Here is a 54,716-nt window from a genome sequence, read left to right on the forward strand (position 1 = left end):
ATCGGGGTGGGGCTCAAGGGGGGGCGCAAAACCCTCCAAACTGTACCTCTTCGCAAAGCCCGACAGTGCGCCTCCGCGCGCAAAGAGACATTTCGACCGTTTAGAATGTTTACAAGGCTCCTTTGGGAATCCCTGCGATTCTCTTCCGCATAGCTCTCGCGCCATCGGGCGAATCTCGGGTAAAGGTTGTGTTCAACCGTTAAGACTACGCCAGGAGGGGCTATGAACGTGCCGCCGCACTTCGTGCCGAACGAGACAAATGTGTTTCGGGCGGACGGGGGCTTCTCCCAGGATACGTCGCGCGTTCCGGTATCGATAAGATGCCCGCACTGCCGCGAATTGGGCTCCTTCAACGCAATCGGGGCCGCGAAGGCATTCAACAAGACAGGCAAGATTGGGAACAATACCGTCGTCGGGACCTACTTTGCGAGCATGAGGATTTGTCCCAACGTGAAGTGCTTGGGTTTGGTTTTTGTGATCGAAGCGGGAAACGCGGTCGTCGAAATTGAACCCCCGCAGTTGCTAGACTTCAACCCGGAAGGCCTATCTCCGCGCCTCCAGCAGACGTTGAAGGAGGCTGTCGCGTGCCATGGTGCAGGCGCGTATAGGGCTGCCACAATGATGGTCCGAAGGCTGCTCGAAGAAATATGCGATGAGAACAAAGCTGCAGGAGCGAATCTGCACCAGCGACTTGCTTCGCTGAGGAACGCAATCGTGCTCCCGGAGCCGCTATTTGAGGCGATGAATGAACTCAAAGCCCTGGGAAACGATGCGGCCCACGTCGAGGCAAAGGTTTACGACAACATCGGCGCAGATGAGGCGCAGGATTCAATTGAGCTGGCCAAGGAAATCGTTAAGGCGCTTTACCAACTCAAGGGGCTGATTGCACGCCTTCAGGCACGCAAGGCGCCCTGAGGACAGGAAATGCTGATCGAAATAGCTGGCGGAATTGTGCTTGCCGTACTGTTTCTGGCACTACTCCCTGCCTTTATCCAAGGCGCTCTCTGGCTCGTTGCGGTTGGCTTCGTCTTGATTGCAGTCATAGGTGCGGGTTGGCTCCTGATCGCGGGGGCGCAGTCGACTGAGGGCTTGATCGTAGAGCTGACTATTGCTGGCGTATTTCTCATTTGGCTGCACTACGAGATCAAGGCGCGCCGAGAAATCGCTATTGAGAAGGCGGCCGAGAAGGCTGAGAAGCTCTCCAAAGCAGCCCGTAGGATGGGTTGAGCCCTTGCGAAACCCATCGCACTTGTTTCGTGATAAGATCGCGTCATGACCGCGTACCGCCGCAACTTCGTTCCTGGTGGGTGTTTCTTCTTCACCGTCAATCTGGCGGAGCGGCGGCTGACGTTGCTGACGGATCATGTCGAGACGTTGCGCGCGGCGTTTCGCGAAACGCGCCAGCGCCATCCGTTCACGATCGATGCCATCGTGGTTCTGCCTGACCACCTTCACACCGTGTGGACGTTACCGGAAGGTGACGCCGAGTTTGCCATGCGCTGGCGGTTGATCAAATCCACCTTTTCGCGCGGGCTGACGCACGATGAAAAGATATCCCAAAGCCGCTTGGCCAAAGGTGAACGGGGCATTTGGCAGCGCAGATATTGGGAGCATACCATTCGCGACGAGGTCGATTTCGTGCGGTACGTCGACTATGTTCACATCAATCCGGTCAAGCACGGGCTCGTCAACCGCGTCCGTGACTGGGCGCCCTCCTCGTTTCATCGCCACGTCCAGCTTGGCAATTACCCGGCCGATTGGGCCGGCGATCAGTCGGATGGCGGCCGCGACTACGGGGAGCGGGGATAGAGCAGCGATGGGTTTCGCAAGGGCTCAACCCATCCTACGAGCTGAGTCGGGAGGACACATGAGATCGACGGGCCTTTCCGCGGCAGAAAAAGCAGCGGTGACGGCTGCCTGCCAAGATCTGATCGACAACTTCCTGAAGCCCACCTTCCTGTCCACCATCCGGCCGACCCAGTTCAATTACCCCGTCGATATCCTGGGAAAGTGGCACGGGACCAAATATCGCTTCGTTCAACGCTATCGCTCCGGCTTCCCGGAGAATCTCGGCGAAGAGTTCGACGCCCCCTTCACCCGCCTCGACTGGATCAGTCGCAACCACTTCAATATCCAGTGGCACCGTCACACCGGAGAATGGTTCTTCCGACATCGCGGTCTTACGCTCGCCGAAGCGATGAACTTGCTAAGGTCCGACGGATTGCTCCATCCGCCTTGAGCATGTTCAGGCTGTAGGATGGGTTGAGCTCTTGCGACACCCATCACTCGTGTCTCTCGGCATTCAAAAGACATAACCGATCGGGCGCCATTCGCGCTTCGGCGTCACTTGCAGTCGGATGACAACCGCCAGGACCGATCCGGAACAGGAAAGCGATGGGTTTCGCAAGGGCTCAACCCATCCTACGAACTGCGCCAGCAGGATGTTCAGCGCGGACAGGCGTTCACTGCTGAACGGCTTTTCGCCGCTCGGGTGATCGGGTACATGAAGGCGCACGCCAACGTGTGATCCCGGCAGTGCACGTCAAAGGCCTGATGAATGAACCCTGAAAAGCCGCAGCCGGGCGCGCCCGCCCTGGAAAAGGGGCTGGACCTCCTTGAGGCGCTGGCGGGCGCTGCACGCGGGATGAGCCAGAAGCAGCTTGCCGAACGCGTCGGGCGCTCCGTCAGCGAGATCTTCCGGATGCTGGTGGCGCTGGAGCGGCGTGGCTATGTCGCGCGCGACCCCGCCACCGGCGAATACACCTTGACGCTGAAGCTGTTCCGGATCGCCTCGCAATTCCCGCCGACCGAGCGGCTGCTGAAGGCGGCGCTGCCGGTGATGGAGCAGCTGGCCTCGCGCGTGCAATTGTCCTGCCACCTGACGGTGCTGCACGGCGAGCAGTTCATGGTGATCGCCCGGATCGAGCCGGAATGGCTGATGGGCTGGTCGGTCAAGGTCGGCGCGGTGTTTCCGCTCACCCAGCAATACGCCTCGGCCAAGGTGCTGGCGGCCTTCCAGCTCGAGGGCCGGCGCCAGGAGCTGGCGCAGGTCATCGCGACCAATGACCGGATCAGCACCAGGAAGGCGCTTGCCGCGCTCGACCGCATTTCGGCGGAGGGAGGAAACTTCTCCAACGACGACGGCTATACGCGCATCCTTGCCTATAGCTGCCCGATCATCGAAGCCTCCGGCCGTGCAGTGGCCGCGATGACCGTCCCGCTGGTGAAGCAGGAACAAATCCCAGCCGCGGAAGCCAGCACCATCGCCGCCGAGCTGCGCAGCGCCGCCAGGATCGTCTCCGAGAAGATCGGCGGGATTTCCTGACGGATGTCGGGATCAGGCAGCAATTGCTGCAACGATGGAGGTGCACTCCCTCTCCCGCTTGCGGGAGAGGGCTGGGGAGAGGGTGTTTCCGCAATGGGATAGCCCCCTAGAGGAGATAGCCCTCACCCGCGCCTTCGGCGCGACCTCTCCCGCAAGCGGGAGAGGTTGCACCGAACCCGCCGCGATAGCTTCAGCCGAAGCCAACCCGCTCAGACGCGATGCGCGAGCAGATCTAGCCGTCGTGCTCAGATGCCTTCAGCCCTCTTGTTTCTCTTCTGCGCTTTTTCCGTCGGAGCTTTTCGAGCGCTCTTCGAAACGATCAGCCCCCTTGGCTAGATCGTGCCCCATCCTGCTCTCGTTCTTTGCTTCGTCCCTGGAAGCCGCTTCACGCAAGCCTTCGGCGGCCTGTTGCCCTGCCCTTGATGCTTTCCGTTCGTCATCCATTGGTGTCTCCTTCCTGACAAGACGCCTTCCAGGAAACTCGCTGGTCCCGGATTGGACGTACCAGCGTTCCAATCAGATCGCGGAGACATTGTTCCCGGCTTCGTTGAGGCGCTTGGTCGTGCCGTAGCAATGCCGACCTGGCAATTCCAGGAGACGCCTCGCGAGAGTCCCTGTGATATCATGATCGGATGCAGCTTATTTTCATCTATGGGCAAGTCGCCTCGGGAAAACTGACTATCGCGCGCCATCTTTCCTCCCGGACAGGGATTGCGCTGTTTCACAATCACCTCGTCGTCGATGCCGTTGGCGCGGTGTTTCCGTTTGGCACGGAGGCGTTCTCGCGTTTGCGTGAACAGTTCTGGATGGCCGTGTTCGAGGAGGCCGCCAGGCAGAAGCGATCGTTGATATTCACATTCGCCCCCGAGCCGACGGTGGCTGGAGACTTTCCGGTCCGAGTACAAGAGTTGGTGGAACGAAAGGGCGGCGAGGTCATCTTCGTCGCACTTCACCTGGATCAGGCCGAGCAAGAGCGACGCCTGGTCGATGAAGATCGTGCCGCCTTCGGCAAGATGCGGGATCTGTCGCTGCTGCGCACACTCCGGCCGCAGTTCGATGCCTGCATGGCATCAATGCCTCAGCCCGCACTCACCCTCGATGCAGGTCATCTGAAGCCGTCCGAGAGTGCCGAGGCTATCTCAAGCCTGATCTCGGCAGAGCCTGAGCAAAAAACCTGAGGCGCGCTGCGAGCGACAGCGCCGCCGGGCGCGGCATCCGCGCCAGGGCAAAGGATGAGGGAGGGACTTGCCGCGATGCGTCAGCCCGAAGCCAACCTCGCCAGTACACGCCCTAGGCCAGCGTCGTCCCGCCGTCCACGACCCAGGCTGCACCATTCACGTGCGCGGCCTCGTCGGACGCCAGGAAAGCCACGACGTTCGCGACATCCTGCGGCCGGCCATGCGCCGTCGCATTGCTTCGGCGCAATGCAATGCCGCCCTCGCGTGCCTGGCCTTCCAGGTCCCGGATCATGCGCGACTCGATCGGTCCGGGCAGGACGGCGTTGACCCTGATCCTGGTCCTGGCGACATCGAGCGCCGCCGTGCGTGTCAGCCCGAGCACGGCGTGCTTGGAGGCGACATAGCCGGCAAGGCCTGCGCGTCCCCGGATCGCCGAGGTCGATGCGGTGTTGATGATGGCGCCCGTCCCGCGCTGCATCATCCTGGCCAGCACGTGCTTGAGGCCGAGAAAAACGCCCTTGACGTTCACCTGCAGCACGCGATCGAACGTGTCGTCGGGATATTCGTGGAGAGGAGCGACGATGCCCTCGATGCCGGCGTTGTTGGCGAAGATGCCGATCGGCCCCAGGCGCGTTTCGACCGCATCGACGAACGCGATCGTATCCTGCGCGAGCGAGACATCGGCGCGGATGGCGAGCGCCCTCGCCCCGCCCTGCTCGACCAGTTGCGCGGTGGCGCGTGCGGCCGCCTCGTCGCGGTCGACGATCGCGACCGCAGCGCTCATCCGCGCCAGCCTCAGCGCAATGGCGCGCCCGATATCGCCCCCGCCGCCGGTGACCAGCGCGACCGGCGGCCGGTCAGTGCCGCTCACGATTTGGGGAATTCGCAGCCGCCATCCGCCAGAGGCCGCCAGGCCTCGGACGGCGCGATGGTCTTGACCAGCTTGTAATAGTCCCAGGGATATTTGGAGTCGCCGGGGGTCTTCACCTCGAACAGGTACATGTTGTGCAGCTTGCGGCCGTCCGCGCGCACGCTGCCCTTGCCGAACAGGGGATCATCGGTCGGCAGCTTCTTCATCTGTTCGACCACCGCCTTGCCGTCGCTGGAGGCGCCGAGCGCATCGACGGCCTTGAGGTAGTGCAGCGTCGTGGCATAGGCGCCCGCATGCAATGCGGTCGGATAGCGGCCGCTGTTGCGCGGAGCGAAGCGCTTCGTCCATGCGCGCGTATCGTCATTCAGATCCCAGTAGAAGGATTCGGTGAACTGCAGCCCTTGCGCAATCTTCAAGCCGAGCGAATGCACGTCGCTGAGATACAGCACCGTCGCCACCACGCGCTGGCCGCCCTGGGGAATGCCGAATTCGACCGCCTGCTTGATGGAATTGATGGTGTCGCCGCCGGCATTGATCAACGCGATGATCTCCGCCTTCGACGACTGGGCCTGCAACAGGAAGGAGGAGAAGTCCTGCGTGTTGATGGGCGTGCGCACCCCGCCGAGAACCTTGCCGCCGGATTTCTGCACGACGTTCTTGATGTCGCCTTCCATGGCATGGCCGAAGGCGTAGTCGGCGGTGAGCAGGAACCAGCTCTTGCCGCCGCTCTCGACGACGGCGCGCGCGACGCCCGACGAGAGCGCATAGGTGTCGTAGGTCCAGTGCACGAGGTTGGGCGAGCAGGACTTTCCGGTCAGGTCCGACGACGAGGCGCCGGACACCAGCAACGTCTTGTTGTTCTGCTGTACGACGTTGCGGACCGCGAGGGCGACGGCCGAATTCGGCGCATCGACGATGACGTCGACACTTTGCCGATCGATCCACTCGCGCGCGATGTTTGCGCCGAGATCGGCCTTGTTCATGTGGTCGCCGCTGATGATCTCGATCGGCCGGGTCATCTTCGGACCCGAAGCCTGGAAATCCTCGACCGCCATTTTGGCCGCCAGCAGCGAGCCCGGGCCGGTGACATCGGCATAGAGGCTGGACATGTCCGTCAGCACGCCGATGCGGAGCGGCTTCGTCTCCTGCGCCCGTGCACCGAGGCCCGTCATGCCCAGCGCCAATCCGCCGGCGCCGGCCAGCAGCCGGCGGCGGCTCACCCGAAATCGTCCTTCCATGTCGAATCCCTCCTTTGCCTCGTGCGTGTTTCTTCCCGGTATTCGCCGCCCGCACGTACATGGCGCGCAGGCTGATCTTGTTGGTTAGGGAATGAGCCGCTCGATGAGCCGCCGGTCCTCGACCTCGAAGCCGCCGCCATAGACCTCCGACACCATGAAATGCGCGCCGAGGATTTCCGGCTCGAGTTCGGCAATCGGATCGTACTCGCTGGCGTGCAGCGTCATCGCGGCGCGGCCCGGCACGGGCTTGGAGTATTTCAACGGCGTGCGGCGATAAGCGATGTCCGCATAGGCGATGCCGAGGCGCTCAGGATGCGGCAAACGGCGCACATGGATCTCGCCGGCCGGCAGTTCGTCGCCATCGACGATACGGACGACGGGCGCGGATGCATCCGGCGTGAAGGCGAAATCGGCGAGTGGAATTCCGCGGCGCCGGACCCACCCGGTGATCGAGCCGTCCGGATGCTCGTCGAACGCGTAGTGGGCATCCTTCTTGGTATAGCCGAACACTTCGCGTCCGGCGCAGATCCCCATGGGATCGCTGCAATACATGAAGATATGCGTTTCGGTGAACAGCCCCTTGTAGCGCACGGGCACCGAGATCATCAGATCGAACATCTCGCCCGCATGGACAGCCAGGGAATGGCCGGGCGAACGCATGAAGCGGAAGGCGACGCGATCACTCGCAATCTCGAACGGCGTGTCCGCAAGCAGGGCGGCGACCTTGCCCGGCGCGACACGGGTCATGATCTCCACGGTCCGCAAGGTGCAGCCCCACTCCACCGGGTAAGCCGGCGAATAGGGCGGATTGACCCCGCTGTTCGGCTTGAGCCGGTACTGCGCAAACATGCGTCGACGTGGATCGTTGGGATCGGCCACGGTCATCGGGTCCGCTTCCTCCTCTTCATTCATATATGATTTTATGTTTTCATATATGAAATTAGGGACAAGTCAAGCAGCCCCCCGCGGAAGCGGTTCCACGGCTCATCGAATCGATTGGCGCTGGCCTGCGAAAATCCTTAACGTCGGGCCTGATCCCAAAATGCCGAATCGTTTGCCGATGCCGCCTGCGGAACAACTGAACAACGCCTTCGAATTCACCGTCTCCGAGCTCTCCCAGTCCCTGAAGCGGACGGTGGAGGACACCTATGGCCATGTCCGGGTCCGCGGCGAAATCTCGGGCTTTCGCGGCGCCCATTCCTCCGGCCATTGCTATTTCGCGCTCAAGGACGAGAGCGCCAAGATCGAGGCGGTGATCTGGAAGGGCGTGCATGGGCGGATGCGCTTCAAGCCCCAGGAGGGGCTCGAGGTCATCGCCACCGGCAAGCTGACGACCTATCCGGGCTCGTCGAAGTACCAGATCGTGATCGAGGCGCTGGAGCCGGCCGGCATCGGCGCGCTGATGGCGCTGATGGAGGAGCGCAAGAAGAAGCTGGCCGCCGAGGGCCTGTTCGACGAGGCGCGCAAGCAGCTCCTGCCCTGGCTGCCGGAGGTGATCGGCGTGGTGACCTCGCCGACCGGCGCCGTGATCCGCGACATCCTGCATCGGCTGGAGGACCGCTTCCCCCGCCGCGTGCTGGTGTGGCCGGTCAAGGTGCAGGGCGACGGCTCGGCCGAGCAGGTCGCGGCCGCCATCCGCGGCTTCAACGCGATTGCCCCGGGCGGCAGGATTCCGCGCCCCGACGTCCTGATCGTCGCGCGCGGCGGCGGCTCGCTGGAGGATCTCTGGTCGTTCAACGAGGAGATCGTGGTGCGGGCCGCAGCTGAGAGCATGATCCCGCTGATCTCGGCGGTCGGCCACGAGACCGACATCACGCTGATCGACTTCGTCGCCGACAAGCGCGCGCCGACACCGACGGCGGCGGCCGAGATGGCGGTGCCGGTGCGCAGCGAATTGTTCGTCGAGGTCGCCGATCTCGGCCGCCGCACCCGCGCCTATTGGCAGCGTGCCCAGGAGAGCCGCCGCAGCGAGCTGCGCGCCGCCGCGCGCGCATTGCCGGCGGCCGGCGATCTGCTCGCGATCCCGCGGCAGCGGCTGGATTCGGCGGGCGCTTCGCTACCCCGCTGCCTCAAGGCCAACACGCATGCGCATTTCCGCCGGTTCACCGCAGCCGGCTCAAAGCTGACGCTGCGGGTGCTGCACGGGCAGATCTCGCAGGCCGACCACCGCCTCACCGTTTGCGGCGAGCGGCTTGGTCTCTCCGCGCGCTCGCTGCTGCGGCAGCGGCGTGACCGCTTTGCCGGGCTTGAAGTACGGCTGCGTGCCTCGAAGCTTTCGAATGCGCAAGCGCAGCGCAACGCGATTGCCCGCCAGCGCGAGCGCACACATCGTCTGGCCGAACGCGCGGGGCGCGCGCTTGCGACGCTGCTGCACCGGCTCGACACAAGGGTCGAGAACAGCGGCAAGCTGCTGTCCGCGCTGTCCTACCGTAGCGTGCTCGCGCGCGGCTTCGCGCTGGTGCGCGACGAGGCCGGCCATCCCGTGCATGCGGCTGATACGATCGGTCCCGGCGCACGCGTCGAGATCGAGTTCGCGGATGGCCGCGTCGGCGCAACCGCGGATGCGGATCGCGCGGCCCCCGCGGCAACGCGCGCGCCGCCGCAACCCAAGCCGGCCGTGCCGGAGACAAAGCCCGCGCCGAAGCGCGTGGCCAAGAAGGTGGATCAGGGCAGTCTGTTCTGAGGCGAGAGGACGGCGAGTGTAGGCATGATCGCCCCAAACCTCGCAGACGATGTGGACGCAGCGCGTCCTACCGGCAGGACAGTCCCGCGTCGATCGTGGTCCAGAAGCCGCAATGTCCCGGCGCCAGCATTGGCGCGCCGGCGCGGGCTTCGAACAGGAAGATCGCGACGGTGAAGACGATCAGGGCGGAGGCGAACAGAACGATGCGGTTGCGCATGTGAGATCGGTTTAACCGCCATCGTGGTCGAAAGATGGCACGGTTCACGGCCGAAACCGGCGCGGCATGGGTCCGTAGATTCACGGTCGGCCATACTCCGTGCAGGGCGGTGGTCGATGCGGGGCTGCCCGCCTGACGTTGTTCCCAGGGCGGCCCCGCCCTCGCTCTACCGAGCTACGGCGCGGCAGGCCCGCTCCTCCGCCTCACCGGGCCAGCCAGCGCGCGACATCCTTCTGCGATTCAGCATGCGCCTCGGCGTCCATACCGAAATCGTCGCGCTCGGGCGCAGCGGCGTCGCGGCTGCCGGCAGCTGCGTGCAGCGGCATGTTGGCGCGGTCGAAATCGTGATCGGCGCCGGGATAGACCACGATGCGCGCGAGCGCGCTGCGGCCGCGCGCGCCGTCCACCATCTGGCGGCAGGCCGGCGGCGACGACACGTCGTCATCGGCGCCGATCAGCACAAGCGTCGGTACCCGCGTGCTCCACCCCAGACCCGCCGAGATCCGGCAATCCGGATAGAACGCGATCGCGGCGCGGAAATCCGGACTGAGATCGCGTGCTGCGCTTTGCGGGCGCACGGCCCAGAGCAGCGCGCTGGCCCCATTGGCCCAGCCGATCAGGCTGACGCGGTCGTGCGCCACCCAGGCCTGCTTCATCAGCCAGGCGCGTGAGGCCGCGATATCGGCGACGCGCTCGCGCCGCGCTTTGACATGCATCTCCCTGACGCGGCATTGCGGCCCGAGCTCGCGCGAGCCGTAGCTGTCCGGCAGCAGCACGGCGTTGCCCGCCTTGAGCAGGCGCTCGGCCCAATCCCGATAGCGCGGCAGCACGGGATCGGAATGGCCACCAAGGCCGCCGCAGCCATGCAGCGCGATCACGGTCGGAAACGGGCCGGCGCCCTCGGGCTTGTAGAGCTGCGCATGGAGGACCCCGGACGCGAGCGGAATGTCGACCGGCTGCGGCGCCGGTGTGGCGTGCGCGGTCGATATCAGCAGCGTCAGGAGCAGGGCGGTCAGTCGAAGGCGCATCGGACTCTGCCGTATCAGGTGCCGGAACCAGCGATCCTTCGCTCGAGGCCTTATCACGCAGAGACGGCGGTAAAACATCACGAACCGGTGGGTTTGACGGGCGGACAAGCCACCCTATCTATGCTACATCCAATCCAACGCATTCTGCCCTCCAGGGTTTTCCCGGGAGAGGCCTTCCACGGAGACTTTCGACCGTGCTGAACAAGTTCGGCCCCTCGGGCCATGGCGAAGCGCAGGTGCAGTATCTCGACGGCGATTTCCGCGTCATCTCGCCGGGGACCTTCGTGCGCTGCGCGATCACCGACACGCGGATCCCGCTCGACGAGTTGAAGTACTGGAGCGTGGATCTGCAGGAGGCCTACGCCACGCCCGCCGCGGTGCTGCAGCGGCATTTCCCCGGCGCGCTCAAGCCGCAGCCGTGACGTCCGCGGCTCGCGGCTATTCCTGCGCCGTGCCATCCGACGAGCCCGCGCAGGTCTTGATGAAATCCTTCCGGGCCTCTCCGACCACTTTCTGATCGATCGCCTGCTTCAGGCAATCGACCCGCGCCTGCGCCATGCAGAGCTGCAGCTGGTCGTGCCTGTCTTGTCCCTTCAGGTTTTGCGTCGTAGCCAGGCACGTGACCCGCTTGGTTGCGGGAACCGGCACCGTCGCTGCTGGCGCACCGGACGGCGTCGTCTGTGCAGCAAACACAGGCGCAATGATCAGACACACAAGGCTGGCGGCGACGGTCGCAGACGGAAATTTCATCGCATTCTCCCGATCGTCCGAACCGATAGAAGTTTCGCGATGAATGCCGCCTGAATGACGGGCAGCAGCGCGGGCGGTGCAGCTTGTGACGAAGCACGGGGAGTGTGTCGCGTCCCGACGATGTTCGCGCGCCTGATCCGGCGTCTCGCAGCCGAAATGATCTCCGTCGCGCCGCTCCGAGTTGCATCGGATAGTTGCGTGCACTCCGCCGCGAGTCATTCGCGCTGTGGTTGGATTCTTCGGCACCGTTCGGCGCCCTTAAGTTGTTTGACGAAGTCTTGGCGAAACAGAGTGCTGCTAAAGTGCATGTTAGGTAATCAGCCCTGTTGTTTTGATCGCACAGACGATCAATCGGCCATCGAGCTTCGGAATTTGCACAGTCTGTGAACGGGCTCATACCGAAGAGCCATCTGGCGGGCTATGATCATCTCGAAAATTCGCGGTGGAATATCTGTAAATTGAGAGTCAAATGATGGGGGTGATCATGCCCGCCATACTAGACCTGCTCTATCGTGAATATTGCCGCGCTCGTCTCGCTGAGATGCGCAAACAGCTTTTGATCGCAGCTAAACGCTCCGAAACTCTCGAAGCGGATCATCATCCTGCGAAGCAGGGCGACGATGAGGGAGCGGACGAACACCGCAAGACCGGTCAGGGCATGCCGAACTGAAGCGGCCCAAGACCGGCGATCACTCCCGCATGGCGGCGACCAGGCAACTGGCGAACAGTTTGGGAGTCAGCAATGAACGCACCGCAGTACTATACTGTCATCGTGGCCTGCATCTCGTGCGTGACCATCATCGGATTGATGGCCGTCGGGGTGTGGTGAGCAGGGCCCTCGCCTCGTTGGAGACATGGTTCTGACTTCGACATGAGCACAGCCGCCGCGTCGTTCGGCTGCGGCGGCTGCGCGTTGGATCCGGATATCAGCTTCCAGGCGGGGTATACGAAGTACGCAGCTTCGCCGCGTTCTGACGGACCTGCTTGATCTCGTCCTGCGTGAACAACCGGACCAGTTTCACGTTCTGCAGCGTGCCCGCCGTGACGGTGAGACCTGAAATGGCCGGAGCCGCACTGGGATCAGGCACATCGAAAATCACCAGGACGCCTGGGCCGTCGGCCGCGACGCTGTACATCGAGATCAGCTTTCCGCCGGCCGCTTCGATGAGTTTTCGGGCTGCCTCCTGGCGATCGGTCGTGGGATTCTCCAAAATGGCATTGAGAGCGCGTGGCGTGTATTGTCCGGTGAGGCAAAAATGCATGACAAATTCTCCTCTGAACTATTGGCAATAACCCTCCGTGCCGTTCCGAACTGATCGTTACGGCCGCTGCAACTGACATGATGAAGATTTCATTGCCCGCCGTGGGCATCAACGCCGTCGATGATTGCCGGGAGTTCGGCACGTCCCGGTGACGGCTCTCATGAAAGGCTACATCAACTGCCAAGAGCGCGGAAGAGAATTCGTCACCCGCGACACGTCGCTGTATGAGCTATGGCAGAGACGCTTGCCTAGTGCACGAGATCATCGCCTGCTGAACCGCCGCTCGCGCGCCTTGTAGAGATGATCGCTGATCAGTTGCCGCAGCTTTGCCGGCTCGTCGAACTCGAGCTGAACGGCAAACGGCACGACGCCGTCGGGCACGTCCGTGCGGCCACGCAGGCGTGCAAGATCCTTTTCCGTCGTCACCAGCGTGAGCTGCTCGCGCTGGGCCTCCGCTGCGAGAGCTGCGATCTCGACTTGCGAAAACACGTGATGGTCGGCGAAGCCGCGCGTGCGCACGACCTCGATCCCGCTGGCGCGCAAGCTGCGGAAGAAGCGCTCGGGGTCCCCGATGCCGGCGAAGGCGAACACCTTCTTGCCAAGAAGCTGCGCGACCGAGCCCGCATTGGGCTTCAGGCGTGCCCGCATCTCCGGCTTGTCGCGCTTGGCGAGCTCGGCCGCGACATCGTTGGCGGCGCGGCCATCGCCGATCAGCACCAGCGCGTCGGTGCGCGCGAGCTGGGCCTGCAGCGGCGCGCGCAGGGGGCCTGCGGGAAACACCTGGCCATTGCCGAGACCGCGCTCGCTGTCGATCACGATCAGGGACGCGTCTTTCAGAAGGCCCGGGTTCTGAAAGCCGTCGTCCATCACGATCACGGTGGCGCCCTGCGATTTCGCCAGCGCGACCCCGTCGAGGCGGTCGCGCGCGACTGCGACCGGGACGTCGCGCGCCATCATCAGGGGCTCGTCGCCGATGTCGGATGCGGTGTGACGCGCGCGGTCGACCATCACCGGCCCCTTCAGGTGCCCGCCGTAGCCGCGGCTGAGCACGACCGGCGTCTCGCCGAGCTCGCGAAGCAGCTTCGTTAGCGCCAGCACGGTCGGCGTCTTGCCGGCGCCGCCGACATGATAGTTGCCGACGCAGATCACGGGAATGCCGGCGTCCACGCCGGCGCGCTGCATGCGCCATGCGGTGACGACGCCGTAGAGCGCACCCAGCGGAAAGAGGACATGCGATAGCGGGGAATGTGGCCGGTACCAGAAGGCCGGCTCACGCATTCGCGGCCCCCATCTCGATCCGCAACTGCAGCAGATACGGCTCGAGCGCGGTCATGGTGCGATCGAGCGCACCGCCGAGCTGCTCGACCACGCCCGAGCCTGCGCGTTGCATCTTGTCGCGCACGGTCGGCTCGGCCAGGAGCAGGCCGAGCTGCTTGACCAACGCCTCCTGTGTATCGGCCTCGCGCGCTCCGCCGCTCCCGTCGAGCGCTTCATAGACATCGGCGAAATTGAAGACGTGCGGACCGTGGACGATCGCAGCGCCAAGCTTGATCGCCTCGATCGGATTCTGGCCGCCATGGTGGATCAGCGACCCGCCCATGAACACGATCGGCGAGAGGCGGTAGAACAGGCCGAGCTCGCCCATGGTGTCGGCAACATAGACATCGGTCGTGGCCGTCGGCAGCTCCTCGCGCGAGCGCAAGCTCGGCTTCAGGCCGGACGCCGTGACCAGGCCCGCGATCGCGGAGCCGCGATCCGGATGGCGCGGCACGATCACGGTGAGAAGCTGCGGGAAGAAACCAACGAGGCTGCGATGCGCCGCGATCAGCATCTCGTCCTCGCCCGGATGGGTCGAGGCCGCGACGATGATCGGACGCCCGCGCGTCATCGCCATCAGCCGTTCGAGCTTTGCGGGATCGGCCGGCGGCGCCGCCACGTCCAGCTTCAGATTGCCCGTGGTGACGACGTTGCGGCCGCCGAGCGCGGAAAAGCGCTCGGCATCAGTCCTCGACTGCGCAAGACAAATGTCGAACCGCGACAGCAGCGCCGAGATGGTGCCGTGCATGCGGCGCCAGCGCGGGAAGGAACGCGGAGACATCCGCCCGTTGATCAGCACCATCGGCATCCGGCGCGCCGCGCCGGCGAGGATCAGGTTCGGCCAAAGGTCGGATTCGATGAACAGGGCCAGCGACGGCTTCCAGTGATCGAGGAAGCGCGCGACATAGCGCGGAGAGTCATACGGCACGTACTGATGGATGACGTCAGGCGGAAAGCGCTTCGCCACCACCGCCGCCGAGGTGACGGTGCCCGAGGTGAGCAGGATGCGCAGATTGAGATCGCGCAGGCGCCCGATCAGCGCCGCCGCGGCCAGCACCTCGCCGACGCTGGCGCCGTGGATCCAGATCAGCGGGCCATGCGGCCGCACGTCACCGGACAGCCCCCGCCGCTCGCCGACGCGCGCGGGATCCTCCTTGCCCTGCTTCAGCCGCCGCTTGATCAGCGCAGGCGCAAGCGGCACCAGGCCGGAGGCCAAGCGCCGATACATCCGCAGCGTGATCGGCAGCGCAATGGGCAGCGACTTAGGCATGTTCCGGTCCCCGACGACCGAGTTGGGCGTAGGCGCGGCGGGTCGCTTCGTTCAACGTGTCTTCCAGCTCCTGGCGCAATGCTTCCATCGTGGCGGCGTCGGCATCCGGAGGAACGTGGATTTCCTTGATGCCGACCAATGCGCCGCGCCCGAACGGCAAATTGATGGTGGTGCGGTCCCAGTTCTTGAGCCGGACGAAGCGGCTGGTCGCCATCGCGAAAGGCATGATCGGCCGCCCCGATTCCCGTGCCAGCATGATAATGCCGAGCCCCGCCACGCGCGAGCGCTTGGGGACATCGGCGGTCAATGCGACATTACAACCGGCCTGGAGCGTCCGCACCATTTCCTTGAAGGCGCCCACACCTCCCTTGCGATGGAACGCCCCGCCATGGTCGCCGGAGCCGCGGATGGTGCCGATGCCGAGCCGTTCCGCCGCGATCGCATTGAACTCGCCGTCGCGATGGCGGGAGATCAGGACCTTGGCCCGATAGGAGGCCTTGTCCCGGTTCTTGATGAAGGGTGTCAGGAAATGCTGGCCGTGCCAGAACGCGAAGATCGCGGGGAGTTGCGGCTCGACGCGTTCATAGACGTCCGGGGGATCGAACGTGAACCTGTTGGTCCGCCAGACCAGACGCAGATATTCGGCCGCCAGGACCCCGACGGCACGCTGAAGGCAGCTGCTTCGCAGCGTATTGCGAAGCAGTCTTTTCAACGCGCCGGTTCTTGATTCGGGTCGAGCAGCCGGTGGAGATGGACGATGAAATAGCGCATCTGTGCGTTGTCGACCGTGCTCTGCGCCTTGGCGCGCCAGGCGGCATAGGCGGCCGCATAGTTCGGATAGAGGCCGACGATCTCGACGTCGTCGAGATTCTTGAAGGTGTTGCCCTTGAGATCGACGAGCTCGCCGCCGATGACGAGGTGAAGCAGTTGTTGCGGGGCACTATCTGGCATGAGTTCTATTCCTAACGGGCTGCCCGGCAAAGCAGTGTCCGACAAGCACGACGAAGCGCTTCACGGCAAGGGACGGTTGCGAAAATGCGCGACAATGCCCGCATGACGATCGCGTCCCGCTGCCACCAGCACCCCGTGCGCCACTTCCCGGCGGTTGTAGAGGATGGGTTCTCCGGAGAGATTGCTCATCCTACCATCCGCTTCCTGCACGATCAAATCGGCCGCCGCAAGGTCCCAGTCATGGCTATTGCCCCCCGCAAAAGCCGCATCCAGCGCGCCATGGGCGACCCGGCACAGCCGCAGCGCCAGCGAGCCGATTCGCCGATGCAGCTTGATTTCGCCGAGTGACGGCTTCAGGCGCTCGACCAGCGGCTTCGGGCCGGCGACGCGGGCGAAGTCGAGCTCGGATCCGGACGTCGCCCTCACCGGCTTGTCGTTGAGCGTCGTGCCCTGGCCGCGCACTGCGAAGAAGAACTCGTCGCTCGCTGGTGCAAACACCGCGGCAAGAACGGGCGAGGCGTCCTCCACCAGCGCCACACTGACGCACCATTCGTCATGACCGCCCAAATAATTGCGCGTGCCGTCGATGGGATCGACGATCCATGTCAGCCGCCGCGACAGCCGTGCGGCATCGTCGGCGCTCTCCTCGGACAGCCAGCCATAGTCGGGTGTCGCGGCGCGCAGGCGCGCTTCGAGGAGATCGTTGACCGCGATATCGGCCTCCGACACCGGCGAGGACGCGCCCTTGGTCCACTTCCTCAGCTCGGTGCCAAACATCGACTGCGCGAGCGCACCCGCCTCCCGCACCGTGTCCTTCAGCAGCGCCGCGTCGCGAGTCAGGATAGTGTTGTCGAGGGAGTTCGCGTCACCGTCCGCCAAGCGTCAGACCCTCGATGCGCACCGTCGGCGCATTGATGCCGTAGCGGAATTCGAGATTGTTCGCGGGCTGCATCGAGTTGAAGATCTCGAACAGATGGCCGGCGATCGTCACCTCGCTGACGGGATAGGTGATCTCGCCGTTCTCGATCCAGAAACCGGAGGCGCCGCGGCTGTAATCGCCGGTGACGCCGTTGACGCCGGAGCCGATCAAATCGGTGACATAGAACCCCTGCTTGATATCGGAGATCAGCTCGGCCGGCGTTGGCGCGCCGGCCTCGAGATGCAGATTGTACGGCCCGGGCGAGGGAGAGGAGGAAACGCCGCGATGGGCATGGCCGGTCGTGGTGAGGCCGAGCTCGCGCGCCGTCGCGCAGTCGAGCAGCCAAGTCGTCAGCACGCCTTCATCGACCAGCGCGGTCCTCTTCACCGCGACGCCTTCGGCGTCGAAGGTCTGCGAGCGCAGGCCGCGCCGGCGCAGCGGATCGTCGATGATGCGAATGTTCTTCGCGAAGAGCTGCTGGCCTAGCTTGTCCTTCAAGAAGCTGGTCTTGCGCGCGATCGAGGCGCCATTGATGGCGCCGACGAGGTGGCCGACCAGGGAGCCGGCAACGCGCGGATCGAACACGATCGGCACCTTGCAGGTCTCGACCTTGCGCGGATTGTAGCGCGCCACGGTGCGCTCGCCGGCGGAACGGCCGACGGTTTCCGGCGACAAGAGATCGGCGCCGTGCGGCGCCGAGGTGAAGTCGTAATCGCGCTCCATGCTGGTGCCTTCGCCTGATATGGCGGTCGCGGAAATGCCCTGGCTGGAGCGGAGGTAAGAGCCGTGGAAGCCGGTCGAGGTGACGAGCACCATGCCGCCGATGCCTGATGAGGCCGAGGCGCCGCCGGATTTGGTCACACCCTTCACGCCGAGCGCCGCGGCTTCGGCCGCGAGCGCGCGGCGCTCGAGCTCGGCGGTCGCCGGCACGGCGGGATCGAGCAGGTCGAGATCGGGGAAGTCGCGCGCGAGCAGCGCGGGATCGGCGAGCCCGACATATTTGTCGCTAGGTGCAACCTTCGCCATCGCGACCGCGCGCTCGGCAAGCTTGGTCACGGCATCGCCGCTGACGTCGTTGGTGGAGACCACCGCCTGGCGTTGCCCGACCAGCACGCGCAGGCCGACGTCATCGCCCTCGGACCGCTCGGATTCCTCGACACGGCCGTCGCGGACCTCGACGCCCTGCGAGACGCCGCGCACCGCGACCGCATCGGCCGCATCCGCGCCGGCGCGCCTGGCCGCCTCGACCAGCCGCTGCGCGAGATCGGAGAGCGCGGACTGATCGAACAGGTCGCGATTGGCCTGCGACGATGTTTGGGTCGAAAGCGTCGAGCTTGGTGAAGAGTTCACGAACGAAATCCTGTTGGGGCGGGGTTCGGGACCGGAACCCACAGATGTGCCCTGATAGCGCGGACTTCAAGCATTTTCAGCCGCCAAAAGCTCAGATTCGCAGCTTCGGCGCAACGTCTCGTCAATCATGCGCGCCAAGGTCTTGTCAATCATGAGCAGCAGTGACGGTGGGTTAACCAGGCTTTTTAAGCGGTTTCGGAAAGGCGCGCGCTAAGGTCCTCGCATCGACCGGGAACATAATCCCGGCGGGGAGAACTAAGCCGTGAGGCGTCAAACAGCAACATGCGGGGTTGCTCCCGCCGGGTCGAGCCGCTCCTTGCGGCTCGACCCCCTTTCCCTTCCGGTCCGCTTCGATGCGCATGACCCGCGCGCCGACGGACATGTCAGGCAGATCGAGCTTCATCGCGAGCGCGTCGTGCTGCGCCGGGCCGTCCGCGGCATGCAGATGGCGATCAACGTCCGCGTTGCCGACTTCACCGGCGTCGCTTTGCGCGGCAATGACGAAGCACAGACGCTCGTCCTCGTGCATCGCGATCCCTCGCTGTCCATTCCACTGCTGGTTGGCGCCGATGCCGACGAGATCGCGCAAGCCTGGGCGATCTGGAGCGAGCTCTTCGCGCTGCCACAGCTCGACGAAGGCACTCGCAAGCCCGCGCCGCGCCGCCGCCGCGCCAACGCGATCCGCGCCCGCCGCCCGAAATTCCTGATGCGCCGGCGCACCGGCATGGCGCGGCAGCTGCCGATTCATCGCGGCGAGCGCGAGATCATCGCAAGGAATTGAAGGTGCCGCAGGGTGGGTTAGCCGTAGGCGTAACCCACCAAGGTCTACCCGCATGGAAAGCAAAGTGGTGGATTACGCTGCGCTAATCCACCCGACGCCTTCGCGTCAGGCCGCCCGCAGCACCGCGTCCACCAGCAATCCCGCAAACAGCAGCAAGCCTGCATCGCGGTTCGACTTGAACAGGCGCAGGCACAGTTCGGGATCCTCGATCTTCAGGCGAACGATCTGTGAAGCCAGATGCACGGCAAAGGCCCCGAGCCCGAGCCAGGCCGGCCAGCGCACATCGCCGGAGGCCAGCGCGATGCCGATCAACGTCACCGCGAGCCCGTAGAAGAGGATCAGCGCCTGGTGCGTGTGCGCGCCGAACAGGCGGGCGGTCGACTTGATGCCGATCAGCGCGTCGTCTTCGGCGTCCTGATGCGCGTAGATCGTGTCATAGCCGATCACCCAGGAAATCGCGCCGGCATAGAGCACGAGCGCTGTGACGTCGATGCGTCCGAACGTGACGGCAAATCCCATCAACGCGCCCCATGAGAAGGCAAGCCCGAGCACGATCTGCGGCCACCAGGTGATGCGCTTCATGAAGGGATAGATCGCGACGATCAAAAGCGAGGCGATGCCGGTCGCGATCGCGAACCGGTTGAATTGCAGCAGCACCAGGAGGCCGATCAGCGCCTGCGCGACCATGAAGGCCAGCGCCTGCTTCGTGGTCACCTGCCCTGACGGCAACGGCCGCGAGCGCGTGCGCTCGACCTTGTCGTCGAGATCGCGGTCGGTGATGTCATTCCACGTGCAGCCCGCCCCGCGCATCACGAAGGCGCCGATGAAGAACAGCACGATGGTAAGAGGCAGGCCGCGGACGTCGTGCGCCATGCCGGCCGCGAGCGCCGCCGACCACCAGCATGGCATCAGCAGAAGCCAGGAGCCGATCGGGCGGTCGAAGCGGGACAGGCGCAGGTAAGGCCGCGCCCAATGCGGCGCGAGCGTATCGACCCAGTTGCCGGTGGAATCGGCAACGCGGGCGGATGCGCTAGTGCCCAGTTTTCGAAGTTCGTATTCCATCGCGGCGTGTTCCGGTACGAACTTCGAAAACTACAAGGGCACTAGCAAGAAAACTTTAATTCACGTGCCGCTTATCGATTTGAAGTTCCTATGAGGATCTCGCGGCTAGCATCGTAGGAACTTCAAATCGGCGGCACGTGTATCATCGGGTCAGGACGTTGCCGTTGAGCGTATCGAAAGTGCTGCCGCCCTTCCTGCCGGCATTGGCCTCAGGCGCCGAGCCCGAACCCAGTACCTCGCTCAGCGACGGGCCGGCCGGACGCGCCTGTTGCTGCTGCATCTGCAGCGCGACGTTGCAGACCTTCGTCGCCATGGCCTCCGTGTTCTTGTGACCGTCCTTCATCTGCGCGCCCACCTGCGGCGGGATTCCGCATTTGGCGGCATGGGTCTCGATGTACTTGATCATCTTGGTCTCAGCCTGGCTGAAATTGCGAATCAGCTTGCAGGCCTCGTCCGGCGGCGCGTGACGGTCGCTCGCCGCCTTGATCAGCTTGCCGCGCTTCTCGGCTTCTTCGCGCAGGGGCATGAACGCCTTCATGCAGTCCTCGCCGGGACCGGCTTGCGTCGGCGGAGCCGCGCTGAAGGCGCCGGCACCGCCGACCGGCGCGGCGCCGTTCACGGGAAAGGACGATTGCGGCGCCGTACCGATGGAGGCGGCGGGCGCCGAGCCGTTCACGGGCGGAAAGGGGGAGTTGGTCGCAGCCTGGCCGGGCAGCGGCGCCGGGAAGGCGCTTTGCGCATAGGCGCCCGCGGCACCCATGGCAACCATGGCGGCAGTGATCGGAACCATCAGATGACGGATCATGAAGGCAGTCTCTCCGGCAGGAGCTTACGGGGTCGGGTCTTCTCAATTGAAGCGCGACCAGCGTGTTCGCTTTTCTACGATTCCCGCCGACTCTTAACAACCCGTGGAATAGGGCAAGAGCGCGGCGCTGGGACGCACCAATTCGGCGATATTTACCCCCAAAACTACTGGTTTCGGTTAAAAACGGCGGCGAATCGGACCTTTTGAACGATGCCCTCCCACGATTTTCGCGCTCCCCGCCTGTTCGTCGATGCCGCCCTCGTCCAGGACGCCAGGGTGCCGCTCGACCGCGACCAGAGCAATTACCTCGGCAACGTGCTGCGCCTTGCCGCCGGGGCCGAGGTTCTCGCGTTCAATGGCCGTGACGGCGAGTGGCAGGCGGCGATCGAAGGCCGCAAGCGGCCGGATGGCCTCGTGATCCTTCAGCAGACCCGGCCCCAGGACCGACTGCCCGACCTCACTTACGTCTTTGCCCCGCTCAAGCATGCCCGGCTGGATTACATGGTGCAGAAGGCGATCGAGATGGGCGCCGCCGCCCTGCAACCGGTCCTGACACGGTTTACCCAGGCCTCCCGAGTCAATACCGAGCGGATGCGCGCCAATGTGGTCGAGGCGGCCGAACAATGCGGCATCCTCAGCATCGCCACCGTGGCCGAGCCCGTGCCGCTGGAGCGCTTTTTGAGCCAGCGCGCCGCGGACCGGCTACTGATCTTCTGCGATGAGGCGGCGGAGGTCCAGGACCCCGTTCAGAGCCTGCAACGCGCCCGCGAGGCCGGCCAAGGTATTGACGTGTTGATCGGCCCCGAAGGCGGCTTCGCCGCGGAGGAACGGGCGCTGCTGCTGCGGCAGCCCAGGATCCTGCGGCTGGCCCTCGGCCCCCGGATCATGCGGGCCGACACGGCCGCGGTAGCGGCCCTGGCGCTGGTGCAGGCGGTGCTGGGCGATTGGGCGGCAAGTCTGCCTAACCCCGTCGCCGATGCAAACGCAGGAAGCCGTCATGCCCTGGACTGTCCCAGGCATCCACGTTCTTTGTGCCGGAGGCAAGGCGTGGATGGCCGGGACAAGCCCGGCCATGACGACGGAAGATGAATTGCCCGCCCGTTAAGCGATTGATCCTTTGGAGGTCGAAACCGCTTTCGGGCCGTGCTAAGGGCTGCGCCAACTCCCATTCCTTCCTCGCCCTGCCCGGTTCCACCGGGATGATGGACCCTGAGATGACCGCGACTGCCACCTCAAATGCTGCCGGCTCCGCCGCCTGGGCGGATACGCTGCTCTTGTCGTTCGCGCAGGCCGGTTACGTCCGGGCCGAGCCGGCGATCCTGCAACCGGCCGAACCGTTCCTGGACCTCTCCGGCGAGGACATCCGCAAGAGCCTGTACCTCACCACAGACCTCTCCGGCGAGGAGCTCTGCCTGCGCCCGGACCTGACGATTCCCGTCGCGCGCGACTATCTCGCCTCGCCCCGTGCCGGCCAGCCGGCCGGGTTCAGCTATCTCGGCCCCGTGTTCCGCTACCGTAGCGGCCAGGCCACCGAATTCCTGCAAGCCGGCATCGAATCGTTCGGCCGTCAGGACCGCGCCGCAGCCGATGCCGAGATGCTGGCCCTGGCACTGGAGGCGACCGCCGCCTTCGGCGTCCGCGATGTCGAGATCCGCACCGGCGATGTCGCGCTGTTCAATGCCCTGCTGGACGCACTCAACCTCTATCCGGTCTGGCGCCGCCGCCTGGTCAAGGATTTCAACCGCAAGATCAGCCTGGAGCAGGATCTGGAGCGGCTGGCAGCCGCCAGCACCGCGACGCGCAGCGAATATGAGGGCGTGCTGGCCGCCCTCGCCGGCTCCGATCGCAAGGCGGCACTCGCCTTCGTCACCGATCTGATGTCGATCGCCGGCACCACCAATGTCGGTGGGCGCACCACGGCCGAGATCGCCGATCGCTTCCTCGAGCAATCGACACTGAAGGGCGGCGCGCTGCCACGCGAGGCGATCGCCGTGCTCAAGCGCTTCCTGTCGATATCAGGCAATCCCGACGACGCCATCGCCGAGCTGCGCGCACTCACGACCGACGCGAAGCTCGATCTCGCCCCGGCGATCGATCAGTTCGAGAGCCGCGTCGGCTTTATGGCGGCGCGCGGCATCGACGTGAAGCAGACCCGCTTCTCGACGGCGTTCGGGCGCGGCCTCGACTATTACACCGGCTTCGAATTCGAGCTTCATCACAGGGGCGACGGCGCCGGGCCGCTCGTCGCCGGCGGCCGCTATGACGGGCTGATGACCCAGCTCGGCTCGATCGCGCCGATCCCCGCGGTCGGCTTCTCGGTCTGGGTCGATGCGCTGACGACGATCGGCCGCAAGGTGGGAGCTTAAGTCATGAGCGCGCCATTCGTTCTGGCCGTTCCCTCCAAGGGCCGCCTTCAGGAGAATACCGAGGCCTTCTTCGCCCGCGCCGGGCTCAAGCTGTCTAAGGCCGGCGGCGTCCGCGACTACCGCGGCACGATCGCAGGTCTCGACAATGTCGAGGTCGCCTATCTCTCGGCGAGTGAGATCGCCTCGCAACTCGCCCGCGGCTTTGCGCATCTCGGCGTCACCGGCGAGGACCTGGTGCGCGAGAGCATCGCCGATGCCGACAAGCGCGTGTCGCTGATCGAAGGGCTCGGCTTCGGCTATGCCGACGTCGTCGTCGCGGTGCCGCAGGCCTGGATCGACGTCCGCACCATGGCAGACCTCGACGATGTCACCACCGGCTTCCGTGAGCAGCATCACATGCGGATGCGGGTCGCGACCAAGTTCGTCAACCTCACCCGCGCCTTCTTCCAGACTCACGGCATCACCGATTACCGCATCGTCGAAAGCGCGGGCGCAACGGAAGGCGCGCCGGCGGCTGGCAGTGCCGAGCTGATCGTCGATATCACCACCACAGGCGCAACGCTCGCCGCCAACGGCTTGCGGGTGCTCGACGACGGTATGATCCTGCGCAGCCAGGCCAACCTGGTGGCATCCAAAGGGGCCGACTGGTCGCCGCAGGCGCGAGAGACGGCGCGCGTCATCCTCGATCACATCGCAGCGCGGGCGCGGGCCAACAAGTACCGCGAAGTCCGCACCCGCTTCCGGCAATGCGACGCCGCCCTGCTCGGCGAGGCCCATAGCCAATATGGAGTCGAGGCCCCGTTCGGCGGTCCGACTTCGTCAGGCATGCTGACGCTGCACTGCCCGCCGGGGCAGCTCTACGCGCTGGCGAGCTTCCTCCGCGAGCATGGCGCCGAGACCGTCTCGGTGGTCTCGCTGGACTACGTGTTCGATCGGGAGAACCCGCTGTTTGCCAAGCTCGAGGCGTTCCTGGGGCAATGAGCCCAGGGTTCGTTCAGCATGGCGACAGCAAGCGGCAGCTACCATATGCTGTTGAGAACATCTAAACGCCTCTGGAACCTTGATCGATGACGCTGGGCTCTGACGTTTCCGGCATGACGACCACCGCAGCGAGCGCCGCCGCGAAGGGGCTGTCGATCGTCGTCCCCGTCTATAACGAGGCGGCGGGCCTCGCTGCCCTGCATCAGCGCATCTGCGATCTCGCAAAGACGCTGCGGCAGCGCTATCGGCTGTCTTGCGAGGTCGTCTACGTCGACGACGGCAGCAAGGATGCGACGCTGTCGATCGCCCGGTCGCTGCCGGCCGACGCGATCGACGTCCAGGTGGTGTCGCTGTCGCGCAATTTCGGCAAGGAGGCCGCGCTGATGGCAGGCCTCGACCATGCCCGGCTCGGCGCCGTCATGTTCATGGACGGGGACGGCCAGCATCCGCCGGCGCTCATCGAACAGCTGGTGCGGCACTGGATCGATGACGGCTACGACGTCGTCTACACCGCCAAGGCGCATCGCGACAACGAGCCCTTCTTGCGCCGGGTCGCGGTGCACGGCTTCTACGCGCTGATCAATTGGGGCGCACGCCAGAAGATTCCCGAGGACGCCGGCGATTTCCGCCTGCTGTCGCCGCGCGCGGTCGCCGCACTCAGGCAGTTGCCGGAACGCAACCGCTTCTTCAAAGGCCTCGCCAGCTGGATCGGCTTTCGCCAGATCCGCGTCGACTACGAGCCTGCGGCGCGCGTCCATGGCGTCACCACCTTCAACGCCGCAAGCCTGCTCGGCCTCTCGATCGAGGGTCTGACATCGTTTTCGGTGGCACCGCTGCGCTTCGCCAGCCTGCTCGGCGTCATTCTCGCCGGAGGTGCCTTCCTGTTCGGCCTGTCGATCCTCTGGGAGGTGTTCACGACCGGCAAGCAGGTGCCCGGCTATCCCTCGCTCGTGATCGGCCTGATGACGATCGGCGGCGTGCAGCTCATCATGATCGGCATCGTCGGCGAATATATCGGCAAGATCCTTTCCGAGCTGAAGGCGCGCCCGATCTACTTCGTCGCCGAGCACAGCGAAAAGCACTCCGAGGCCGGCAAGGCCAACGACGCCCCGAACAGGACGGCCGCCGAATGAGCGCGGCCGCGAGCCCGCGGCGAATCTGGCTCTGCGCCGACGATTACGGTATCAGCCCGGGCGTCAACCGCGCCATCCGCGACCTGATCGAACGCGGCCGCCTCAACGCCACCTCGGTGATGATGGTGGGTGCAGCGATCGAACGCAGCGAGATCGAGGCGCTTCAGTCAGCAGCAAAGCCGAACCCGCGCTGCACGATCGGATTGCACGTGACGCTGTCGGCGCCGTTCCGGCCGCTCACCATGCATTTCCGACCGCTCGACGGCGACATGTTCATGCCGTTTCCGAAGCTGCTGCGCGCGGGCGTTTTGCGGCGGCTCGACCGGGAATTCTTCCGCAACGAAGTCAAGGCGCAGCTGGCAGCCTTCATGGACGCGTTCGGGCGCGCCCCTGACTTCGTCGACGGTCACCAGCACGTGCAGCTCTATCCGCAGGTGCGCGACGGTTTCGTCGATGCGGTCGCCGAGACTGCGCCAAACGCCTGGGTGCGTCAGGGCGGGCGCGATCTGCCGCTCAGGCAACGGCTGGCCTCACCAAAAGCTCTGGTGCTCGACAGCCTCAGCGCGCAATTCCGCCGCCGCGCCGGCAGCGCCGGCCTCAGCTTCAACCCCGGCTTCGCCGGCGCCTATGATTTTACGCGCGACGCCGATTTCGGCGCGCTGATGCGGCAATTCCTGGAAGGCCTTCCCGACGGCGGTCTCGTGATGTGCCATCCCGGCTTCGTCGATGACGTCCTCGCCGGCCTCGACCCGATGACCGATGTCCGCGAGCGCGAGCACGCCTACCTCTCGGGCGAAGCCTTCGCGCGCCTGCTGGCGGACAGCAACGTGACACTGGGATGAAACCGGCGAAGAGCTGGCCCAGGAGGCAGCTTGTCGCATACGGAAATTTAATCCGGCCGGCACTGTTGGGGCCACAATGGAACCCTACATCTCCTCCGCGCTTGGTTTCGCGCGAAGGAGACAGATCATGACGCCGCAGGAACGCCAGCTCGTCGACGACCTTTTTGACCGGCTTTCTAAGCTGGAGAATGCACCGCGCGATCCCGATGCGGTCGCCGCGATCTCCGACGGCCTGCGCAAGGCGCCCGGCGCCGTCTATGCGCTGGTGCAGACCACGCTGTTGCAGGACGAAGCGCTGAAGCGCGCCCATGACCGCATCCAGCAGCTGGAAGCCGCCCAAGCGCCCGAGCCCGCCCAGTCCGGCGGCTTCCTCGACACCATGCGCGACACGCTGTTCGGCGGGAGCCCCTCGCGTGGTTCGGTTCCGAACGTGCCGCCGCGTGAGCAGCGGCCGGTCTGGAACACCGGCCAGGCGATGCAGCAGACGCAGCCGGGCTACGGCCAGCCGCCTTACGGGCAGGCCTATGGCCAGGGGCCGGGTCCGGGCTATGGCGCTCCGCCGGTGGGCGGTGGCGGCGGCTCGTTCCTTGGCACGGCGGCGGCGGCCGCGGCCGGCGTCGTCGGCGGCTCGCTGCTGCTCTCCAGCATCCGCGGCATGATGGGTGGATCGCATCAGCAGGCTTTTGGCGACACTACGATCATCGAGGAGCGCGGCGGCGGTGCAGGTGGAAGCCCCTGGGGCGGCAGCGATCAGTCGGGCGGTTCGCTGTCGCGCGATGCCGGCCTCAACGACATCGGCTCGAACCGTGATTCCCGCCAGGGCTTCTTCGACCAGGCCTCGAACGACGACCGGAACAACAACAACGACCAGAATTACGACAACGATCACGACGACAACATGGACATGGCCGACGACAGCGATTTCGGCGACGGAGACGACGGCGGCAGCGACTACGCGTGACGCCGATCTATGACGCATGCAAGCGAACGGCCGCCGATGAGGCGGCCGTTTTCATGAGATGCGTCTTGCTCGGGCGTCCTTCCTTCTCCCTGCAACAAGGAGAGAGGGCAACGACGATCACATCACCACAACCTTGGTGCCGACATTGACGCGACCGTAGAGGTCGATGACGTCCTCGTTGCGCATACGGATGCAACCGGAGGAGACGTTGGTGCCGATGGTCCAGGGCTCGTTGGAGCCGTGAATCCGGTAGAGCGTCGAGCCGAGATACATCGCGCGGGCGCCAAGAGGATTTTCCGGACCGCCTTCCATGTGCCGGGGCAGATCGGGACGGCGCGCGAGCATTTCCTTCGGCGGCGTCCAGTCCGGCCATTCGCGCTTGGCGGTGATCGACTTCACGCCGGACCAGGTGAAGCCGGGACGGCCGACGCCGATGCCGTAGCGCATCGCCCTGCCGTTGCCCTCGACGAGATAGAGAAACTTGTTCGGCGTATCGACCACGATGGTGCCGGGACTTTCGTTACCGTTATAGTCAACGAGTTGTTTCTCGAATCTCGGATCGAACGGACGCTGCCGCGGGTCGACCGCCTCTTGCTGGAGAGCTGCGCCTTGCATCTGCGGCTCGCCCATTGGAGGCAGGCGGCGCTGATCGTAATAGGCCGGCTGCTGCTGATACACCGGCTGCTGCGGCGCGTAGGCCGGACCGCGGCCGGGACCGTCGCCGAACAGGAACTCGATGAAGCCGCCACCCATGTTCGAATTGGAAGCGACGCGCACCGGCGTCGGCGGCACCTGCGGCGCATAGAGCACCGCGGGTGGATCGTTCGGCACGCTGTTGTCGAAGGCGCTGGCGTCGTTGGCGCCGGCCATGAAGGTGCAAGCGCTGCCGAGCAGCGCGACAGACATTTTCTTGAACATCGACGTACTCTGTACTGTTTCGTCTAGATCACATGCGCCGTGGAAGCTGCCTGGCTGATCGGCGCCCGCGACGTGGTCAATAAAAAGCAAAAGCCGTTGCGTTTGGTAAACGGATCGGGCGTTTGGATTCACCACGTCGCAAGCGACGGCGCAATTTGGCGATCAGCGTTTATTTTCCATGAATGCCGCGCGTCCATGGTTAATCGCTTCTTCGCGCAGCCTCGCGCGCGGCCGCCCGGCAGTTCCCGCTGTGAACTTCGTGTTAAATCGCTTCTGCCTACAAAGACGCGTGAATGAGGTGGGGGAGTATCCTGATGGCTGTTCACCGCAAACGTTTTCGTGTCGAGGATATCGTCGGTGGCGAGATGCCCATTCTAGACGTAACTGAAGAGGCTCCCCCGATGCATAGCGAAATCATGGCCGAGCTGCGCGCGATCCGCGCACAGATGGCGAAGGGCACTGCACCGCTGTCCGGCAGCGCAGCCATGGCGGCAATCGATGCCTCGACGGCCCACGAGCTCGCCGAAGCGCGCACCATGCTGGAGACCTACCGGGCACAGATCGAGCAGTGCGAGAAGCTGAAGGTCGAGCTCGACCTCATCCACGACGCCATCGACCGTACCAAGCGCGAGATCGCGACGCTGCACGGCAAGAGCTTCGACGGCGGCGAAATGGCCAAGGTCAATGGCGAGCTCGGCGCGGTGGTCGGCGGCACCGAGCAGGCGACCCAGCAGATCCTCGAAGCCGCTGAATCGATCGACCAGGCCGCCAGCGCGATGTCCAAGGTGGACTCGGCCGATCAGCAGAAGCGGCTGGCCGACGACATCCAGGAACGCGTCATCTCGATCTTCGAGGCCTGCAACTTCCAGGACCTGACCGGCCAGCGCATCAGCAAGGTCATGACCACGATGAAGTTCATCGAGCAGCACATCAATGCGATGATGGACATCTGGGGCGGCGTCGACGCCATCAAGGCCCATGTCCCCGCGCATGTCGACAACCGCAGCGACGACGAGAAGCTCCTCAACGGCCCGAAGCTCGCCGGCGACGTCGGCCATGCCTCGCAGGACGACATCGACGCGTTGTTCGACTGAGCGGGCGCATACGGAAAAGCAAAACGCCGGTCCTGGGGCCGGCGTTTTTTGTTTTGTCTCTCGCTGTCATTCCGGGGCGGTCCGCAGGACCGAACCCGGACTCCAGAGCTTTAGGGCGGCGGACTCACATCGAGATTCCGGGTTCGCGCTTCGCGGGCCCCGGAATGACGGAGACGAGCGTCACGCCCGCGGCGCGCAGCGGACGTAGACCATGTTGCCGTAGCGGGTGGCGGCGTCCTTGTCGATGAAGCGGGTGATCAGGACGCGGCCGTCGAAGGAGATGATCTCGCGATCCTGCTCGCCAGGGGTCGGCCCCGCCGGTCCGATGTAGTTCTTGCCGCTCGGCGAGCCCTTCAGCCGCAGTTCCTGTGGCGTCGCCTGGTCGGCCAGATGCATGATCACGCCGCCCGAGGAGCCAGCCGTGATCACATAGGGGTTCTTGCACTGCGCCCGGGCGGCAGCCTCGGTGCGGGCGCGGTCGGCCGGGTTCTGGAACGAGGCGAGACCCCAGCGACCAACGATCTCGTCGGCGCGGATGGTGGCCGGCATTTCCGGAGCTGTGCCGGGTTCGGCTTCGGGCGGCGGCGAGGACGACGAGAAGGACGGCAGGCTCATGCCGCCGCCGCAGGCGCCCAGCAACAGCGCCAGACAGGAGGCTGCCGCCAGATTGGCAACCGTGCGCGCGTGAGCTGAACTGATCATGGCATTCCCCCGAACAAGACGACGGCCGCACCCCTCCCGCAGCCAAGCGCAAAACCGCTGCCGGAGCAATGACGTCCTTCTGTAAGCCGACGCCCCGAACGAGTTTCCAATGCCACCATCCTATATCCGCCTCAACAATCGCTTAACCACCTTTGCTTGACAGGATCGCGGCCAAGCCATATTTCCGGGCCCACTATTAGCACTCGGAAAGCCCGATTGCTAAGCGCGCCGTTCGATCCCTCGGGGAGAGGGTGGACGGACGCGCCGCCCCACCGACTTCCACTACTTCCGAAGCGAGCCTCCAAAGGGAAACGTCATGGCTAAATCCAAATTTCGTCCGCTGCATGACCGTGTCGTGGTCAAACGTATCGACGCCGAGGAAAAGACCAAGGGCGGCATCATCATTCCCGACACCGCCAAGGAAAAGCCGTCGCAGGGCGAAGTCGTCGCCGTCGGCCCCGGCGGCCGCGATGAGACCGGCAAGCTGATTCCGATCGACCTCAAGGTCGGCGACCGCGTGCTGTTCGGCAAGTGGTCGGGCACCGAGGTCAAGATCGACAACGAAGAGCTCCTGATCATGAAGGAGTCGGACATCATGGGCGTGCTGGCCTAAGGCCATCTGCCTGAACGGCCGCTGAATGTGCCGCTGTCATGCCCGAGCTCGACCCGGGCATCCATCATTGTTCGCAAGATGATGGATTGCCGGGTCAAGCCCGGCAATGACGGAGAAAGCGCAACCCAGCACAGCACAAGACACATCATAAACACGAGGGATTGCAGACCATGGCTGCCAAAGACGTCAAGTTTTCCGGAGACGCGCGCGATCGCATGCTGCGCGGCGTCGACATTCTCGCCAACGCCGTCAAGGTGACGCTCGGCCCGAAGGGCCGCAACGTCGTCATCGAGAAGTCGTTCGGCGCGCCCCGCATCACCAAGGACGGTGTCACCGTCGCCAAGGAGATCGAGCTCGAGGACAAGTTCGAGAACATGGGCGCCCAGATGGTGCGTGAGGTCGCCTCCAAGACCAACGACCTCGCCGGCGACGGCACCACCACCGCGACCGTGCTGGCCCAGGCCATCGTGCGTGAAGGCGCCAAGGCGGTCGCCGCCGGCATGAACCCGATGGATCTCAAGCGCGGCATCGACACCGCGGTCGCCGCCGTCGTCAAGGACATCGAAAAGCGCGCCAAGCCGGTCGCCGCCTCCTCCGAGGTCGCCCAGGTCGGCACCATCTCGGCCAATGGCGACGCCGCCATCGGCAAGATGATCGCTCAGGCGATGCAGAAGGTCGGCAACGAGGGCGTCATCACCGTCGAGGAAAACAAGTCGCTCGACACCGAGGTGGACATCGTCGAGGGCATGAAGTTCGACCGCGGCTATCTCAGCCCCTACTTCGTCACCAACGCCGAGAAGATGACCGCCGAGCTCGAGGACGCCTACATCCTCCTGCACGAGAAGAAGCTCTCGGGCCTGCAGGCCATGCTGCCGGTGCTGGAAGCCGTGGTGCAGTCGGGCAAGCCGCTCGTCATCATCGCCGAGGACGTCGAGGGCGAGGCGCTGGCCACCCTGGTCGTGAACCGCCTGCGTGGCGGCCTCAAGGTTGCCGCCGTGAAGGCGCCAGGCTTCGGCGACCGCCGCAAGGCCATGCTGGAGGATATCGCCATCCTGACCGGCGGCCAGCTGATCTCCGAGGAGCTCGGCATCAAGCTCGAGAACGTCACGGTGAAGATGCTGGGACGCGCGGGCAAGGTGGTGATCGACAAGGAAAACACCACGATCGTCAAGGGCGCCGGCAAGAAGCCCGAGATCGAGGCGCGCGTCGGCCAGATCAAGGCCCAGATCGAGGAGACCACCTCGGATTACGACCGTGAGAAGCTCCAGGAGCGCCTGGCCAAGCTCGCCGGCGGCGTCGCGGTGATCCGCGTCGGCGGCGCCACCGAGATCGAGGTCAAGGAGAAGAAGGACCGCGTCGAGGACGCGCTGAACGCCACCCGCGCTGCGGTGCAGGAAGGCATCGTCCCCGGCGGCGGCGTCGCGCTGCTCCGCGCCAAGAAGGCGGTGGGCCGTCTCACCAACGCCAACGACGACGTCCAGGCCGGCATCAACATCGTGCTGAAGGCACTGGAAGCCCCGATCCGCCAGATCTCCGAGAACGCGGGCGTGGAAGGCTCGATCGTCGTCGGCAAGATCCTGGAGAACAAGTCCGAGACCTTCGGCTTCGACGCCCAGAACGAGGACTATGTCGACATGGTCGAGAAGGGCATCATCGACCCCGCCAAGGTGGTGCGCACCGCGCTCCAGGACGCCTCCTCCGTGGCCGGCCTGCTGGTGACCACCGAGGCCATGGTCGCCGAGCTGCCGAAGAAGGAAGCTCCGCCGGCCATGCCGGCCGGCGGCGGCATGGGCGGCTTCTAAGCCTCCGTTCCATCGCAGTATTGCGAAGGCCGCCTCCGGGCGGCCTTCTTTTTTGCCGACCCTGCCTCTTTCGCTTTCCAATTCAACCGCCAGCCAAAAACCACTACGGTGGCGCCGATTCTAACTGTTTGGGCATGATCCTCTCGGGAAACCGCTTCACACTTTTCCGGATCATGCCCGTTGCCCGAGGTCTTCGTCGATGCGCGCGCTTCTGGTTTGTTCGACTGCCCTTCTGGCGGCTCTGCTCGCCGTCTCGCCCGAGTTCGCCTCCGCCCAGATGAAGCTGTCGCCGAAGGCTACAGTGCCGGGCGGCATCGAGACACGCTATTTCACCTCGATCGACGGGCTGATGGACGGCAATGCCGACGTGATCCTGAAGGAGACGCGCCAGGGCAAGACGGTCACCGCGGCGGTGCTCGACGTCTGCTACCCGATCGCGAAGAACTCCGACCGCAAGGACCGCTTCGTCGTCAATCTCCAGGTCTCCGGCCAGACGCTGACGGGAACGACGCAGAGCCTTGGCAACAAGTCGCCGGTCAGCGTCAAGCTGCTGCGCAAACAGTCCGGCGACACGTTCGAATTTCGCGGCCAGATCGCGATCGGCCAGGCGGTGACCGAGGTCACCTCCCCCGACAATTCCGATCTCAGCGAGAAGGAATTTCTGGACAGCCAGACCTCAGACGACGGTATCACGCCGCAGCCGAAGGATTTCACCGACGTCTCGCCGGAAGCAATTGCAGCCAAGGTCAAGCTCGACGCTGCAACCGACTTCCTGAAGAGCCTGAAGGGCCAGGAGGTCGAGGTGACGCTGGCGAGCCTCACCGTCGGCTGCGACGCACTACGCGCAGGCGAGCAGACCATCAACATGTCGGTCGATCCCGAGCGCGCGGGAGCGCTGCTGTCGAAGATCAAGGCGATGCCCGGCGTCACGGCCGCAGGCTGGACCGCGGGCATGATCGAGATGGACCGCACCATCCGCTTCCCCGCGGCAGACTGGCGCGAGGGTGACAAGATCAACAAGGGCAAGCTTGCGACTGCGGTAGCAAGCGTGCTGGGCAGGACGTTCGCGGCAAAGCCGGTCTCGCAGGACTTCAACCCCGCGACCGGCAAGCTCAAGCTGGTGTTCAAGCGGCCGAATCAGGATTTTCCGACCCTCGAGCTCACCGACACGATCGAGGCCGCGGGGCTCATATCGCCCGACAAGCCGGGCGCCACCGACAAGCTCATGCTCTGGATCGGCAGCCCCGCGACCACGACCGCCGACGAGAGCAGCGGTGCCAGGCTCAACCTGTCCGACGATGCGAGCCTGGACGAAGAAGGCGATCTGCCTGACGACAACGGGGCGATCGAGGCGCTCGCCACCGAGCTGAAGGGCCAGCGCTGGGACGCGGATAAATCGGTGTGGAAGTAGGCCTCACGTGCCCCGGACGCAGCGCAGCACTCCCGGCGATGCGAAGCATCGTCCGGTGTGATGCGCTGCAGAGCCGGGGCCCGGGGCTACAAAGCAGTCGCGGATAGGAAGCTGGGTCCCGGCTCTGCGGCGCATCGCTTGCGCGACGCGCCTTGTCCGGGACACGAGAGCAACGTTCGAGAGATCTAATTCCCCGTCGTCCTGAAGCGCAGCGGCTTGGGGCCGATCAGCGTCAGCACGTCGCCCTGGCGCTTCCAGGTCTCGACGCTGCCGAGCGCGGCCACGAGCTCGTCGTCGGCTTGCGCCTTCGCCGGCGGACAGGAACGGTCCTGGATCTGGCCGGGGACGAAGATCACGGTGTTGCCGGCGACCGAGAACTGGCCCTTGCCGCCCTTGCACCAGAGCTCCAGCACGACCTCGCCATGGTCGCCGATCTCGATGTTCGGAATCCGCTTCGAGCCTGCTTGCGGCAACGCTTCCAGCGTCATCTCGGTGCCGAACGGGAAACCGTCCTCGGCACGCGCGAGCGTGGAGATCGCAAGCATTGCAACCGCCGCACACATCAATGGCTTGAGCGAAACCATGAGACCTCTCGACCGACCCGATTTGCGGCACCTTCTATAAGACGGCGGCACCATTGAGAAGGTTGGTCCAGATGCAAAAACCCCCGCGAGGGCGGACCTCGCGGGGATTTGCGTCGAAGCGAAGCGCTGCCGGCTACTTCAGAACCATCGCCGTGAACGGCCAGACATAGGCCTGCAACGTCACGAGCACGCCGACGAGGCACGCCAGCACGATGGAGTGCCAGAACACGAAGCGCAGGATGGTGCCCTCATGCCCGTACCAGTTGGTGGCCGTGGAGGCGACCACGATCGACTGGGCGTCGATCATCTTGCCCATGACGCCGCCGGAGGAGTTCGCCGCGGCCATCAGGATCGGCGACAGACCGAGCTGCTCGGAGGTGATCTTCTGGAGGTTGCCGAACAGGATATTGGACGACGTATCCGATCCCGTCAGCGCCACGCCGAGCCAGCCGAGCAGCGTGCCGAAGAAGGGGTAGAGCACACCGGTCGCGGCAAAGGCGAGTCCCAGCGTGGCGTCGACGCCGGACAGCCGGGTGAGCGTGCCGATGGCCAGCATCGCCGAGATCGTGATCAGCGAGATCGCGCAGAGCCGGATGGTGCGGCCATACTCGGCCACAAGCCGGCCGGGAGCGACGCCCATCAGGACGCCGGAGATGATCGCCGCAAGCAGCATGCCTGTGCCGGTGAACGACAGGTATGTGAAGCTGAACACCGCAGCCTCTTTCGTCGGCCCTGGAGCGACCGGCGGCATCTTGTTGATCATCTGGTGCAGCTCGGGCACGGGATAGTTCCAGACGAAGATCGAGTTCGCCCAGCCCTTGAAGGCGCCATTGCCCCAGATCAGCATCACGATGCAGACGATGATCCAGGGAAGAAGCGCATTGAAGAGCTCGGCCTGCGTCAGCGGCGTCTTGTCGAGCGGCCTTGCCGCCGCCATGGTCGAGGCCGATTCATCGTGGCCCCGCAGCGCCGGCGACAGCCAAAGCTGCTTCGGTTGCCACACCTTCAGGAACAGGATCAGCGCCCCCATCGAGATCAGCGACGCGCCGATGTCGACGATCCAGGGATTGATGTAGTTCGAAATCACGAACTGCGGGACGGCAAACGATACGCCGGTGACGAGGATCGCCGGCCAGACGTCCTTCATGCCTTTCCATCCGGCGAACGCCCACACCACCCAGAACGGCACGATCAGCGAGAAGAACGGCAATTGCCGGCCGACCATCGCGCCCAGAATGTAGGGATCGAAGCCAGTGACCGAAGCGAGGCCCTGGATCGGTGTCCCGAGCGCGCCGTAGGCGACCGGCGCGGTGTTGGCGATCAGCGACAGGCCGGAGGCTGCGAGCGGCGAGAAGCCGAGCCCGATCAGCACGGCGCCGGTGATCGCGACCGGCGTGCCGAAGCCGGAGGCGCCCTCGAAGAACGCCCCGAACGAGAACGCGATCAGCAGCAATTGCAGCCGCCGGTCCTCGGTGACGCCGCCGATGGCACGCTTGAGCAATTCGAAGCGGCCGGTGCTCACCGTCACCTGGTAGAGGAAGATGACGTTGAGGACGATCCAGCCGATGGGGAAGAAACCGGTGACGATACCCAGCACCGAGGCGCGGATCGACATGTTCGCGGGCATGGTGAAAACGAAGATCGTGATCAGGTTGGTCACGATCACGGCGATGACGGCCGCGATATGCGCCTGGACGCGACCGCTCGCGATCAGGACCAGCAGCGTGACGACGGGCACCGCCGCCGCTATGGTCGACAGCACCGGGCTGTTCAGCGGATCGTAGATTTGATTCCACATGCTCTTTCTCCCCACGCATGTTTGCGGCAGGCAGCCCGCGTGGAGAGCCGATCCTGCTTGACGCTCGAAGTGAGACCTCCCGAGCCGGACGCGACGTCCTCGCGAATGTGGTGGTTCCCACCCGCTCACAAGCTCGCGAAACCCCGAAGCACCTGCCCCGCGCCGTCGAGCGCCATGCTAGGGTTGCGGGCTGCGACAATCCAACGCAAATTGCAGATCCTGCGACTTTAGTCTAACCCGCGCCCGTCTCCGCCATTGCCGCAAGTCTTGGCTCTGGGCGTTTGTGCACATCCCCCGAGGAGACCCAGCTCTGTGAAGAACATCAGCGCCACGCTCGCGATCGTCTGGCGAATTGCCGCTCCTTATTTTCGGTCGGAGGACAAATGGGCGGGCCGGGGCCTGCTCGCCGCCGTCGTCGCGATGGAGCTCGCGCTGGTCGCGATCGACGTGCTGGTGAACCAGTGGCAGAACCGGTTCTATAGCGCGCTGCAGAACAGCGACTGGGACAGCTTCGTGAGGGAGATCTGGATCTTCCTCGCGCTCGCGTTCACCTATATCGCACTGGCTGTCTACAAGCTCTACCTGAACCAGTGGCTCCAGATTCGCTGGCGGCAATGGCTCACCCGGCACTATCTCGGCGAATGGCTCCGGAGCGCCACGCATTATCGCATGCAGCTCAAGGGCGACGCGGCCGACAACCCGGACCAGCGCATCACCGAGGACGTCAAGAATTTCGTCGAGCAGACCCTGATCATCGGGCTTGGCCTGCTCTCGTCGATCGTGACGCTGTTCTCTTTCGTCATCATCCTTTGGGGCCTTTCCAATGCCGCGCCACTACGCCTGTTCGGCACCGATCTCATGATCCCCGGCTATCTGTGCTGGGGCGCGCTGATCTACGCGATCTTCGGCACCGCTCTGACGCACTGGATCGGCGCACCGCTGGTCAACCTCAATTTCGAGCAGCAACGCTACGAAGCCGACTTCCGCTTTAACCTCGTCCGCGTCCGCGAAAATTCCGAGCAGATCGCGCTACTTAGGGGTGAAAGCGCCGAACGGACCCGCCTGCTCGACCGCTTCGGCTTCGTGATCGCCAACTGGTACGCCATCATGAGCCGGACCAAGCGCCTCACCGCGTTCACGGCCAGCTATCAGCAGGCCGCAGTGATCTTTCCGTACGTGCTGGTGGCGCCGGCCTTCTTCGCCAAGAAGATCCAGCTCGGTGACATGATGCAGACCGCATCTGCCTTCTCCAGCGTACAGGGCGCGCTGTCGTTCTTCGTCACGGCTTACCGGTCTCTGGCGGAGTGGCGCTCGATCGTTGCGCGCCTCGATGGCTTCGAGATGTCCGTCGAGTCAGCCGCGAATCTGCCGGCACATGAGCCTGCCATCGCGCTGGAGGTTACCGGCGGCCGCAGTATCGACCTCGAGCAGCTCTGCGTGAACCTGCCCAACGGCACCCCGCTGGTTGCCGCCAAGGCGTTCACCATCGAGACGTCGGAGCGCGTGTTAGTGACCGGACCGTCGGGCTCCGGCAAGTCCACGCTGTTCCGGGCCATCGCCGGCATTTGGCCATTCGGTACCGGCACGGTTGTCATCCCCGAGAAGGCAAAGCTGATGATGCTGCCGCAGCGGCCCTATTTTCCGGTCGGCATGTTGCACGATGCCGTTGTCTATCCGGCAGCGCCAGGTGCATTCGCGGCCGCGCAAGTTCGCGATGCGGTGAGCGCCGTTGGCTTGACCGACCTCGCCGGGCGGCTCGACGAGGACGGCCACTGGAACCGGACGCTCTCGCTCGGCGAGCAGCAGCGCCTCGGGCTCGCCCGCGCGCTGTTGCATGTCCCGGACTATCTGTTCCTGGACGAGGCGACTGCCTCGCTGGACGAGCCGTCGGAGGCCCGGCTCTACCGCCTGCTGGTGGAGAAGCTGCCGCAGGCCACCATCGTCTCGATCGGCCACCGCTCGACGCTCGACGCCTTCCACACGCGCAAGGTGGCGCTGGTGAAGGACGGTGCCATTCACGTCCTCGGCGGCGAACGGGCTGCAGCAGAGCCGACCGTGGCGCGCTGAGGCGCAAGGCCTCCCTCGCCGGCCGTCGCGTCGAAAGAGCCGGATGGGCGGCTTCTGGTCTAAGGGACGCCCAACTCGGGCCTCGTCATTGCGAGGAGCTCTTGCGACGAAGCAATCCAGACTGTCTCGGCAGAAAGACGCTGGATTGCTTCGCTGCGCGACGGCGCAATGTGAGGCAGCGGCGCCGCTCTCCCGGCTCGCATTTCGAGCCGCAGACGCAGCTTTGTAATCTCTTGGCCGGCTCCTCCCCCAAGGCCGTCCCTGCTTCACCTCCGACCCCAAAGCAAAAGGGCGGCAGGTTGTCCTGCCGCCCTTGCCTAAGTCGTCTCGGAAAGAAACTTACTTCAGGTTGGTCATCGCCGTCAGGTCGACAGAGAGCTTGGCGACGCCAGCAGCGCTACACCAGTTGGAGCCGAAAGCCGTGGTTGCGTTCGCGCCACCGTTGATCGGGGTAACGAAGCCGGGGCTCGAGTTGGTGGCGGAGAAGTCGCTGGTGAAGGCGTTGCAGTCACCCTTCGACAGATCGGTGTCGTAGTAGCGCAGATCGAGCGTGAACACCTTGTAGGTGAAGCCGACGCCGACGTTCCAGGTGTTGTAGCTCGGCTCCTTGATGCCGTTCGCGTACACCGGATCGCCTGCGATGCCGTAGAAGATGTCGGAGGTGCCGAGCCACTGGCGGCCGAACTCACCCGACACATACATGCCGACGCCACTGGCACCGAAGGTAGTGCTCGGCGCAGTCCACTTGGCCGTGACCGAGGCGTAGTTGCCCCAGGCGCCGAGGTTCAGGAAGTTCGGCGAATAGTACTCGTTGAAGCCGACCGTCCACTGGTCGTTGATGGCGACGTTCAGCTTGGCATAGGCTTCGAAGAAGCTCGCGTCCTTCTTGGCGAAGTTGCCGTTGATCGGAAGGCCGATCGCGCCCTGGGAGTTGTCGAGGCTGCTACCGCAATTGCCCTGCGCAAGGGTGCCCTGCGAGCCGAAGCAGCTTCCGCCCGGATAGAGGTAGCCCCAGACACCGAAGTCGAAGGCGAACATGCCGAAGGTCGGGCGGATACCGCCGTAGATGTCGACTTCTGCCGCCGCCCGGTTCGGGAACGAGATGCTCGAGGCGGACGTACCGATATAGAGCTGGAGGTCCTTGTTGACGTTGTAGCGCGGCTCGAAATAGGCCGTGACCGACGGGTTGTGGTTCGACTGGGTAATGCCGCGGAAGATGTAATCGCTCATGATGCCGGCGCCGAAAGCGACATCCCATGGATCGAAGGCCGGGGGCGGCGGGGCCTTCAGCGCCTTCACGCGCAAGTCTGCCGCGAAAGCCGAACCCGTTACCATTGCCAGCGCCGTTGCCAACAAAACCGCTTTTTTCATTTCGATCCCCATCACCAATTCTTAGACCCCAGTCGGATTCCGGAAGCCCCCGGGGCGCCCGACCTGATTGCAAATTACATCACTGCGACAATCTGGATTGGCGGATAGGAACCGTGAAGCAAAAAGCGCGGGCATCTGCCGACTTTTTAGGCGTTTCGACCAATTCACGAAAGGTTGTTGGCCTGTGTGGCTTCCCGACCACATTTTTCTCTTTCCAAAGTGCACAGGAGGCCCGTGTAAGTCCGGGGGTCTTCGGCTGGGTGACGCCCAGGCCACGAATTAGACAGGCGCGGCAAACGGCTGACACTGAATCAGCTTGCGACGATGCAAAAAGGCCGCAGCGCCCGGCGCCGCGGCCCTTCTGATTGCAGATCGCTTCAAGAGCCAAGGAGCTGCCGGGCTTACCCCTGCCCCTCTGCCGGCGCGGGTTCCGCAGAAGACGAAGGCATCGCCCAGCTTGTCTCGGAGGCAGGCTCGGGAGCCGGAGCTTCCGCCGGGGCCGATGGCTTCGGAGCAGGAGCTGCCTTCGCCTTCTTCGGTGCCGCTTTCTTCGCGGCCTTCTTGGGTGCGGCCTTCTTGGCCGACTTCGCCGCAGCCTTCTTCTTGGCAGCCTTCTTCGGAGCTGCCTTCTTGGCAGACTTCTTCGCAGCTTTCTTTGCAGTCTTCTTGGCTGCCTTCTTGGCTACCTTCTTTGCGGTCTTCTTCTTCGCTGCTACGGCCTTCTTCGCTTTTTTGGCCTTCTTGCTTTTCTTCTTCTTCGCTTTCGCCATCGTGGTCCTCCTGTTGCCGCCGAACAATGGTCGATCGGGCGTCGTTCTGCCGTCACCTTCGGACGAAAGCTCGAGCCCTTGAAAGCTCAAGCTTGTGCGTTCGATGTCGGCCGCGCCCCGCCCGTAGCCCAATCGAGAAGCTCAATCGTGTGCACGACCGGAACTGACGTGCCACTGGCAATCTGCACCATGCAGCCGATATTGCCCGCGGCAATCATGTCCGGCTTGACGCTTGCGATGTTGGCGACCTTGCGATCGCGCAACCGGCCCGCAAGCTCGGGCTGGAGAATGTTGTAGGTCCCCGCCGAACCGCAACACAAATGGCTCTCGGGCACATCTTTCACCACGAATCCATTCTTGGAAAGCAATTCTTTCGGAAGGCCCGTGATTTTCTGCCCGTGCTGCAACGAACATGCGGAGTGATAGGCGACGACGATGTCGTCCTGTCTCGCGGTCGTCGCGAGGTCGAGGCCGGCGACGTATTCGGTGATATCCTTGGCGAGCGCCGACACCTTCGCCGCATCGGCCGCGAACGCGGAGTCCTCGCGCAGGAGATAGCCATAGTCCTTGATGACCGTGCCGCAGCCGGACGTCGTCACCAGGATGGCGTCGAGCCCCTCGCCGGCCGCTTCCTTGCACCACGCCGCGACGTTGGCGCGAGCTCGCGCCAACGCATCCTGGTCGTTGCCAAGGTGATGGGTCAGCGCGCCACAGCACTGCTCGTCCCGGATTAGGACCACCTCGATGCCGTGGCGGGTGAGGAGACTGATGGCGGCCTGGTTGATGCGCGGCGCCAGCACCTGCTGGGCGCAGCCCTGGAGGAGCGCCACACGTCCGCGCTTCTTGCCGAGCGCCGCGAATACGCTGCCCGCAGCAGGCCCTGCCGGCGGCAATTGGTTCGGGGCCAGCGCCAGCATCGCCTTGATGCGCTGGATCAATCCGGGCGTCGCCGAAGGCCGGGGCGTCGGCAGCAAGACGCCCAGCGGACGCGCCAGCCGCGCCAGCCACATGCTGATGCGGAAGCGCTGCGGGTCCGGCAGCACGAAGGCCAGCACCTGGCGCAGCAGCCGCTCGGCCAAAGGCCGCTGATAGCGCTGCTCGATCCGGACCCTGGCCTGGTCGACGAGGTGCATGTAGTTCACGCCCGAGGGGCAGGTCGTCATGCAGGCAAGGCAGGACAGGCAGCGGTCGACATGCTTGACCACCTCGGCCGTCGGCGCTTGGTCCTTCTCCAGCATCTCCTTGATCAGGTAGATGCGCCCGCGCGGGCTGTCGAGCTCCTCGCCGAGCAGCACATAGGTCGGACAGGTCGCGGTGCAGAAGCCGCAATGGACGCAGGCCCGCAGGATCTTGTCGGCTTCCGCGATGTCGGGGTCGGCGAGTTGCGCGAGCGAGAATTCGGTCTTCATGACGCAGCGCCTCGCGTCAGCCGTCCCCGGTTGAGAATGGTCTTCGGATCGAAGCTGGCACGTACCCGCTCGCTGAGGGCGGCGATCCCGGGCGCCTGCGGCTGGAACACGTCGACCATGCGCCTGACATCCTCGGCCGCCCGGATCAGCGTGGCGTGTCCCCCAACCGCATTGGCGCGCGTGCGCACGAGCGGGGCATGCGCGTCTGATTTCGGCGGCAATGCCGCCCAGATCAGTCCGCCGCCCCAATCGTAGATCAAGTCGCCCCCCGTCTCGCGCGCCAATTGGACGCCGAGTGCCGCGCCCGAGGCCGGCGGACAGACGATCCGCCACACCGGCCAGGCGCCGAGCGCGCCGCCGGCCGCAAATGGCACCACGTCGCGGATCGCGGCCCACAGCGCCGCGGAGGCCCCATCCTCGACCAGCGTCGAAGTTCCGAACGGCGCCAGCAATTCGCGCAGCGATCCGGCGCGGTGCGCGGCGGAGGCCGTGATGCCCTCGAGCCGCAGCATGGTCAGCGCCTCGCCTTGGCCGGCAATGTCGCCAAGCCCCTCGACCTTGGCCCGGAGTTCCGATTTCGGCAGATGCGCGGCGCCGGAGACGTCGAAGGGCGAGCCCAGCGCGGCGGTCATGGCCTTGTTGGCGGCAGCATCCTCTAACCCGCGCAGCAACAGCGTCCGCTCGGCCTCCGGCTTCGGCATCACCTTGAGCGTGACCTCCGTCATCACCGACAGCGTGCCCCAGGACCCGGCGAGCAGCTTGCAGAGGTCGTAGCCGGTGACGTTCTTCACCACCTTGCCGCCGGTCTTGAAGCTGTCGCCGAAGCCCGAGACGGCGTGCGCACCGAGCAGATGATCACGCGCCCCGCCCGCCCGGATGCGCCGCGGCCCGGCGAGCCCGGCCGCGATCATGCCGCCGATGGTGCCTGATACGGGCGTGCCGAGCAGCGGGGCGGTGTTGACGGGCTCGAAGGCGAATTGCTGGTTCTTGGCATCGATCAGCGACAGCACGTCGGCGAGCGGCGCTCCGGCCTGGAGCGTCACGATCAGCTCGTTCGGCTCGTAGGAGGTGACGGCACTCAGCGCGGAAACGTCGAGCACGGCGTTGGTTGCCATCGCATGGCCAATGCTGCGCTTGCTGCCATGGCCGATGATCTCGAGCGGCTGCTCGCTCGCAATCGCCGCGCGCACCACCTCTTCGACGTCTTTGGCGTCTCTGACCTTGAGCGTATCCACCACTGAGCCGGTATCGAAGTTTACAAGGGAAAGCAATTCGTTCGTCGCGTCGCTAGAACCGCGGCAAATCCGGGAACGCCAGCTTGCCGGCATGTACATGCATGCGGCCGAGCTCGGCGCAGCGGTGCAGGGTCGGAAACACCTTTCCGGGATTGAGCAGGCCCTGCGAATCGAAGGCGCATTTCAGCCGCTGCTGCTGGTTGAGGTCGATCTCGCTGAACATGTCGGGCATCAGGTCGCGCTTCTCGATGCCGACGCCGTGCTCGCCGGTGAGCACGCCGCCGAACTCCACGCAGGCGCGCAGGATGTCGGCGCCGAACGCTTCGGCGCGCTCGATCTCGCCGGGCTTGTTGGCATCGTAGAGGATCAGCGGATGCAGATTGCCGTCGCCGGCGTGGAACACGTTGGCGCAGCCGAGCTGATATTTTTCCGAGAGCTCGCGGATGCGGGCGAGCGCCTTCGGCAGCGCGCCGCGCGGGATCGTGCCGTCCATGCAGAGATAGTCGGGCGAGATGCGGCCGACGGCCGGAAACGCGGCCTTGCGGCCGGCCCAGAACAGATTGCGCTCGGCCTCCGAGGTCGAGATCTGGCAACTGGTCGAGCCGCAGGCATTGGCGATGGTCTCGACGCGCGTGATCAGCTCGTCGACCTCGATCTTGGGCCCGTCGAGCTCGATGATCAGCAGTGCCTCTACGTCGAGCGGATAGCCGGCATGGACGAAGGCCTCCGCGGCGTGGATCGCGGGCTTGTCCATCATCTCCATGCCGCCCGGAATGATCCCCGCGCCGATGATGCGCGCCACGCATTCGCCGGCCGCCTCGACTTGCGCAAAGCCGACCATCAGCGCGCGCGCCGTCTCCGGCTTTTGCAGGATGCGCACCGTGATCTCGGTGATGACGCCGAGCAGGCCCTCGGAACCGGTGATGACGCCCATCAGGTCGTAGCCGGAATTTTCCGCCGACTTGCCGCCGATGCGCAGGATCTCGCCGCTCATCAGCACGATCTCGCAACCGAGCACGTTGTTGGTGGTCATGCCGTATTTGAGACAGTGCACGCCGCCGGAATTCTCGGCGACATTGCCGCCGATCGAGCAGGCGATCTGGGAGGACGGATCGGGCGCATAATAGAAGCCGGCATGCGCGACCGCCTGGCTGATCGCAAGGTTGGTGACGCCGGGCTCGGTGACGACGACGCGGTTATCGAAATCGATCTCGCGAATGCGCTTGAACTTGCCGAGCCCCAGCAGCACGCCGTCTTCGAGCGGCAGTGCGCCGCCGGACAGCGAGGTGCCGGAGCCGCGCGGCACGACCTTGATGCCTTGTGCAGCACAATATTTCAGGACCAGCGAGACCTGCTCCGTCGTGTCGGGCAGCACCACGACCATCGGCGGCTGCCGGTAGGCGGTCAGCCCGTCGGATTCATACGCCCGCATCTCGGCTGCACTGTCGATCACGCCCTCGCCGGGCACGATTGCGCGCAACGCAGCAATGATCTCCGCGCGGCGCGCGAGCACCGCCTGGTCGCTCGCAGGCATCATGATGGCCATCACATATCCTTCCGGCTCGTAACCCAAGATCAATTTGTCGCGGCAAATCAATCACGTCCACGCCTGTTTGTGTAGGCCATCCGAAAGTCGGATCGACGGTGTTCCGCGAGTTCGCTCTGGGACAAGTAGGAAATCGTGAAACCTGTCATGGTTTGATGGCTTGTCCAAGCCGAGCAGGCCTGCCAAAACCGGCAGGCCGGCGATTGTCGATCAGGCAAGAGACTGACCAGACCCACCAGGGAAGAGACGAAGAGCACCCGATGACAAAACTGACTTTTGGCGCACTGACGATCCTCACCGTGATTGCCACCGCACCCGCCGCGATGGCGCAGGATGTAGCGGCCGGCAAGACGTCGTTCAACAAATGCCTGGCCTGCCACGCGATCGGCGAAGGCGCCAAGAACAAGGTGGGCCCCGAGCTCAACGGCCTCAACGGCCGCAAGTCGGGAACCGCGCCGGACTACAATTATTCGGACGCGAACAAGAATTCCGGCATCACCTGGGATGAGGCCACGTTCAAGGAATACATCAAGGACCCCAAGGCCAAGATTCCCGGCACCAAGATGGCGTTCGCCGGCATCAAGAACGAGACCGAGATCAACAATCTCTGGGCCTTCCTCGCCCAATACGACAAGGACGGGAAGATCAAGCAGTAGGCGCGCAAGAGGCGGCCGCCGGAGCTGACGCGTTTTCATCGTGCGAAGTGGTATCCACTTCGCATGAGAGCGCCTTAATCGGCGGCCGCCTGCGCCGGGACGATCCTGCCGATCATCGTCTCGATCTCCGCCTTCACGAGATCCGGCACGGCATTCTGCACCATGTGGCCGAGGTCGGGCAGCACGATCAGCTTCGCATTCCGCACGGTCGCGGCAAAGGGGCGTGCGTGGATGTCGGTCTTCACAGTCTTGTCGGGCTCGCCGGCGATGATCGTGACCGGCGCCTTTATCTCGCCATAGCGCGCGACTTGCGCGGCCACCGCTTCCTTCAGCGTCACCAGATCATGGGCGTTGGCGATGAACTCGCGCGGACGCAACAGCAACGGCGTCGCGGAGTCCTTGACGAAACCATCCGGCATGATCTGCGGCAGGAAGACGTTGCGCGCGCCGGATTCAGCGAGGGCGTAACCGAGTGGCAGCGTGATGGTGTAGGCGAGCAGCGGACCGATCACGGGCGTTGCGATGATCTCGTTGTAGCGGCCGACGCCGCCGCGCCAGGGATGAGTGACGGGCGCGAGCATGACGAGACCGGCAACGCGGTGCGGATGATCGAGCGCGATTCGCGCGCCGAGTGCGCCGCTCCAGGAATGCACCACGAAAACCGCGCGATGGATTCCGAGCTTATGAAGCGCCTCATCGATCATCCGCGCCTGGATTTGCGGCGTCGAATCCTGCCGCCGCGCACGGTGGCTCCAGCCATGGCCCGGGCGGTCGATCAGAATCACGCGACGGTCTCCGGCGAGGATGTCGCCGAGCGGCCGCCGCATCGCTTCGAGATTGGAGCTCGCGCCGTGCAGCATCACGATCGGAAGACCCGAATCGCGTGGGCCGATGTCGACGACATGAAGGGTCGCGCCGTCGACCTCGACCATCCGGCCCTGCGGTGGAAAGGTGCGTTGCACGGCGACGATTCCCGCCTGCGTGACCAGCGCCAGCAGAACCAGCGCCGTCACGACTGACATTACGATCATGGGGAGAATCCGGGCGATCCTGGGCACAGGGCAGTTACGGGTCTGATCGGGCGGCAGTTTCGCCGTCGGCCTGGCGAGCTTCCACTGATAATCCAGGGGCTGTGGATATGTGCATAATTGCAGAACGGAAAATTCAATGAAATCAAGGATCTTCTGCTGCACGCACAAGCCCCCGGGACAGCTTCATGCGGCCGTCATCACGGCTTCCATATAATCGCCATGGTCGGTTCCGCCATCTAGGCGCGGGTGGGTGCCGATCCTTCTCGCAATCTCACGCGATGCGGGAAAGGCCGGCAGGATTTGTCCTGGTTTGAACCGGAGAATTTCAATGAGCTTCAGATCGAACGATACTGCGATCGACGAGATCGTCGCGAGCTGCAACGGCGACCTGCGCGGTGCCGTGCGGGCGCTGCTCCTGATCAACGAACATCTCGAGACCGAGCTTGCAAAGGCTTACGCCGCAGCCGCCGACCGCGGCCTCGTCGAGCGCGGCAGCAGCGTCCTGCATTGAGCGCAGTCTAGTTCGGACCGCCTTCCGCTTTCTCATCCTCGGGCGTGACAGCGGGACAGGCGCGGATCGTCGAACGGGCAAGCTTGGCATCGGCCATGGACTTGTAGGGACCGTCACCGAACCAGATATCGCCGATGATCACGGGATTGCTGGTCACGATGTTGCATTTTCCGGTGGCGCGGTTGCCGACCACCCAGAACAGTCCGTCGGCGAAGCTCACCGCCCCCGACGCGAGCAGCAATATGGCTGCGAGTACCAAACGCTTCATGGCTTTCGCTCCTGCCATTCAGGTAGGCCTGCAGCAGGTCCCGCAATAGCCCTCGCGACGCCCCGCTTCGGATCGTGGTTAATCCGGACACGCCGCAACCGCTCGGCAATTGATCAACTTGTCCCTATTGGCTTGAGCACGATCAACCGCTGCACACCCTTTGCGGCTCACGCCTAGATGTCGCGACCTTCGACTTTCTCTGTCAGCGCCTTGACCTGATCGGGTATCTTTTCGAGGTGCGGATTGACGGCGAGCGCCTTGCGATAGGCATCAAGCGCGCGCTTCTCGTCGCCGACCTCCTGCATGATCATGCCGAGCCCGGCGAGCGCGCCGAAATGGCGCGGCTCCCGGATCAGCACTTGCTGGATATCCGCGAGAGAGCGGCCATAGTCGTTCTGCATGTAATAGAGCGTCGCCCGCCGATTCCAAGCCTCGATGTAATCGGGCCTGAGCTTGATGACCGAATCCAGCAGCTTGATCGCGACATCGATCTTTTTCGCATCGACGGCGGTCTTGGCGCGCGACATCAGAAGCGCCGCGGTGTCGCTCGGGGTCTGGAGCCAGATCGCCCAGATCCGCGCCTCGACATGCTTGGCGCTGACCTCGTCGGGAGCGGCCTTCAGTGCGCCGAACAGGAAATCGAGATTCTTGCTGCGATCGACCTTGGGCAGCTTGGCCGGCGCTTCGGGCAGCTTCTTCTGTTTGGCCGGAGGCTCAATCTGCTGCGCCAAGGCCGGAGCCGGGCCGGCGGCTCCCAGCACGAGGGCCAGACCGAGGATGCGCGCAAAGGGGAATCTGTCTGCCATGATGAAAGTCTAAACGCGCAAAGCCGCCCTTGCAAAGCAAAGGCGGCGTCAAACTCGTGTGAGCCGTGATCTTGCGGGGCGCGCGAAGGCGTCCGGCCGGGCGAGATCAGCCCTGCCGTGCCTTGAAGCGGCGCTGCACCTTGTTGATCACATAGACCCGGCCCTTGCGGCGGACCAGGCGGTTGGCGCGATGGCGACCGCGCAGCGATTTCAGCGAGTTACGGACCTTCATGGCAGAATCCTGAACGTTCGAAAGGCCGTGTTCGGCACTACCGTTTCGGCACGCGCGAATGTGGCAAAATGAGATTTTTCCCGCTGGCGGACCGACCGCCCGGGACGGGGCGGTTCTTAAGGCATGGCGGGCGGTGATGTCAATGTTAACCGCCCCGTTCCGGGCCAGCAAAATCGTGAGAACAACCCCATGCACAGTAGAAGCGGCCGGATCGGCCCGATCCGCCCGACCGGTCACTTGCGGCAGCGCCTTGCCAATTTCGTTATATCATATAATCAATTCGGCAACCCGTCGGGAGGAAACCCATGCCGAAACTGAAGCTGCCTGATATCGACAATGTCGTCGCGATCGACATCCACACCCATGCCGAGGAGCCCTGCGGCTGCCATCCCGACGATGGCTATGACGATTTCCAGGCGCAGATGGCCGAGTACTTCAAGTCGCCGAACAAGCACCCGCCGACCGTACCGGAGACCGCGGCCTACTACCGCTCCAAGAACATCGCTGCCGTCATCTTCCCGGTCGACGCCGAGCGCGAGACCGGCTTCCGCCGCTACAACAATTACGAGATGCTGGAAGTCGCCTCCGAGCATCTCGACGTCCTCATCCCCTTCGTCTCGATCGACCCGCACAAGGGCAAGCTCGGCGCGCGCGAGGCGCGCAAGCTGATCGAGGAATACGGCGTGCGCGGCTTCAAATTCCACCCGACCATGCAGGGCTTCTACGCCAACGACCGCATGGCCTATCCGCTCTATGAAGAGATCAACAATGGCGGTGCGATCGCGCTGTTTCACACCGGCCAGACCGGCGTCGGCTCGGGCATGCCCGGCGGCATGGGCATGCGGCTGAAATATTCCAACCCGATGTACATGGACGACGTCGCGGCCGATTTCCCCGACCTCAAGATCATCCTCGCCCACCCCTCCTTCCCCTGGCAGGAGGAGGCGCTGTCGGTCGCGACCCACAAGCCGAACGTCTATATCGACCTCTCCGGCTGGTCGCCGAAATATTTCCCGCCGATCCTGGTGCGCTACATCAACTCGATCCTGCAGGACAAGATGCTGTTCGGCTCGGACTGGCCGGTGATCACACCGGACCGCTGGCTGTCCGACTTCGCCAAGATCGACATCCGCGACGAGATCCGGCCGAAGGTGCTGAAGGCGAACGCGAGAAAGCTGCTGGGGATCTGAGCGCGATAGGCTGACGTCGGATCGAACTCGGAGAGTAGCGCCCCTCTCCGTTCCCTCCCCTTGTGGGTGTTCAGACCGGGGACATGGTGGACAGGTGTTCGGAGACATCGTGGACACTTTCGAGCGTTCCGTCGAGGCGCGCGCAGCGCGTCTCACTCCTCACGCCTTCGAAGGAGCATCGAGGGCTTCGATCGAACGACCGAAGCCCTCATGCTCACTCAGACCTGCGCCAGGCCTCCATCGACAAAGACCTCGCCGCCCGTCATGAAGCTGCTGTCCGAGGACGCCAGGAACGCGGCCACGGCGCCGGTCTCGCTCGGATCGCCTACGCGCCCGATGGGGGTCGAGCTGCCGAGTGCATCAAATGCTTCCTCGCCCACGACCTCCAGAGCCAGCTCAGTCTTGGTCGGCCCCGGCGACAGCACATTGACGCGGATGCCCGTGCCGCGCAGGTCCAGCGCCCAGCTGCGCGCCAGATTGCGGATCGCGGCCTTGGTCGCGCTGTAGATGCTGAATTGCGGCGTCCCCATCACGCCCGTGCTCGATCCCGTCAGGATGATCGACGATCCCCTCCGCATCAGCGGCAGGGCTTTCTGCACCGTGAACACCAGCCCTTTCACATTGACGTCGAAGATATGATCGTAGTGCTCGACCGTGATCTCGCCGAGCGGGGCAAACAACCCGGTCCCGGCGTTGGCGAACAGAATGTCGAGCCCGCCCCGTTCCGCCTTCACCGTCTCATACAGCCGGTCGAGGTCGGCCAGATCCGTCACCGAGCCCCTGACGGCTCGCGCCGACGATCCGAGCTTCGCCACGGCGGCGTCGAGCGGCTCCTGCCGCCGTCCGAACAGATAGACGAACGCGCCTTCGTCGACGAACCGTTTCGCAGCGCCAAATCCGATGCCCGTGCCGCCGCCGGTCACCACCGCCGTCTTGCCTTGTAGTCTGCTCATGATGTGCTCCTTCACTAGGGTTGCACTAAGCTGGCGGCCTACCCACCTATCGACAAGTATGCACCTTTTGGTAAGTACCCAAAAATGTCATCAGATCGTTCGGACCCCATCTCCCCGCCGGCGCAGGCTCAAGCAGACGTCCAGAGCTGCACGCCGACGTTGCCCGGCTTCACCTGCGGCCTAGATGCGACCCTGCGGGTCGTCGCCGGCAAGTGGAAGCCGCTGATCCTCTACTTCCTCGCCCAGGACGGCGCGACCCGCTACGGCGAGCTCCGGCGCGCCATCCGCGACGTCAGCGACAAGGTGCTGATCCAGCAACTCAAGGAGCTGGAGGCCGACGGTCTCGTGAAGCGGACCGACTACAAGGAGGTGCCGCCGCGGGTGGACTATAACCTCACGCCTTTGGGCCAGAGCCTCGCCCAAGCTCTCGTGCCGCTCTGCACGTGGGGCACCGAGCACATGGCGGAGGTCAGCCAGGTGTTCGCCGAGCGGGCCACCTGGACGCGGCGAGAACGTCAGCCGACCGTCTAGCTTGCGCTGCTCGTCGTCCGAGGTCTGCTCCGCCCCCGATCGCAGCGCGTTGGCGTAACTCGCCTTGAGTCCGGCTCGAGCCAAAAGCGGACGTTTAGTCGTTAGGTCAGGCAGGTCCCGAGCCAATCCTTGTCTGATCACCAGCCCTTTTGAAAATAGCGATCGTGACCACGAACGTTGGGAAAAGTGACGCGTTGAGCGGGATAGGGCACCGCATTGGAGAAGAAGCATGCGAACCGTAACTCTCGCGATGATTGTAGTTGCCGCAAGCGCAATTGCCTTCCAGGCAACAGCGCAACAGCAAGCCGCGCCTAGTGAGCAAACCAAGGACGAGATGCGCACTGACGTAGACAAAGGGCTCAAGACGAGCGAGCCCAACGAGCAGATGCAGCGCGACGCGGATAAAGGGACCAAGACACGCAATTCAGGCGCGTCCGGATACGTTGCCGACCAAGACAAGCCGGGCGCCTCTGCGCATCCCCCGGGCCAACCGGGGAGTGAACAGACGACTGGTTCTGGCAGCCAGACTGGCCCTTCGAAACAAGGCCGGCAGTAATCGCTTGGCCGACCTCGTGCTCACCTTGCGCGACTCGTCATAAAGCAGTGCCAAGGGCAGCTTCGCGTATGGCGTTCAGGAAGACGATGGGTGCCCAATGCAGCCATGGTCCCTGAACCAGGTAACTCTGTTGGGTTCGTAGTCTCAGCAAGATCGATGCGTGCGATGCGTGCAAGGATGTAAAGCTTCAGAAGAACCGAGGGGGTGGTACGACGGTCGACCCGTTGCCGCCGGCTCCCCCCTCAAAGCCCATCTCAACCAAATCGAGCGCATCGACAAATACGTCGATCACGCGAACGGGGTTGCGCGCGTCAATGAACTACCCCAATGAACGGACATCTTCAGAGCCGGTCGCCATATCTCAAAGGTGCCACTTCCAGGATTCGCAGCACGCCTCGGAAGTAGACGTTCGCGTTGCGCGGACCGGCCGGGAGGCCACCTGTCATCAGCCCTGCCGCAGGACATCGCCGCTGGTGGCAGATATGCGCCACTCACGATGAACATGCTGCCGCTCGGCGGCCCGCGCTTGAACTCCTAAGCCGTCCCTGCCGGCCAAGCTGGAGACCCAGCTTGCGTACATTCAAGATTCCGCACTACACTCTTAGACAGCATCGGCTCACTAACGTATCCACAAGTTGTGTCCCGCAATTAACGGGACATTAACCTGCGGCTCAAGCGCGTACCGTGGCCTTGTCGGACAGGAGTGGACCAGTCCCATGTGGAAAGACCCCATCGAGAGCACGCCTTCGATCATCCAGACCGATTTCGGGCCCTTCGGGCAGAGCCTGCCGGGGGACGGTGAAGCCTATTGCGGCCCCACGTCGATGGTCATGGGCCTTTACTGGCTGTCGGCAAACGGCTTCACGCAGGTTGCTCCTGTGGTCTACAACGGCGAGGACGACCCCGTGGCGATCAACCTGGAAAGGGTGGTCGCGGGCTTGATGCAGACGTCAAGCGAGAGCGGCAGCTTCGTGGACGGCATGACGAGCGGGATGGCCGACTATCTGTCGGCCTGCGGAATCGGGCCTGATCTCTATCATTTGACGAGCAATCCCAATCCGGACCTCGCGTGGCTCGCCGATCAATTGGCCCCGAACGTGTCCGAGAGTCCGCAGACGATCGTCTTGGCCAATTTCGCGGTTGGCTGGTTTTCCGTTTCCCAGACGACGAAGGGATACATGGAAAATAGCGGCGGGCATGTCCTCGCGCCGCTCACGGTGAACCTGGCGGGCGGCACGATCACCATCAACAACGCTTTCCCCGCCTCGTTCGAGAACGTACCCAACCTCCCGTCCAGCAATCCGCAGACCGTCCAGATCGCGCAGATGCCCAGCGGATGGAAGCTGGAAAATCAGCCGCTCCCCTCCGAAGACTACAGCCAAGTCGTCACCGACGCGCTCACCGGGAGGGGCGTCTACGCCGTGCTCTGGCAGGGGCAAGCTTGGGCGATCTCGCCGTCGGCGCTGCCCTCGACATCCGGATATGAACCCAGCACTTGGACGATCAACAAGCCTAAGGTCATCAACACGAACGGCGGCACGCTGACCGTCGTCGCGCCGATCTCCGGGCTGGGCGGCCTCCAAAAATACGGCGAAGGCACGCTCCTGCTCACCAACACGAACCAGCTGATGGGACAGAACATCGTGGGCGCCGGGACGCTGGCAAGTACCCGGACATCCGGCACACCATTTGGCAGCTTCAGGGTGACGGTGACGAACGGCGGAATACTCGAGCTTCGTTCGGACGGCGCGACGGTCGATGTGCAGATCGCCTCGGGATCTCTGGCGACATTCGTCATCGGCTCTACGGGAGGCGCCTTGCAGCTTTCCGGAAGCGGCAACTATCGCGTCGTAATCGGGGGCAATGACGACGGTACCCTGGCGAACATTGTCCGCAACTCCGGCGGAACTCTTGTCATCGTGCCGGGCGGCGGCATGGCCCAGCTTGGGCTGACGCAGCAGGTGTTCGTGGCAGGAACGGGAGCAAACCTGCCCATCGTCACGAACGGGATCGTCGCTCCCTACATTCTCGGAGAGGACGACGACGCGGCCAGCTCGGGCAAGTTTCTGACCTATTCGCCCTCCGAAGGCTTCGCAAGCGCGGCGACCGTGTCGTCGACCGATGTCGGCATCAACGACGTTCCGGCCGATGCCGTCTACGAGGTCGTCGACAGCCAGGCGATCGAGAGCGGCGGTGTGCCGCAGGTGGCGGCGCTCGAAGTGAACGGCGGGGCGATTACGGGCAGCGATGCGAGCATTCTGGTCGGAAGCCAGGCGAGCGGCGACGCCGCGGGCCTCATCATGAACGGCGGCAGCATCGCTACTGCGAGCCTTTCGTTCGGCGCGGCAGAAGGCCTGATCTACACCAATGCCGCCGGCGGTAATTCGCAGATCGCAGCCGCCATCGAGGGATCGGCGGGCCTGACGATCTTCGGTCCCGGCACGCTGACCCTGAGTGCAGACAGCAGCGGCACGCTTTCCGGTCTGATCAGGGTCAATGGGGGTACGCTGATTGCCGGCGCTACCGGTGGATCAGCAACGGGTGCCGGCGAGGTGCAGGTATCCTACGCGGCGACGCTGGAGGTCGCCGGCACGGTGACCGGCGCGGTTGTCGTCGGCGAGTCGGGCACACTGTTCATGAACGGTGGGACGATCTCGGGCCCGGTCACCATTGCAGCGACCGGCGCCGATACGCCTGCTCCCGGCGGCATATTACAAGGGAGCGGAACAATCAGCGGGACCACCTCCATCAGCGGCATCATCCAGTCAGGCCCGCAGGCTGGCCTGATCACGTTCACCGGCGAAACCAATATGACTGGCGACGCGAGCTTCTATTGGCGGCTGCAGAAGCTCGTGGACGATGCGGATCCCGGAGCCGGACCTGGGGTCTACTGGAACGCGCTGCAGTTCAACTCGCCGGATACGAACCTCGGCACCAAGAATGCACCTCTCTGGCTCTTCCTCGACTTCAGCGCCCTCGACGGGGACCCGGACGGCGGCGACGCGTTCTGGCAGAAGCCCCATACCTGGACGCTCTTTACCTACGCAGCCGATGCCGGCCGCTATTGGCCGGCGTACGAGAACTTCTCGTACCAGTCCGGAAGCTTCAACACGGTCTTCGACAACTGGGTCGTGTCCCTGCAGTGGAAACCGGCGGCCTCGCCGCAGAGCCTCCCCGATCGATGGCGCGCGAACGCTCGTGCGAGAAGCCGGTAACCGACCCGCGGCAAAGGGTGACCTTCAAAAATGAAAGAGGCCGCCAACTGAGGCGGCCTAACTCTCGGTTCTTATCCTCTGCCGTCTCGACATCTCCGATAAGGCTCGGCCTTTGATGCGGGGACCGTGTATGCGCGCCACTCCGCATAGGTGAAGC

Annotated in this window: 56 protein-coding genes and 2 pseudogenes; 26 read left to right on the top strand and 32 right to left on the bottom strand. The window is 64.4% G+C overall.

Annotation, left to right across the window (positions count from 1 at the left end; translation table 11 throughout):
* Positions 1 to 222 precede the first annotated feature (222 nt).
* From EHH60_RS30285 to EHH60_RS30300, 4 genes are read left to right on the top strand one after another with little or no spacing between them, the layout of a single operon-like run.
* The gene (locus EHH60_RS30285) at positions 223 to 915 is read left to right on the top strand and encodes a DUF4145 domain-containing protein (RefSeq protein WP_124163021.1); all 693 of its coding nucleotides are present in this window, start codon (positions 223 to 225) and stop codon (positions 913 to 915) included.
* Between the two features lie 9 nt (positions 916 to 924).
* Complete coding sequence (locus tag EHH60_RS30290) at positions 925 to 1,227, top strand: hypothetical protein (RefSeq protein WP_124163022.1); 303 nt, start codon at positions 925 to 927, stop codon at positions 1,225 to 1,227.
* A gap of 45 nt (positions 1,228 to 1,272) precedes the next feature.
* The gene (locus EHH60_RS30295; RefSeq protein WP_124163023.1) at positions 1,273 to 1,809 is read left to right on the top strand and encodes an REP-associated tyrosine transposase; all 537 of its coding nucleotides are present in this window, start codon (positions 1,273 to 1,275) and stop codon (positions 1,807 to 1,809) included.
* A 58-nt stretch (positions 1,810 to 1,867) separates the two neighbouring features.
* Positions 1,868 to 2,239, top strand: a complete 372-nt coding sequence (locus EHH60_RS30300) for a DUF3024 domain-containing protein (protein WP_124163024.1) — start codon at positions 1,868 to 1,870, stop codon at positions 2,237 to 2,239.
* Positions 2,240 to 2,302: 63 nt separating this feature from the next.
* On the opposite strand, the gene EHH60_RS30305 is transcribed toward EHH60_RS30300, so the two are convergent.
* Complete coding sequence (locus tag EHH60_RS30305) at positions 2,303 to 2,515, bottom strand: hypothetical protein (RefSeq protein ID WP_124163025.1); 213 nt, start codon at positions 2,513 to 2,515, stop codon at positions 2,303 to 2,305.
* Positions 2,516 to 2,557: 42 nt separating this feature from the next.
* Here EHH60_RS30305 and EHH60_RS30310 point away from each other — a divergent pair, with 42 nt between their 5' ends.
* On the top strand, positions 2,558 to 3,325 hold the full coding sequence (locus tag EHH60_RS30310) for an IclR family transcriptional regulator (RefSeq protein WP_124163026.1): 768 nt from the start codon (positions 2,558 to 2,560) through the stop codon (positions 3,323 to 3,325).
* A 255-nt stretch (positions 3,326 to 3,580) separates the two neighbouring features.
* Here EHH60_RS30310 and EHH60_RS30315 read toward each other — a convergent pair whose 3' ends face one another.
* On the bottom strand, positions 3,581 to 3,769 hold the full coding sequence (locus EHH60_RS30315) for a hypothetical protein (protein ID WP_124163027.1): 189 nt from the start codon (positions 3,767 to 3,769) through the stop codon (positions 3,581 to 3,583).
* 188 nt (positions 3,770 to 3,957) lie between these two features.
* On the opposite strand from EHH60_RS30315, the gene EHH60_RS30320 reads away from it, so the two are divergent.
* Positions 3,958 to 4,503 (top strand): P-loop nucleotide/nucleoside kinase family protein, encoded by a 546-nt coding sequence (locus EHH60_RS30320; protein ID WP_124163028.1) that lies wholly within the window; start codon positions 3,958 to 3,960, stop codon positions 4,501 to 4,503.
* Between the two features lie 112 nt (positions 4,504 to 4,615).
* On the opposite strand, the gene EHH60_RS30325 is transcribed toward EHH60_RS30320, so the two are convergent.
* The 3 genes from EHH60_RS30325 to EHH60_RS30335 all read right to left on the bottom strand — a co-directional run bounded on the left by EHH60_RS30325 (position 4,616) and on the right by EHH60_RS30335 (position 7,497).
* Positions 4,616 to 5,374 (bottom strand): SDR family NAD(P)-dependent oxidoreductase, encoded by a 759-nt coding sequence (locus tag EHH60_RS30325; RefSeq protein WP_124163029.1) that lies wholly within the window; start codon positions 5,372 to 5,374, stop codon positions 4,616 to 4,618.
* On the bottom strand, positions 5,371 to 6,546 hold the full coding sequence (locus EHH60_RS30330; protein WP_124163109.1) for an ABC transporter substrate-binding protein: 1,176 nt from the start codon (positions 6,544 to 6,546) through the stop codon (positions 5,371 to 5,373). Before EHH60_RS30330 ends, EHH60_RS30325 begins: the two co-directional genes overlap by 4 nt.
* Before the next feature lie 150 nt (positions 6,547 to 6,696).
* Positions 6,697 to 7,497 carry an acetoacetate decarboxylase family protein gene (locus tag EHH60_RS30335; RefSeq protein WP_199752211.1) on the bottom strand — a complete coding sequence of 267 codons (801 nt, stop codon included), beginning with the start codon at positions 7,495 to 7,497 and terminating at the stop codon, positions 6,697 to 6,699.
* A 175-nt stretch (positions 7,498 to 7,672) separates the two neighbouring features.
* Between EHH60_RS30335 and xseA the strand changes: the two genes are divergently transcribed.
* Complete coding sequence (gene xseA / locus EHH60_RS30340) at positions 7,673 to 9,295, top strand: exodeoxyribonuclease VII large subunit (protein WP_199752241.1); 1,623 nt, start codon at positions 7,673 to 7,675, stop codon at positions 9,293 to 9,295.
* 67 nt (positions 9,296 to 9,362) lie between these two features.
* Here the strand turns inward: xseA and EHH60_RS37745 are convergent, their stop codons facing one another.
* Positions 9,363 to 9,512, bottom strand: a complete 150-nt coding sequence (locus EHH60_RS37745; protein ID WP_199752213.1) for a hypothetical protein — start codon at positions 9,510 to 9,512, stop codon at positions 9,363 to 9,365.
* 203 nt (positions 9,513 to 9,715) lie between these two features.
* Positions 9,716 to 10,540, bottom strand: coding sequence for a dienelactone hydrolase family protein (locus tag EHH60_RS30350; RefSeq protein ID WP_199752215.1), 825 nt, complete (start codon positions 10,538 to 10,540; stop codon positions 9,716 to 9,718).
* 194 nt (positions 10,541 to 10,734) lie between these two features.
* On the opposite strand from EHH60_RS30350, the gene EHH60_RS30355 reads away from it, so the two are divergent.
* Positions 10,735 to 10,962 (top strand): DUF2093 domain-containing protein, encoded by a 228-nt coding sequence (locus EHH60_RS30355; protein WP_014491939.1) that lies wholly within the window; start codon positions 10,735 to 10,737, stop codon positions 10,960 to 10,962.
* 16 nt (positions 10,963 to 10,978) lie between these two features.
* Here the strand turns inward: EHH60_RS30355 and EHH60_RS30360 are convergent, their stop codons facing one another.
* On the bottom strand, positions 10,979 to 11,290 hold the full coding sequence (locus EHH60_RS30360) for a hypothetical protein (protein ID WP_124163032.1): 312 nt from the start codon (positions 11,288 to 11,290) through the stop codon (positions 10,979 to 10,981).
* 469 nt (positions 11,291 to 11,759) lie between these two features.
* On the opposite strand from EHH60_RS30360, the gene EHH60_RS30365 reads away from it, so the two are divergent.
* The gene (locus tag EHH60_RS30365; RefSeq protein ID WP_245454628.1) at positions 11,760 to 11,960 is read left to right on the top strand and encodes a hypothetical protein; all 201 of its coding nucleotides are present in this window, start codon (positions 11,760 to 11,762) and stop codon (positions 11,958 to 11,960) included.
* Between the two features lie 256 nt (positions 11,961 to 12,216).
* Here the strand turns inward: EHH60_RS30365 and EHH60_RS30370 are convergent, their stop codons facing one another.
* The 7 genes from EHH60_RS30370 to EHH60_RS30400 form a co-directional block, all read right to left on the bottom strand.
* On the bottom strand, positions 12,217 to 12,552 hold the full coding sequence (locus EHH60_RS30370; protein WP_124163033.1) for a GYD domain-containing protein: 336 nt from the start codon (positions 12,550 to 12,552) through the stop codon (positions 12,217 to 12,219).
* A 261-nt stretch (positions 12,553 to 12,813) separates the two neighbouring features.
* On the bottom strand, positions 12,814 to 13,830 hold the full coding sequence (gene lpxK, locus EHH60_RS30375; protein WP_124163034.1) for a tetraacyldisaccharide 4'-kinase: 1,017 nt from the start codon (positions 13,828 to 13,830) through the stop codon (positions 12,814 to 12,816).
* A complete protein-coding gene (locus EHH60_RS30380; protein ID WP_124163035.1) occupies positions 13,823 to 15,139 on the bottom strand; it encodes a 3-deoxy-D-manno-octulosonic acid transferase in 1,317 nt (438 codons plus the stop codon). The genes lpxK and EHH60_RS30380 overlap by 8 nt, the downstream gene beginning before the upstream one ends.
* On the bottom strand, positions 15,132 to 15,851 hold the full coding sequence (locus EHH60_RS30385) for a lysophospholipid acyltransferase family protein (protein ID WP_124163036.1): 720 nt from the start codon (positions 15,849 to 15,851) through the stop codon (positions 15,132 to 15,134). The genes EHH60_RS30380 and EHH60_RS30385 overlap by 8 nt, the downstream gene beginning before the upstream one ends.
* Positions 15,848 to 16,090 (bottom strand): DUF4170 domain-containing protein, encoded by a 243-nt coding sequence (locus EHH60_RS30390; RefSeq protein WP_124163037.1) that lies wholly within the window; start codon positions 16,088 to 16,090, stop codon positions 15,848 to 15,850. Before EHH60_RS30390 ends, EHH60_RS30385 begins: the two co-directional genes overlap by 4 nt.
* A gap of 60 nt (positions 16,091 to 16,150) precedes the next feature.
* Positions 16,151 to 16,969, bottom strand: a complete 819-nt coding sequence (locus EHH60_RS30395) for a 3'(2'),5'-bisphosphate nucleotidase CysQ (protein WP_124163038.1) — start codon at positions 16,967 to 16,969, stop codon at positions 16,151 to 16,153.
* The gene (locus EHH60_RS30400) at positions 16,956 to 18,359 is read right to left on the bottom strand and encodes a TldD/PmbA family protein (RefSeq protein WP_199752217.1); all 1,404 of its coding nucleotides are present in this window, start codon (positions 18,357 to 18,359) and stop codon (positions 16,956 to 16,958) included. The genes EHH60_RS30395 and EHH60_RS30400 overlap by 14 nt, the downstream gene beginning before the upstream one ends.
* 262 nt (positions 18,360 to 18,621) lie before the next feature.
* Here EHH60_RS30400 and EHH60_RS30405 point away from each other — a divergent pair, with 262 nt between their 5' ends.
* Positions 18,622 to 19,140 (top strand): DUF6101 family protein, encoded by a 519-nt coding sequence (locus tag EHH60_RS30405; RefSeq protein ID WP_124163040.1) that lies wholly within the window; start codon positions 18,622 to 18,624, stop codon positions 19,138 to 19,140.
* Between the two features lie 105 nt (positions 19,141 to 19,245).
* On the opposite strand, the gene ubiA is transcribed toward EHH60_RS30405, so the two are convergent.
* A complete protein-coding gene (gene ubiA / locus EHH60_RS30410; protein WP_124163041.1) occupies positions 19,246 to 20,202 on the bottom strand; it encodes a 4-hydroxybenzoate octaprenyltransferase in 957 nt (318 codons plus the stop codon).
* 142 nt (positions 20,203 to 20,344) lie between these two features.
* Positions 20,345 to 21,007: a hypothetical protein gene (locus EHH60_RS30415; protein ID WP_124163042.1), complete on the bottom strand. Its 663-nt coding sequence runs from the start codon at positions 21,005 to 21,007 to the stop codon at positions 20,345 to 20,347.
* A gap of 210 nt (positions 21,008 to 21,217) precedes the next feature.
* Between EHH60_RS30415 and EHH60_RS30420 the strand changes: the two are divergent.
* From EHH60_RS30420 to EHH60_RS30445, 6 genes and pseudogenes are all read left to right on the top strand, one after another.
* Positions 21,218 to 21,955, top strand: a pseudogene (locus tag EHH60_RS30420) (16S rRNA (uracil(1498)-N(3))-methyltransferase); the annotation flags it as partial.
* A 266-nt stretch (positions 21,956 to 22,221) separates the two neighbouring features.
* Positions 22,222 to 23,373 (top strand): ATP phosphoribosyltransferase regulatory subunit, encoded by a 1,152-nt coding sequence (locus tag EHH60_RS30425; protein WP_124163043.1) that lies wholly within the window; start codon positions 22,222 to 22,224, stop codon positions 23,371 to 23,373.
* A gap of 3 nt (positions 23,374 to 23,376) precedes the next feature.
* Positions 23,377 to 24,354: an ATP phosphoribosyltransferase gene (gene hisG, locus EHH60_RS30430; RefSeq protein ID WP_124163044.1), complete on the top strand. Its 978-nt coding sequence runs from the start codon at positions 23,377 to 23,379 to the stop codon at positions 24,352 to 24,354.
* 86 nt (positions 24,355 to 24,440) lie between these two features.
* Positions 24,441 to 25,487 (top strand): glycosyltransferase family 2 protein, encoded by a 1,047-nt coding sequence (locus EHH60_RS30435; RefSeq protein WP_124163045.1) that lies wholly within the window; start codon positions 24,441 to 24,443, stop codon positions 25,485 to 25,487.
* On the top strand, positions 25,484 to 26,329 hold the full coding sequence (locus tag EHH60_RS30440; RefSeq protein WP_124163046.1) for a ChbG/HpnK family deacetylase: 846 nt from the start codon (positions 25,484 to 25,486) through the stop codon (positions 26,327 to 26,329). The genes EHH60_RS30435 and EHH60_RS30440 overlap by 4 nt, the downstream gene beginning before the upstream one ends.
* A gap of 127 nt (positions 26,330 to 26,456) precedes the next feature.
* Entirely contained in the window at positions 26,457 to 27,290 is an 834-nt protein-coding gene (locus EHH60_RS30445) for a DUF2076 domain-containing protein (RefSeq protein ID WP_124163047.1), read from the top strand.
* Positions 27,291 to 27,407: 117 nt separating this feature from the next.
* On the opposite strand, the gene EHH60_RS30450 is transcribed toward EHH60_RS30445, so the two are convergent.
* On the bottom strand, positions 27,408 to 28,208 hold the full coding sequence (locus EHH60_RS30450) for a L,D-transpeptidase (RefSeq protein WP_199752219.1): 801 nt from the start codon (positions 28,206 to 28,208) through the stop codon (positions 27,408 to 27,410).
* A gap of 314 nt (positions 28,209 to 28,522) precedes the next feature.
* On the opposite strand from EHH60_RS30450, the gene EHH60_RS30455 reads away from it, so the two are divergent.
* Positions 28,523 to 29,302 (top strand): protein phosphatase CheZ, encoded by a 780-nt coding sequence (locus tag EHH60_RS30455; RefSeq protein ID WP_199752221.1) that lies wholly within the window; start codon positions 28,523 to 28,525, stop codon positions 29,300 to 29,302.
* 180 nt (positions 29,303 to 29,482) lie between these two features.
* Here EHH60_RS30455 and EHH60_RS30460 read toward each other — a convergent pair whose 3' ends face one another.
* Positions 29,483 to 30,004: a hypothetical protein gene (locus tag EHH60_RS30460; RefSeq protein WP_061879002.1), complete on the bottom strand. Its 522-nt coding sequence runs from the start codon at positions 30,002 to 30,004 to the stop codon at positions 29,483 to 29,485.
* A 316-nt stretch (positions 30,005 to 30,320) separates the two neighbouring features.
* Here EHH60_RS30460 and EHH60_RS30465 point away from each other — a divergent pair, with 316 nt between their 5' ends.
* From EHH60_RS30465 to EHH60_RS30475, 3 genes are all read left to right on the top strand, one after another.
* Positions 30,321 to 30,617 (top strand): co-chaperone GroES, encoded by a 297-nt coding sequence (locus EHH60_RS30465; protein WP_025033779.1) that lies wholly within the window; start codon positions 30,321 to 30,323, stop codon positions 30,615 to 30,617.
* 170 nt (positions 30,618 to 30,787) lie between these two features.
* Complete coding sequence (groL, locus tag EHH60_RS30470) at positions 30,788 to 32,419, top strand: chaperonin GroEL (protein ID WP_124163051.1); 1,632 nt, start codon at positions 30,788 to 30,790, stop codon at positions 32,417 to 32,419.
* Positions 32,420 to 32,618: 199 nt separating this feature from the next.
* Entirely contained in the window at positions 32,619 to 33,830 is a 1,212-nt protein-coding gene (locus EHH60_RS30475) for a hypothetical protein (RefSeq protein WP_124163052.1), read from the top strand.
* Positions 33,831 to 34,015: 185 nt separating this feature from the next.
* On the opposite strand, the gene EHH60_RS30480 is transcribed toward EHH60_RS30475, so the two are convergent.
* Both EHH60_RS30480 and EHH60_RS30485 read right to left on the bottom strand, forming a co-directional pair.
* Positions 34,016 to 34,414 carry an META domain-containing protein gene (locus tag EHH60_RS30480; protein WP_199752223.1) on the bottom strand — a complete coding sequence of 133 codons (399 nt, stop codon included), beginning with the start codon at positions 34,412 to 34,414 and terminating at the stop codon, positions 34,016 to 34,018.
* Positions 34,415 to 34,547: 133 nt separating this feature from the next.
* Positions 34,548 to 36,212, bottom strand: coding sequence for an L-lactate permease (locus EHH60_RS30485; RefSeq protein ID WP_124163054.1), 1,665 nt, complete (start codon positions 36,210 to 36,212; stop codon positions 34,548 to 34,550).
* A 312-nt stretch (positions 36,213 to 36,524) separates the two neighbouring features.
* Here EHH60_RS30485 and EHH60_RS30490 point away from each other — a divergent pair, with 312 nt between their 5' ends.
* On the top strand, positions 36,525 to 38,279 hold the full coding sequence (locus EHH60_RS30490) for an ABC transporter ATP-binding protein/permease (RefSeq protein ID WP_124163055.1): 1,755 nt from the start codon (positions 36,525 to 36,527) through the stop codon (positions 38,277 to 38,279).
* A 339-nt stretch (positions 38,280 to 38,618) separates the two neighbouring features.
* On the opposite strand, the gene EHH60_RS30500 is transcribed toward EHH60_RS30490, so the two are convergent.
* The 5 genes from EHH60_RS30500 to EHH60_RS30520 form a co-directional block, all read right to left on the bottom strand.
* The gene (locus EHH60_RS30500) at positions 38,619 to 39,650 is read right to left on the bottom strand and encodes a TorF family putative porin (RefSeq protein ID WP_124163057.1); all 1,032 of its coding nucleotides are present in this window, start codon (positions 39,648 to 39,650) and stop codon (positions 38,619 to 38,621) included.
* A gap of 401 nt (positions 39,651 to 40,051) precedes the next feature.
* Entirely contained in the window at positions 40,052 to 40,420 is a 369-nt protein-coding gene (locus EHH60_RS30505) for a histone (RefSeq protein ID WP_124163058.1), read from the bottom strand.
* A gap of 86 nt (positions 40,421 to 40,506) precedes the next feature.
* Positions 40,507 to 41,829: a glycolate oxidase subunit GlcF gene (gene glcF, locus EHH60_RS30510; protein WP_124163059.1), complete on the bottom strand. Its 1,323-nt coding sequence runs from the start codon at positions 41,827 to 41,829 to the stop codon at positions 40,507 to 40,509.
* Complete coding sequence (locus tag EHH60_RS30515) at positions 41,826 to 43,064, bottom strand: FAD-binding protein (RefSeq protein WP_124163113.1); 1,239 nt, start codon at positions 43,062 to 43,064, stop codon at positions 41,826 to 41,828. Before EHH60_RS30515 ends, glcF begins: the two co-directional genes overlap by 4 nt.
* A 52-nt stretch (positions 43,065 to 43,116) precedes the next feature.
* Positions 43,117 to 44,610 (bottom strand): FAD-linked oxidase C-terminal domain-containing protein, encoded by a 1,494-nt coding sequence (locus tag EHH60_RS30520; RefSeq protein WP_124163060.1) that lies wholly within the window; start codon positions 44,608 to 44,610, stop codon positions 43,117 to 43,119.
* A 260-nt stretch (positions 44,611 to 44,870) separates the two neighbouring features.
* Here EHH60_RS30520 and cycA point away from each other — a divergent pair, with 260 nt between their 5' ends.
* Positions 44,871 to 45,266 carry a cytochrome c-550 CycA gene (cycA, locus tag EHH60_RS30525; RefSeq protein ID WP_028182288.1) on the top strand — a complete coding sequence of 132 codons (396 nt, stop codon included), beginning with the start codon at positions 44,871 to 44,873 and terminating at the stop codon, positions 45,264 to 45,266.
* 74 nt (positions 45,267 to 45,340) lie between these two features.
* Here the strand turns inward: cycA and EHH60_RS30530 are convergent, their stop codons facing one another.
* Positions 45,341 to 46,297, bottom strand: a complete 957-nt coding sequence (locus EHH60_RS30530) for an alpha/beta fold hydrolase (protein ID WP_199752225.1) — start codon at positions 46,295 to 46,297, stop codon at positions 45,341 to 45,343.
* 328 nt (positions 46,298 to 46,625) lie between these two features.
* Between EHH60_RS30530 and EHH60_RS30535 the strand changes: the two genes are divergently transcribed.
* Positions 46,626 to 46,808 (top strand): hypothetical protein, encoded by a 183-nt coding sequence (locus tag EHH60_RS30535; protein ID WP_028180446.1) that lies wholly within the window; start codon positions 46,626 to 46,628, stop codon positions 46,806 to 46,808.
* Positions 46,809 to 46,815: 7 nt separating this feature from the next.
* Here EHH60_RS30535 and EHH60_RS30540 read toward each other — a convergent pair whose 3' ends face one another.
* The 3 genes from EHH60_RS30540 to ykgO form a co-directional block, all read right to left on the bottom strand.
* On the bottom strand, positions 46,816 to 47,076 hold the full coding sequence (locus tag EHH60_RS30540; protein ID WP_124163062.1) for a hypothetical protein: 261 nt from the start codon (positions 47,074 to 47,076) through the stop codon (positions 46,816 to 46,818).
* A gap of 173 nt (positions 47,077 to 47,249) precedes the next feature.
* Complete coding sequence (locus EHH60_RS30545; RefSeq protein WP_124163063.1) at positions 47,250 to 47,882, bottom strand: tetratricopeptide repeat protein; 633 nt, start codon at positions 47,880 to 47,882, stop codon at positions 47,250 to 47,252.
* Between the two features lie 106 nt (positions 47,883 to 47,988).
* Positions 47,989 to 48,114: a type B 50S ribosomal protein L36 gene (gene ykgO, locus EHH60_RS30550; protein ID WP_006611362.1), complete on the bottom strand. Its 126-nt coding sequence runs from the start codon at positions 48,112 to 48,114 to the stop codon at positions 47,989 to 47,991.
* A gap of 305 nt (positions 48,115 to 48,419) precedes the next feature.
* On the opposite strand from ykgO, the gene EHH60_RS30555 reads away from it, so the two are divergent.
* A complete protein-coding gene (locus EHH60_RS30555; protein ID WP_124163064.1) occupies positions 48,420 to 49,304 on the top strand; it encodes an amidohydrolase family protein in 885 nt (294 codons plus the stop codon).
* Positions 49,305 to 49,522: 218 nt separating this feature from the next.
* Here EHH60_RS30555 and EHH60_RS30560 read toward each other — a convergent pair whose 3' ends face one another.
* Positions 49,523 to 50,257, bottom strand: coding sequence for an SDR family NAD(P)-dependent oxidoreductase (locus EHH60_RS30560; RefSeq protein ID WP_199752227.1), 735 nt, complete (start codon positions 50,255 to 50,257; stop codon positions 49,523 to 49,525).
* A gap of 84 nt (positions 50,258 to 50,341) precedes the next feature.
* Between EHH60_RS30560 and EHH60_RS30565 the strand changes: the two genes are divergently transcribed.
* Positions 50,342 to 50,788 (top strand): winged helix-turn-helix transcriptional regulator, encoded by a 447-nt coding sequence (locus EHH60_RS30565; RefSeq protein WP_502697430.1) that lies wholly within the window; start codon positions 50,342 to 50,344, stop codon positions 50,786 to 50,788.
* A gap of 711 nt (positions 50,789 to 51,499) precedes the next feature.
* Here the strand turns inward: EHH60_RS30565 and EHH60_RS38830 are convergent.
* Positions 51,500 to 51,663 (bottom strand): annotated as a pseudogene (locus EHH60_RS38830) (transposase); the annotation flags it as partial.
* Positions 51,664 to 52,060: 397 nt separating this feature from the next.
* Between EHH60_RS38830 and EHH60_RS30575 the strand changes: the two are divergent.
* Complete coding sequence (locus EHH60_RS30575) at positions 52,061 to 54,559, top strand: autotransporter outer membrane beta-barrel domain-containing protein (protein WP_124163067.1); 2,499 nt, start codon at positions 52,061 to 52,063, stop codon at positions 54,557 to 54,559.
* Positions 54,560 to 54,716 lie beyond the last annotated feature (157 nt).

It is taken from the genome of Bradyrhizobium sp. RP6 (assembly GCF_003837805.1).
Lineage (GTDB): Bacteria > Pseudomonadota > Alphaproteobacteria > Rhizobiales > Xanthobacteraceae > Bradyrhizobium.

Coding starts and splice junctions, on each gene's coding strand:
- EHH60_RS30285 (WP_124163021.1), top strand. CDS start 223: ATGAACGTGCCGCCGCACTTCGTGCCGAACGAGACAAATGTGTTTCGG.
- EHH60_RS30290 (WP_124163022.1), top strand. CDS start 925: ATGCTGATCGAAATAGCTGGCGGAATTGTGCTTGCCGTACTGTTTCTG.
- EHH60_RS30295 (WP_124163023.1), top strand. CDS start 1,273: ATGACCGCGTACCGCCGCAACTTCGTTCCTGGTGGGTGTTTCTTCTTC.
- EHH60_RS30300 (WP_124163024.1), top strand. CDS start 1,868: ATGAGATCGACGGGCCTTTCCGCGGCAGAAAAAGCAGCGGTGACGGCT.
- EHH60_RS30310 (WP_124163026.1), top strand. CDS start 2,558: ATGAACCCTGAAAAGCCGCAGCCGGGCGCGCCCGCCCTGGAAAAGGGG.
- EHH60_RS30315 (WP_124163027.1), bottom strand. CDS start 3,769: ATGGATGACGAACGGAAAGCATCAAGGGCAGGGCAACAGGCCGCCGAA.
- EHH60_RS30320 (WP_124163028.1), top strand. CDS start 3,958: ATGCAGCTTATTTTCATCTATGGGCAAGTCGCCTCGGGAAAACTGACT.
- EHH60_RS30330 (WP_124163109.1), bottom strand. CDS start 6,546: ATGACGGGCCTCGGTGCACGGGCGCAGGAGACGAAGCCGCTCCGCATC.
- EHH60_RS30335 (WP_199752211.1), bottom strand. CDS start 7,497: ATGACCGTGGCCGATCCCAACGATCCACGTCGACGCATGTTTGCGCAG.
- xseA (WP_199752241.1), top strand. CDS start 7,673: ATGCCGCCTGCGGAACAACTGAACAACGCCTTCGAATTCACCGTCTCC.
- EHH60_RS37745 (WP_199752213.1), bottom strand. CDS start 9,512: ATGCGCAACCGCATCGTTCTGTTCGCCTCCGCCCTGATCGTCTTCACC.
- EHH60_RS30350 (WP_199752215.1), bottom strand. CDS start 10,540: ATGCGCCTTCGACTGACCGCCCTGCTCCTGACGCTGCTGATATCGACC.
- EHH60_RS30360 (WP_124163032.1), bottom strand. CDS start 11,290: ATGAAATTTCCGTCTGCGACCGTCGCCGCCAGCCTTGTGTGTCTGATC.
- EHH60_RS30365 (WP_245454628.1), top strand. CDS start 11,760: ATGATGGGGGTGATCATGCCCGCCATACTAGACCTGCTCTATCGTGAA.
- EHH60_RS30370 (WP_124163033.1), bottom strand. CDS start 12,552: ATGCATTTTTGCCTCACCGGACAATACACGCCACGCGCTCTCAATGCC.
- lpxK (WP_124163034.1), bottom strand. CDS start 13,830: ATGCGTGAGCCGGCCTTCTGGTACCGGCCACATTCCCCGCTATCGCAT.
- EHH60_RS30380 (WP_124163035.1), bottom strand. CDS start 15,139: ATGCCTAAGTCGCTGCCCATTGCGCTGCCGATCACGCTGCGGATGTAT.
- EHH60_RS30390 (WP_124163037.1), bottom strand. CDS start 16,090: ATGCCAGATAGTGCCCCGCAACAACTGCTTCACCTCGTCATCGGCGGC.
- ubiA (WP_124163041.1), bottom strand. CDS start 20,202: ATGGAATACGAACTTCGAAAACTGGGCACTAGCGCATCCGCCCGCGTT.
- EHH60_RS30415 (WP_124163042.1), bottom strand. CDS start 21,007: ATGATCCGTCATCTGATGGTTCCGATCACTGCCGCCATGGTTGCCATG.
- EHH60_RS30425 (WP_124163043.1), top strand. CDS start 22,222: ATGACCGCGACTGCCACCTCAAATGCTGCCGGCTCCGCCGCCTGGGCG.
- hisG (WP_124163044.1), top strand. CDS start 23,377: ATGAGCGCGCCATTCGTTCTGGCCGTTCCCTCCAAGGGCCGCCTTCAG.
- EHH60_RS30435 (WP_124163045.1), top strand. CDS start 24,441: ATGACGCTGGGCTCTGACGTTTCCGGCATGACGACCACCGCAGCGAGC.
- EHH60_RS30440 (WP_124163046.1), top strand. CDS start 25,484: ATGAGCGCGGCCGCGAGCCCGCGGCGAATCTGGCTCTGCGCCGACGAT.
- EHH60_RS30445 (WP_124163047.1), top strand. CDS start 26,457: ATGACGCCGCAGGAACGCCAGCTCGTCGACGACCTTTTTGACCGGCTT.
- EHH60_RS30450 (WP_199752219.1), bottom strand. CDS start 28,208: ATGTTCAAGAAAATGTCTGTCGCGCTGCTCGGCAGCGCTTGCACCTTC.
- EHH60_RS30455 (WP_199752221.1), top strand. CDS start 28,523: ATGGCTGTTCACCGCAAACGTTTTCGTGTCGAGGATATCGTCGGTGGC.
- EHH60_RS30460 (WP_061879002.1), bottom strand. CDS start 30,004: ATGATCAGTTCAGCTCACGCGCGCACGGTTGCCAATCTGGCGGCAGCC.
- EHH60_RS30465 (WP_025033779.1), top strand. CDS start 30,321: ATGGCTAAATCCAAATTTCGTCCGCTGCATGACCGTGTCGTGGTCAAA.
- groL (WP_124163051.1), top strand. CDS start 30,788: ATGGCTGCCAAAGACGTCAAGTTTTCCGGAGACGCGCGCGATCGCATG.
- EHH60_RS30475 (WP_124163052.1), top strand. CDS start 32,619: ATGCGCGCGCTTCTGGTTTGTTCGACTGCCCTTCTGGCGGCTCTGCTC.
- EHH60_RS30480 (WP_199752223.1), bottom strand. CDS start 34,414: ATGGTTTCGCTCAAGCCATTGATGTGTGCGGCGGTTGCAATGCTTGCG.
- EHH60_RS30485 (WP_124163054.1), bottom strand. CDS start 36,212: ATGTGGAATCAAATCTACGATCCGCTGAACAGCCCGGTGCTGTCGACC.
- EHH60_RS30500 (WP_124163057.1), bottom strand. CDS start 39,650: ATGAAAAAAGCGGTTTTGTTGGCAACGGCGCTGGCAATGGTAACGGGT.
- EHH60_RS30505 (WP_124163058.1), bottom strand. CDS start 40,420: ATGGCGAAAGCGAAGAAGAAGAAAAGCAAGAAGGCCAAAAAAGCGAAG.
- glcF (WP_124163059.1), bottom strand. CDS start 41,829: ATGAAGACCGAATTCTCGCTCGCGCAACTCGCCGACCCCGACATCGCG.
- EHH60_RS30520 (WP_124163060.1), bottom strand. CDS start 44,610: ATGGCCATCATGATGCCTGCGAGCGACCAGGCGGTGCTCGCGCGCCGC.
- cycA (WP_028182288.1), top strand. CDS start 44,871: ATGACAAAACTGACTTTTGGCGCACTGACGATCCTCACCGTGATTGCC.
- EHH60_RS30530 (WP_199752225.1), bottom strand. CDS start 46,297: ATGATCGTAATGTCAGTCGTGACGGCGCTGGTTCTGCTGGCGCTGGTC.
- EHH60_RS30535 (WP_028180446.1), top strand. CDS start 46,626: ATGAGCTTCAGATCGAACGATACTGCGATCGACGAGATCGTCGCGAGC.
- EHH60_RS30540 (WP_124163062.1), bottom strand. CDS start 47,076: ATGAAGCGTTTGGTACTCGCAGCCATATTGCTGCTCGCGTCGGGGGCG.
- EHH60_RS30545 (WP_124163063.1), bottom strand. CDS start 47,882: ATGGCAGACAGATTCCCCTTTGCGCGCATCCTCGGTCTGGCCCTCGTG.
- ykgO (WP_006611362.1), bottom strand. CDS start 48,114: ATGAAGGTCCGTAACTCGCTGAAATCGCTGCGCGGTCGCCATCGCGCC.
- EHH60_RS30555 (WP_124163064.1), top strand. CDS start 48,420: ATGCCGAAACTGAAGCTGCCTGATATCGACAATGTCGTCGCGATCGAC.
- EHH60_RS30560 (WP_199752227.1), bottom strand. CDS start 50,257: ATGAGCAGACTACAAGGCAAGACGGCGGTGGTGACCGGCGGCGGCACG.
- EHH60_RS30565 (WP_502697430.1), top strand. CDS start 50,342: ATGTCATCAGATCGTTCGGACCCCATCTCCCCGCCGGCGCAGGCTCAA.
- EHH60_RS30575 (WP_124163067.1), top strand. CDS start 52,061: ATGTGGAAAGACCCCATCGAGAGCACGCCTTCGATCATCCAGACCGAT.